The sequence below is a fragment of the Pseudoxanthomonas spadix BD-a59 genome (genome assembly GCF_000233915.3).
GTDB lineage: Bacteria > Pseudomonadota > Gammaproteobacteria > Xanthomonadales > Xanthomonadaceae > Pseudoxanthomonas_A > Pseudoxanthomonas_A spadix.
Genome location: NC_016147.2, coordinates 454816 through 510666 on the forward strand (window position 1 = coordinate 454816; position 55851 = coordinate 510666).

The 55851-nt window shown below is 70.0% G+C and carries 54 protein-coding genes (2 of these 54 cut by a window edge); 15 read left to right on the forward strand and 39 right to left on the reverse strand.

Annotation, left to right across the window (positions count from 1 at the left end; all coding sequences use genetic code 11):
* The 5 genes from flhF to DSC_RS02025 form a co-directional block, all read right to left on the reverse strand.
* Positions 1-1116: the 5' portion of a flagellar biosynthesis GTPase FlhF gene (gene flhF, locus DSC_RS02005; protein WP_014159445.1), read on the reverse strand. 546 nt of this gene lie to the left of the window's left edge; the window shows 1116 of its 1662 coding nt (coding positions 1-1116); its start codon is at positions 1114-1116; the stop codon falls past the left edge of the window.
* Positions 1117-1339: 223 nt separating this feature from the next.
* Positions 1340-3424: a flagellar biosynthesis protein FlhA gene (gene flhA, locus DSC_RS02010; protein ID WP_014159446.1), complete on the reverse strand. Its 2085-nt coding sequence runs from the start codon at positions 3422-3424 to the stop codon at positions 1340-1342.
* Positions 3421-4584 (reverse strand): flagellar biosynthesis protein FlhB, encoded by a 1164-nt coding sequence (gene flhB / locus DSC_RS02015; RefSeq protein ID WP_014159447.1) that lies wholly within the window; start codon positions 4582-4584, stop codon positions 3421-3423. The genes flhA and flhB overlap by 4 nt, the downstream gene beginning before the upstream one ends.
* A gap of 26 nt (positions 4585-4610) precedes the next feature.
* The gene (gene fliR / locus DSC_RS02020) at positions 4611-5399 is read right to left on the reverse strand and encodes a flagellar biosynthetic protein FliR (protein WP_014159448.1); all 789 of its coding nucleotides are present in this window, start codon (positions 5397-5399) and stop codon (positions 4611-4613) included.
* 19 nt (positions 5400-5418) lie between these two features.
* Entirely contained in the window at positions 5419-5688 is a 270-nt protein-coding gene (locus DSC_RS02025) for a flagellar biosynthetic protein FliQ (protein WP_014159449.1), read from the reverse strand.
* Positions 5689-6072: 384 nt separating this feature from the next.
* On the opposite strand from DSC_RS02025, the gene DSC_RS02030 reads away from it, so the two are divergent.
* Positions 6073-6414, forward strand: a complete 342-nt coding sequence (locus DSC_RS02030; protein WP_014159450.1) for an endonuclease domain-containing protein — start codon at positions 6073-6075, stop codon at positions 6412-6414.
* A gap of 181 nt (positions 6415-6595) precedes the next feature.
* Here DSC_RS02030 and fliP read toward each other — a convergent pair whose 3' ends face one another.
* The 5 genes from fliP to DSC_RS02055 form a co-directional block, all read right to left on the reverse strand.
* Positions 6596-7402, reverse strand: a complete 807-nt coding sequence (fliP, locus tag DSC_RS02035) for a flagellar type III secretion system pore protein FliP (RefSeq protein ID WP_083833588.1) — start codon at positions 7400-7402, stop codon at positions 6596-6598.
* A 62-nt stretch (positions 7403-7464) separates the two neighbouring features.
* Complete coding sequence (gene fliO / locus DSC_RS17475; protein ID WP_014159452.1) at positions 7465-8142, reverse strand: flagellar biosynthetic protein FliO; 678 nt, start codon at positions 8140-8142, stop codon at positions 7465-7467.
* A complete protein-coding gene (gene fliN, locus DSC_RS02045; RefSeq protein WP_014159453.1) occupies positions 8139-8471 on the reverse strand; it encodes a flagellar motor switch protein FliN in 333 nt (110 codons plus the stop codon). Before fliN ends, fliO begins: the two co-directional genes overlap by 4 nt.
* On the reverse strand, positions 8468-9472 hold the full coding sequence (gene fliM, locus DSC_RS02050; RefSeq protein ID WP_014159454.1) for a flagellar motor switch protein FliM: 1005 nt from the start codon (positions 9470-9472) through the stop codon (positions 8468-8470). Before fliM ends, fliN begins: the two co-directional genes overlap by 4 nt.
* Positions 9472-9966 carry a flagellar basal body-associated FliL family protein gene (locus DSC_RS02055; protein ID WP_014159455.1) on the reverse strand — a complete coding sequence of 165 codons (495 nt, stop codon included), beginning with the start codon at positions 9964-9966 and terminating at the stop codon, positions 9472-9474. The genes fliM and DSC_RS02055 overlap by 1 nt, the downstream gene beginning before the upstream one ends.
* A 579-nt stretch (positions 9967-10545) precedes the next feature.
* Between DSC_RS02055 and DSC_RS02060 the strand changes: the two genes are divergently transcribed.
* Positions 10546-10728, forward strand: a complete 183-nt coding sequence (locus DSC_RS02060; RefSeq protein WP_014159456.1) for a hypothetical protein — start codon at positions 10546-10548, stop codon at positions 10726-10728.
* Positions 10729-10776: 48 nt separating this feature from the next.
* On the opposite strand, the gene DSC_RS15620 is transcribed toward DSC_RS02060, so the two are convergent.
* The 26 genes from DSC_RS15620 to flgB form a co-directional block, all read right to left on the reverse strand.
* Positions 10777-12168, reverse strand: a complete 1392-nt coding sequence (locus DSC_RS15620) for a flagellar hook-length control protein FliK (RefSeq protein ID WP_014159457.1) — start codon at positions 12166-12168, stop codon at positions 10777-10779.
* Positions 12165-12620: a flagellar export protein FliJ gene (gene fliJ / locus DSC_RS02070; RefSeq protein ID WP_014159458.1), complete on the reverse strand. Its 456-nt coding sequence runs from the start codon at positions 12618-12620 to the stop codon at positions 12165-12167. Before fliJ ends, DSC_RS15620 begins: the two co-directional genes overlap by 4 nt.
* A 43-nt stretch (positions 12621-12663) precedes the next feature.
* Complete coding sequence (fliI, locus tag DSC_RS02075) at positions 12664-14070, reverse strand: flagellar protein export ATPase FliI (protein ID WP_014159459.1); 1407 nt, start codon at positions 14068-14070, stop codon at positions 12664-12666.
* Positions 14067-14681: a FliH/SctL family protein gene (locus DSC_RS02080; protein ID WP_014159460.1), complete on the reverse strand. Its 615-nt coding sequence runs from the start codon at positions 14679-14681 to the stop codon at positions 14067-14069. The genes fliI and DSC_RS02080 overlap by 4 nt, the downstream gene beginning before the upstream one ends.
* Complete coding sequence (gene fliG, locus DSC_RS02085; RefSeq protein WP_014159461.1) at positions 14681-15685, reverse strand: flagellar motor switch protein FliG; 1005 nt, start codon at positions 15683-15685, stop codon at positions 14681-14683. Before fliG ends, DSC_RS02080 begins: the two co-directional genes overlap by 1 nt.
* Positions 15678-17393, reverse strand: a complete 1716-nt coding sequence (fliF, locus tag DSC_RS02090; protein WP_014159462.1) for a flagellar basal-body MS-ring/collar protein FliF — start codon at positions 17391-17393, stop codon at positions 15678-15680. The genes fliG and fliF overlap by 8 nt, the downstream gene beginning before the upstream one ends.
* Before the next feature lie 443 nt (positions 17394-17836).
* Positions 17837-18205 (reverse strand): flagellar hook-basal body complex protein FliE, encoded by a 369-nt coding sequence (fliE, locus tag DSC_RS02095; RefSeq protein WP_014159463.1) that lies wholly within the window; start codon positions 18203-18205, stop codon positions 17837-17839.
* 61 nt (positions 18206-18266) lie between these two features.
* Positions 18267-19790 carry a sigma-54 dependent transcriptional regulator gene (locus DSC_RS02100; RefSeq protein WP_014159464.1) on the reverse strand — a complete coding sequence of 508 codons (1524 nt, stop codon included), beginning with the start codon at positions 19788-19790 and terminating at the stop codon, positions 18267-18269.
* Entirely contained in the window at positions 19790-21187 is a 1398-nt protein-coding gene (gene rpoN, locus DSC_RS02105) for an RNA polymerase factor sigma-54 (RefSeq protein WP_014159465.1), read from the reverse strand. Before rpoN ends, DSC_RS02100 begins: the two co-directional genes overlap by 1 nt.
* 226 nt (positions 21188-21413) lie before the next feature.
* The gene (locus tag DSC_RS02110) at positions 21414-22043 is read right to left on the reverse strand and encodes a response regulator (RefSeq protein WP_014159466.1); all 630 of its coding nucleotides are present in this window, start codon (positions 22041-22043) and stop codon (positions 21414-21416) included.
* 88 nt (positions 22044-22131) lie between these two features.
* On the reverse strand, positions 22132-22713 hold the full coding sequence (locus DSC_RS02115) for a PilZ domain-containing protein (protein WP_052299759.1): 582 nt from the start codon (positions 22711-22713) through the stop codon (positions 22132-22134).
* A 201-nt stretch (positions 22714-22914) separates the two neighbouring features.
* The gene (locus DSC_RS02120; RefSeq protein ID WP_014159468.1) at positions 22915-23226 is read right to left on the reverse strand and encodes a hypothetical protein; all 312 of its coding nucleotides are present in this window, start codon (positions 23224-23226) and stop codon (positions 22915-22917) included.
* Positions 23226-23615: a flagellar export chaperone FliS gene (gene fliS / locus DSC_RS02125; protein ID WP_014159469.1), complete on the reverse strand. Its 390-nt coding sequence runs from the start codon at positions 23613-23615 to the stop codon at positions 23226-23228. Before fliS ends, DSC_RS02120 begins: the two co-directional genes overlap by 1 nt.
* A 12-nt stretch (positions 23616-23627) precedes the next feature.
* Positions 23628-24977 (reverse strand): flagellar filament capping protein FliD, encoded by a 1350-nt coding sequence (gene fliD / locus DSC_RS02130; RefSeq protein ID WP_014159470.1) that lies wholly within the window; start codon positions 24975-24977, stop codon positions 23628-23630.
* Positions 24978-25200: 223 nt separating this feature from the next.
* Positions 25201-26364, reverse strand: coding sequence for a flagellin (locus DSC_RS02135; protein WP_014159471.1), 1164 nt, complete (start codon positions 26362-26364; stop codon positions 25201-25203).
* Positions 26365-26865: 501 nt separating this feature from the next.
* Entirely contained in the window at positions 26866-28068 is a 1203-nt protein-coding gene (gene flgL / locus DSC_RS02140) for a flagellar hook-associated protein FlgL (protein WP_043290333.1), read from the reverse strand.
* A gap of 12 nt (positions 28069-28080) precedes the next feature.
* Complete coding sequence (flgK, locus tag DSC_RS02145) at positions 28081-29976, reverse strand: flagellar hook-associated protein FlgK (RefSeq protein WP_014159473.1); 1896 nt, start codon at positions 29974-29976, stop codon at positions 28081-28083.
* 12 nt (positions 29977-29988) lie between these two features.
* On the reverse strand, positions 29989-31182 hold the full coding sequence (flgJ, locus tag DSC_RS16470) for a flagellar assembly peptidoglycan hydrolase FlgJ (RefSeq protein ID WP_014159474.1): 1194 nt from the start codon (positions 31180-31182) through the stop codon (positions 29989-29991).
* A gap of 562 nt (positions 31183-31744) precedes the next feature.
* Positions 31745-32857, reverse strand: a complete 1113-nt coding sequence (locus DSC_RS02155; RefSeq protein WP_014159476.1) for a flagellar basal body P-ring protein FlgI — start codon at positions 32855-32857, stop codon at positions 31745-31747.
* A gap of 11 nt (positions 32858-32868) precedes the next feature.
* Positions 32869-33654 carry a flagellar basal body L-ring protein FlgH gene (locus DSC_RS02160; RefSeq protein WP_043290878.1) on the reverse strand — a complete coding sequence of 262 codons (786 nt, stop codon included), beginning with the start codon at positions 33652-33654 and terminating at the stop codon, positions 32869-32871.
* Positions 33655-33659: 5 nt separating this feature from the next.
* Positions 33660-34445 carry a flagellar basal-body rod protein FlgG gene (gene flgG / locus DSC_RS02165; RefSeq protein ID WP_014159478.1) on the reverse strand — a complete coding sequence of 262 codons (786 nt, stop codon included), beginning with the start codon at positions 34443-34445 and terminating at the stop codon, positions 33660-33662.
* Positions 34446-34476: 31 nt separating this feature from the next.
* Entirely contained in the window at positions 34477-35223 is a 747-nt protein-coding gene (locus DSC_RS02170; RefSeq protein ID WP_014159479.1) for a flagellar basal body rod protein FlgF, read from the reverse strand.
* Between the two features lie 439 nt (positions 35224-35662).
* Complete coding sequence (gene flgE, locus DSC_RS02175) at positions 35663-36883, reverse strand: flagellar hook protein FlgE (RefSeq protein ID WP_014159480.1); 1221 nt, start codon at positions 36881-36883, stop codon at positions 35663-35665.
* Positions 36884-36932: 49 nt separating this feature from the next.
* Positions 36933-37622 (reverse strand): flagellar hook assembly protein FlgD, encoded by a 690-nt coding sequence (locus DSC_RS02180; protein WP_014159481.1) that lies wholly within the window; start codon positions 37620-37622, stop codon positions 36933-36935.
* A 54-nt stretch (positions 37623-37676) separates the two neighbouring features.
* Positions 37677-38084, reverse strand: coding sequence for a flagellar basal body rod protein FlgC (gene flgC, locus DSC_RS02185; RefSeq protein ID WP_014159482.1), 408 nt, complete (start codon positions 38082-38084; stop codon positions 37677-37679).
* Between the two features lie 13 nt (positions 38085-38097).
* The gene (gene flgB, locus DSC_RS02190) at positions 38098-38475 is read right to left on the reverse strand and encodes a flagellar basal body rod protein FlgB (RefSeq protein WP_014159483.1); all 378 of its coding nucleotides are present in this window, start codon (positions 38473-38475) and stop codon (positions 38098-38100) included.
* 377 nt (positions 38476-38852) lie between these two features.
* On the opposite strand from flgB, the gene flgA reads away from it, so the two are divergent.
* From flgA to DSC_RS02215, 5 genes are all read left to right on the forward strand, one after another.
* Positions 38853-39515, forward strand: coding sequence for a flagellar basal body P-ring formation chaperone FlgA (gene flgA, locus DSC_RS02195; RefSeq protein ID WP_014159484.1), 663 nt, complete (start codon positions 38853-38855; stop codon positions 39513-39515).
* 97 nt (positions 39516-39612) lie between these two features.
* Complete coding sequence (flgM, locus tag DSC_RS02200) at positions 39613-39924, forward strand: flagellar biosynthesis anti-sigma factor FlgM (RefSeq protein WP_014159485.1); 312 nt, start codon at positions 39613-39615, stop codon at positions 39922-39924.
* Between the two features lies 1 nt (position 39925).
* Positions 39926-40273, forward strand: coding sequence for a hypothetical protein (locus DSC_RS02205; protein WP_014159486.1), 348 nt, complete (start codon positions 39926-39928; stop codon positions 40271-40273).
* 54 nt (positions 40274-40327) lie between these two features.
* Positions 40328-41059: a hypothetical protein gene (locus tag DSC_RS02210; protein ID WP_014159487.1), complete on the forward strand. Its 732-nt coding sequence runs from the start codon at positions 40328-40330 to the stop codon at positions 41057-41059.
* A gap of 318 nt (positions 41060-41377) precedes the next feature.
* Positions 41378-42496 (forward strand): OprO/OprP family phosphate-selective porin, encoded by a 1119-nt coding sequence (locus DSC_RS02215; protein WP_043290334.1) that lies wholly within the window; start codon positions 41378-41380, stop codon positions 42494-42496.
* A gap of 28 nt (positions 42497-42524) precedes the next feature.
* Here the strand turns inward: DSC_RS02215 and DSC_RS02220 are convergent, their stop codons facing one another.
* The 3 genes from DSC_RS02220 to DSC_RS02230 form a co-directional block, all read right to left on the reverse strand.
* Positions 42525-43514, reverse strand: coding sequence for a glycosyltransferase family 2 protein (locus tag DSC_RS02220; protein ID WP_014159489.1), 990 nt, complete (start codon positions 43512-43514; stop codon positions 42525-42527).
* Between the two features lie 3 nt (positions 43515-43517).
* Positions 43518-45020, reverse strand: a complete 1503-nt coding sequence (locus DSC_RS02225) for a lipopolysaccharide biosynthesis protein (RefSeq protein ID WP_014159490.1) — start codon at positions 45018-45020, stop codon at positions 43518-43520.
* A gap of 264 nt (positions 45021-45284) precedes the next feature.
* The gene (locus DSC_RS02230; protein ID WP_014159491.1) at positions 45285-46217 is read right to left on the reverse strand and encodes a carbohydrate kinase family protein; all 933 of its coding nucleotides are present in this window, start codon (positions 46215-46217) and stop codon (positions 45285-45287) included.
* A 292-nt stretch (positions 46218-46509) separates the two neighbouring features.
* Here DSC_RS02230 and DSC_RS02235 point away from each other — a divergent pair, with 292 nt between their 5' ends.
* From DSC_RS02235 to DSC_RS02270, 8 genes are all read left to right on the forward strand, one after another.
* On the forward strand, positions 46510-47556 hold the full coding sequence (locus tag DSC_RS02235) for a rod shape-determining protein (RefSeq protein ID WP_014159492.1): 1047 nt from the start codon (positions 46510-46512) through the stop codon (positions 47554-47556).
* Positions 47557-47753: 197 nt separating this feature from the next.
* On the forward strand, positions 47754-48962 hold the full coding sequence (mreC, locus tag DSC_RS02240) for a rod shape-determining protein MreC (protein WP_014159493.1): 1209 nt from the start codon (positions 47754-47756) through the stop codon (positions 48960-48962).
* Positions 48959-49438: a rod shape-determining protein MreD gene (mreD, locus tag DSC_RS02245; RefSeq protein WP_014159494.1), complete on the forward strand. Its 480-nt coding sequence runs from the start codon at positions 48959-48961 to the stop codon at positions 49436-49438. The genes mreC and mreD overlap by 4 nt, the downstream gene beginning before the upstream one ends.
* A gap of 4 nt (positions 49439-49442) precedes the next feature.
* Positions 49443-51524: a penicillin-binding protein 2 gene (gene mrdA / locus DSC_RS02250; protein ID WP_014159495.1), complete on the forward strand. Its 2082-nt coding sequence runs from the start codon at positions 49443-49445 to the stop codon at positions 51522-51524.
* Positions 51521-52624, forward strand: a complete 1104-nt coding sequence (gene rodA, locus DSC_RS02255) for a rod shape-determining protein RodA (RefSeq protein ID WP_014159496.1) — start codon at positions 51521-51523, stop codon at positions 52622-52624. The genes mrdA and rodA overlap by 4 nt, the downstream gene beginning before the upstream one ends.
* A 113-nt stretch (positions 52625-52737) precedes the next feature.
* Positions 52738-53895: a lytic murein transglycosylase B gene (gene mltB / locus DSC_RS02260; RefSeq protein WP_043290879.1), complete on the forward strand. Its 1158-nt coding sequence runs from the start codon at positions 52738-52740 to the stop codon at positions 53893-53895.
* Entirely contained in the window at positions 53892-55274 is a 1383-nt protein-coding gene (locus tag DSC_RS02265; protein ID WP_014159498.1) for a septal ring lytic transglycosylase RlpA family protein, read from the forward strand. Before mltB ends, DSC_RS02265 begins: the two co-directional genes overlap by 4 nt.
* A gap of 94 nt (positions 55275-55368) precedes the next feature.
* A protein-coding gene (locus tag DSC_RS02270; protein WP_014159499.1) for a D-alanyl-D-alanine carboxypeptidase family protein crosses the window boundary here: on the forward strand, positions 55369-55851 show its 5' portion. The gene runs 711 nt beyond the window's last position; only the first 483 of its 1194 coding nucleotides appear in the window; the start codon lies at positions 55369-55371; its stop codon lies off the right edge, out of view.

Here is a 55851-nt window from a genome sequence, read left to right on the forward strand (position 1 = left end):
GCGGTGGCGGGCGGCGAAGCGCGCGGCCAGCTTGGCCGCGGTGGTGGTCTTGCCGGCGCCGGTCGGGCCGACCAGGGCGATCACCCCGCCTTCGTCGATCGATTCGGAAGCGGCGATGGACAGGCTGCGGGCCAGCTCGGCTATCAGCGCGGCATTGATCTGCGACACCGGCAGCGCCGGGTCGATGCGCAGGGCCACGGCTTGGGCCAGCGACTGCTCGCAGCCGTGGCCGATCAGCGCATCGAAGGCCGCCGCCCGCGCCGGCGACCCGCGCAGGCGCTCCAGCGAGAGCTGCTCGATCTGCGTTTCCATCAGCGCGCGCATGCGGGCCATCTCCTCGCGCATGGCGGCAATCGCCGGGTCGACCTCGGCGGTGGGTACCAGCGACAGCGCTGGACGATCGGCCTCGACTGGCGCTGCGGCCGGCGTGAGCGCAGCCGGCGCGGCGGCTTCGACCTCCGCGCCGACCGTGACCTGGGCCAGCGGCGCGGCGAGCTGGGCCTGGTCGGTGCCGGTCATGTCCTGGGTGACGCGCGCCTGGGCTTGGCTGGCTGCCAGGCGCGCACGCAGGCTGGCGGCGAAGTCGGGGACCGGCGTTTGCGCCACCTCGGCCTGGGCGGCATGCAGCTGCGCCGGTGCGGCGGTGCGGGTCGGCGCGGCCGGAGCCGGAGCTGGAGCCTGTTCGGCCAGGGTCTGTTCGCCATGCTGGCCGCGCAGGCGGGCACGGGCGCGGGCCAGCAGCGACTCCGGGGCGGCGGTTTCGGCGCGGGGGCTGGTCAGAGCCGCGGCGAACGCGGCGGCCGGGTCGGCCTGGCCGCCGGCCGCGGCGGGTGTTGCGGGCGGTGCGGGCGGCGCCGGGATGCCGGCGGCTGCCGAGATTCCGGCGTGGCCCTGGGCCAGGGCCGACAGTGCGGCCGGGCTGGAGTCGGTCGGGTCGGCACCGGCGGCGCGCATGGCCCGGGCCAGAGCGGCCTGGTCGTAGCCGGTGGCCGAGACCACTTCGATGCCACCGGCCACCGGCTGGCTGGACAGGATCACCGCATCGGGGCCCTGCGCATCACGGATCATCCGCAGGGCGGTGCGCATGTCGCTGGCAACGAAACGCTTGATGTTCATTTTCAGTGGACCTCCTGCGCTGCCGGCCACCCGGCATCACGCTGTCCAGGGCCATGCAGGACCCGTGCCGCGATCGCCGGGCGCAGGCAGCGACGGTGTGTCGGCGCGGAAGCCCCGGCATGGCCGATCGCCGGCGTGCCCATGGCCCCGGCAGCGCCTGGCGCGGACCCGGGACCACCGAGGCGGGGTCGACGCAGGAATCCGCGCGAACCCACCTTCCGGCTCAGCCCACCGCCCCCACCAGCCGCAGGCGCTTGTCCTCGGGCACTTCCGAATAGGCCAGCACCGACAGCGCCGGCACGCTGTGGCGGACCAGGCGGGCGATGGAGGCGCGCACCCCGCCGGGGACCAGCAGCACGGCCGGTTCGCCCTTGCTTTCCTGCTGGGTCACGCACTGGCTCAGGTTCTGGTGGATGCGTTCGGCCAGGCCCGGCTCCAGCGCGGCGCCGGCGCCGTTGACCGAATCCTGCAGCACCCGTTCCAGCTGCGGGGCCAGGGTGTAGACCGGCAACTCTTCGGCCATGCCGTTGATCTCCTGGACGATGAAGCGGCCCAACGCCACGCGCACCGCGGCGGTGAGCTGGGCCGGGTCCTGGGTATGCGGGGCGTGCTCGAGCAGGGTCTCCACGATCTGACGGATCTGGCGCAGCGGGACCCTGTCGGCCAGCAGCGACTGCAGCACCTTGGCCACCACCGACAGCGGCAGCAGCTTGGGCGTGAGGTCCTCGACCAGCTTGGCGTTGCCGCCGCGGCCCAGGGTGGCCAGCAGCTGCTGTACTTCTTCCAGGCCCAGCAGTTCGGCGGCGCGCTCGCGGATCAGGTGCGACAGATGGGTGGCGACCACCGTGGCCGCATCGACCACGGTGTAGCCCAGCGATTCGGCATGCGCGCGCTGGCTGGGCAGGATCCAGGTCGAATCCAGGCCGAAGGCCGGGTCCTTGCCGGGGATGCCGTCCAGCGCCCCGAACACCCGGCCCGGGTCCAGGGCCAGTTCGCGATCCGGGTGGATCTCGCCACCGGCCAGCGGCACCCCGTGGACCAGCACCCGGTACTGGCCCGGAGCCAGCTCCAGGTTGTCGCGCACGTGCACGGCCGGGATCAGGAAGCCCAGGTCCTGGGTCAGCTTGCGGCGCACGCCCTTGAGCCGCGCCAGCAGCTCGCCGCCCTGTTGCTTGTCCACCAGCGCGATCAGCTTGTAGCCCACTTCCAGGGCCAGCGGCTCGACCGGGCGGATCTCGTCCCAGCTCAGCTCGGCATTGGGCGCGGCGGCGGCGCCGGCACTGGCCGCCGCGGCGGCTTCGGCCTGGGGCGCGGCCAGGGTGCGCTGGTGCAGCCTGAAGGCGGCAAAGCCCAGGATGCCGGCCAGCAGCAGGAACGGGATGTTGGGCATGCCCGGGATGATCCCGATCAGGCCCAGCAGCAGCGCGGCCACGGTCAGCGCGCGCTGGTGGCCGAACACCTGCCTGGACACCGTGGCGCCCATGTCCTGCTCGCCGGTGGAGCGGGTCACCAGCATCGCCACCGCAGTGGCGATCAGCAGCGCCGGCAGCTGCGCGACCAGGCCGTCGCCGATGGCCAGCAGGGTGTAGGTCCTGAACGCATCGCCGAAGCCCATGTCGTGCTGGAGCACGCCGATCAGCAGGCCACCGATGATGTTGATCGCCAGGATCAGCATGCCGGCGATGGCATCGCCGCGGACGAACTTGGAGGCACCATCCATCGAGCCGTAGAAGTCGGCTTCCTCGCGCACTTCCTGGCGGCGGGCCTTGGCTTCCTCGCGGGTCAGCAGGCCGGCGTTGAGGTCGGCATCGATCGCCATCTGCTTGCCGGGCAGGGCGTCCAGGATGAAGCGCGCCGAGACCTCGGAGATGCGCCCGGCGCCCTTGGTGACCACCACGAAGTTGACGATGGTCAGGATCGCGAAGACCACGATGCCCACGGCAAAGCTGCCGCCGATCACGAACTGGCCGAAGGACTCGATCACATGACCGGCCGCGCCCGGACCCTTGTGGCCGTGCAGCAGGACCACCCGGGTGGAGGCCACGTTCAGCGCCAGCCGCAGCAGGGTGACCATCAGCAGGACGCTGGGGAAGATCGAGAACTCCAGCGGCCGCTTCACGTACACCACCGCCAGCATCACCACCAGCGACAGGGCGATGTTGATGGTGAACAGCCCGTCCAGGACGATCGGCGCCAGCGGCACGATCACCATGGCCAGCATCGCCACCACCACCAGCGGGGCGGCCGCACCGCTCCGGATCGCGCCGATCACGCCGTTGACGGAGATCCGTCCGGGTTGCGCGCTCACGGCGAGGACTCCCCGGCGCCGTGCGGATCGAAGTCGACCGCGCCCTCGGGTCCGGCATCGACCGGCGCCAGCGAGGGCATCGGCCCGCGACCAGGGGCCCAGGCGCGCAGCTGGTAAACGTAGGAGAGGACTTGTGCGACGGCTGCGTAGAGCTTCACCGGGATTTCCTGATCGAGCTGGGCCTGCCTGTACAAGGACCGTGCCAGCGGCGGGGCCTCGACCACCGCGATGCGGTGCTGCCCGGCCAGCTCGCGGATTGCCATGGCCATCTCGTCCACGCCCTTGGCCACCACCACCGGTGCGCGCATGCCGCCGTCGGCCTTGTACTTGAGGGCCACCGCGTAGTGGGTGGGGTTGACCAGGATCACATCGGCGGTCGGCACCGCCTCCATCATCCGGCGCCGCGACATCTGCATGGCCACCTGGCGCACCCGGGCCTTCATCTCCGGATTGCCCTCGGCCTCCTTGTGCTCGTCGCGGATCTCCTGCTTGGTCATCTTCAGCCTGGCCCGGTACTGGAAGTGCTGCCACGGCACGTCGATCAGGGCCAGCGCGCCCAGCGCGCCGACCATGGCCAGCAACGTGGTCATGGCCATCTGCACCCCGCCGGCCACCGACTGCTCCAGCGAGGCCTGCGGCATGCCCAGCAAGGCCTTGAACGCGCGGTACACCATCCAGCCGCCGATCCCGCCGATCAAGGCCACCCGCAGCAGCGAGCGCAGCACCTCGGCCAGGCTTTCCCTGCCCCACATCCGGGCCAGGCCGGACATCGGGTTCAGGCGCGAGAAATCCGGCTGCAGCGACTGCCCGGCAAAGCGCAGGCTGCCCATGATGGCCGGGGAAATCGCACAGGCGATCAGCGCAGCGAAGAGCATCGGCAGCATCGGCGCCACCAGCGATCCCAGCAGGCCCGCGGCGTGCGGCAGCAGCAGGTCGGGCGCGTCGAGCAGGGCGCGGTCGTAGTGCAGCGCGGCCCGCATCCAGTCGCGACTGGCCGCGCCGATGTGGCCGGCGCTGGCCTTCAGTGCCAGCACCGCGCAGCCCAGCACGGCCACGTTGGCCAGTTCGCGCGAGCGCGGGACGTTGCCTTTCTCCCGGGCCTGGCGCAGGCGTTTTTCGGTCGGGGCCTCGGTGCGGTCTTCCTGGTCCTGGCTGCTCATCGTGCGGTCCTGTCAGGCGGCCGTGTTCAGCCAGTGACCGCGCGCGCGGCGGCAAAGGCCTGGTCGAACAGCCCCTGCACCGGGGCCTGCAGCTGGCGTGCCAGCAGCATCAGCAGGACCAGGCCGACCAGCAGCGAGACCGGCAGGCCGATCTGCATGGGATTGAGTTGCTGGGCCGCGCGGGCAAGGACGCCGAACGCAATGTTCACCGCCAGCAGCGCCATGATCACCGGCAGCGCCAGCAGCACCCCGGCGCGCAGGCAGGCGCCGAAGAATTCCGGCACCGCCGACAGCACCGCCTGGCGATCGGGCAGGGCTGCGCCGATGGGCAGGTTGACGTAGCTGTCGGCCAGCAGGCTGATCAGCGCCAGGTGCCCGTCCAGGGTGAAGAACAGCAGCGAGAACACCAGAAAGAACCACTGCGCCAGCACCGGCGAGGACGCCCCGCTCAGCGGATCGGCCATGGTCGCAAACGACAGGCCCATGCCCTGGGACACCAGTTCGCCGGCCAGCTGCCCAGCCTCGAACGCCAGCCGCAGCATCAGGCCGATGGCGATGCCGACGGTGAACTCGCGCAGCACGCCCAGCACCGTGGCCGCATCGATCGCCATCGGCGGGGCCGGCGGCAATACCGTGGAAAGTGTGGCCGACAGGGCCAACACCAGGATCAGGCGCACCCGCGCCGGCAGGGTCCGGCCGCCGATCACCGGCAGCACCTGCACCGCCGCACCGATCCGCAGCGCATGCCACAGCACCGTGGCCAGCAGGCCGAACAGGTCCACGCCGGTGGACGTGGTCAGGGTCACGGTGTCCATGGCGCGCGGTGCCTGCCGCTTAGCCAATCAGCTGCGGGATGCGGTGGAACAGATCGACGGTGAAGCTGGTCAACCGGCCGAGCAGGAAGTTGCCGGCCACCGCCAGGGTCGCCACCAGGGTCAGCGCCTTGACCACGAAGGCGATGGTCGGCTCGTTGATCTGGGTGGCGGCCTGGGCGATCCCCACCACCACCCCGATCACCAGCACCGCCAGCAGCGGCGGCGCGCCCAGGACCAGGGCGGTCTCCAGCCCGCGGGAAATTTCGGTCATGGCGGTTTCGGGGGTCATGGCGTGCTGCGCGATGTTGAGAGGACGCGCCGGAAGCCCGGCGCCTGCGCAGGGCAGTTGCAAGGCGCGTGCCGGGGTTGGTGGGTGCGGCCCCCGGGGTGGTCGCTGCCTTTCGCGGCAGAAGCGACCCCTCCCCAGCCCTCCCCTGCGCTGCGCGCAAGGGAGGGGGCAGAGCGCACGGCAACAGCGACGCCGGCAGGCTTTTCGCGCCCCTCGTCTGCGCTGCCGGAGGGCCGGGCCAATCCAGTCCGCTGACGACCAGGGCTTTTGGCCCCCTCCCTTGCGCGCAGCGCAGGGGAGGGTTGGGGAGGGGTTGCTTTGGGCTTCCAGCAGCCCCGCCAGCCTTGCTACGCTGGGTTGTCTTTCCAGACCCAGGACCCAGGCATGGATGCCTTGCGTCACCGCGCACGCACGCTGCGCAACGCCCCCACCGACGCCGAGCACCGGCTCTGGCAGCGCCTGCGCGGCCGGCAGCTGGCGGGCGTGAAGTTCCGCCGGCAGATGCCGATCGCAGGCTTCATCGCCGATTTCGCCGCGCCGGCGGCCCGATTGATCGTGGAACTGGACGGCGGGCAGCACGGCGCTCGGGCCCAGGCCGATGCGCGCCGGACCGCCGCCCTGAACGCGGCCGGCTACCGCGTCGTGCGCTACTGGAACCACCAGGTGCTTCAGCAGACCGATGCGGTGCTGGAGGACCTGTTGCGGCGGCTGGCGCTGCCGGACTGAGGCGCAAAGCGGAGGCGGAAGCAAAAGCAAAAGCGACCCCTCCCCAGCCCTCCCCTGCGCGCTGCGCGCGCAAGGGAGGGGGCGAAAAGCGGGTCAGCCTGGTTGTCGCCGTGTGCTCTGGCCCCCTCCCTTGCGCGCAGCGCAGGGGAGGGCTGGGGAGGGGTCGCTCCTGCCCTTGGCGTCAGAACGGATTGAAGCTTGAGGCCAGCGAGCCGACCACCAGGACCCAGCCGTCGACCAGCACGAACAGCAGGATCTTGAACGGCGCCGAGATCAGCATCGGCGAGAGCATCATCATGCCCATCGACATCAGCACGCTGGCCACCACCAGGTCGATGATCACGAACGGAATGTAGATCAGGAACGCGATCTCGAAGGCGGTCTTCAGCTCGCTGGTCAGGAACGAGGCGGCCAGCACGCCGAACGGCACGTCCTGCGCATTGGCATAGGGCCCGGTGTGGGACAGGCCGGCAAAGGTCATCAGGTCGTTCTGCCGGACCTGGGCCAGCATGAAGCCGCGGAACGGGTCGATCGCCGCGCTCCATGCGGTCTTGAAGTCCATGGTCTTGTCCAGGTACGGCGCGATGCCGTGGGCCCAGGACGCATCGAACACCGGCGTCATCACCATGAAGGTCAAAAACAGCGCCAGCGCCAGCAGCACCTGGTTGGACGGCGTCTGGCCGGTGCCCAATGCCTGGCGCAGCAGGCCCAGCACGATGATGATCCGGGTGAAGGCAGTCATCCCCAGCAGCGCCGCCGGCAACAGCGTGATGGAGGTCATCAGCAGCAGCACCTGCAGCGGCATGCTGACCTTCTCGCCGCCGACCTGGCCGACGTTCAACTGCGGCAGCTGCTGGCCGGCCAGGTCGGGCACGCTGGGCAGGCTGTTCTGCGCCGGCGTGGCGGCCGGGGCCTGGGCCTGGGCCTGCGGCGCGGCTGGTGCGGCGGCCTGCTGGGCCAACGCGCTGCCGGCCAGCGGCAAGGCCATGCCCAGCAACAGGACCACCAGCAGGCGGATCAGGCGGGCACGTGACCGGACACGCGGGCGGCTCACGGCTTTCTGCCCAAGCGTTGCGCCAGCACCTGGGCGAAGGCGGGTGGCGCCTTGGCCGGGGTGACGGGCAGCGGTGTGTCGAGCTGGTGCAGGACCCGGGTGCCGCCGGCGCCGGTGCCCAGCACCAGCTGGGTGTCACCGACGGCCACCACCACCACCCGTTCGCGCGGGCTCAGGGACAGCGATCCGATCACCTTCAACGCCGGATTGCTGGCGCCGCCGATCCCCGGCATGCGCTTGGCCAGCCATCCCAATACCAGGATCAGGCCGACCACCAGGACCAGGGCGAGCACGGCGCCACCGATGCTGCCGGCGCCGCCGGGCGAAGCCGCAGGCGCACCGATCGGCGTGCCCAAGTGGCTGGCGGTGGCGGTACTGGCCGGGTGACCGGGCACGGTGAACTGCCTTTCGACCTGCGCCGGTGCGCTGGCTGGGGTCCCGGCGGCGGGCGCGGCGTCGCTGCCAGTGGCCCGAGCCTGTGTCGGCGCGTTGCCGGCGGGCGTGTTCGCGGCCGGCGTGGCTTCGCGCTGGGCCGGTATCTGGCTGGCTTGATCCGGTGCAGCGGTGTTGCCGGCATCGGTGGAGGCGATGGCCATCGCCGGGACCGCGACCAACGGCGATGCGGCGCCGGGCACCGGGTGGGCCGGCGCCGGTGCGGGCGCCGCAGGATTCACTTGAGCCTCTTGATGCGCTCGGCCGGGCTGACCACGTCGGTCAGGCGCACGCCGAAACGCTCGTTGACCACCACCACTTCGCCTTGGGCGATCAGGGTGCCGTTGACGAACACGTCCAGCGGTTCGCCGGCGGCCCGTTCCAGCTCCACCACCGAACCGGCGCTGAGCTGCAGCAGGTCGCGGATCGGGATGCGGGTGCGGCCCACTTCCAGCGACAGCTGCACCGGCACATCCAGGATGACGTCCAGGTTCAGGTCGCCGGCCACCGGCGCGCCGGGCTCGGCGGTCAGCGGATCGAAGGCAGCGGGGGCGGCGTTCTCGGTGCTCATGAGGCGACAGGCTCTTGGGAATCATTGGAGGAGGGCACGTGCGGGAACTGCACCTGGGTGACCTTGAAGGCGTTGAAGCCGTTGTGGGTGCCGAACTCGCCGGCGGACATCGGCGTGCGTTCGACTTCCAGATGCACGGGGCGTGCCAGCTCGATCGGGATGATGTCGCCGACCTTCAGGCGCGACAGCTCGCGCAGGCTGATCTGACGATGGGCGATGGACAGGCTCACTTCCAGGCTGGCCTGTTCGATGGCCGTGCGCATCGCACGGGCCCAGGTGGTGTCCGGTTCGGCGTGCGGGCGGCGGGGGGCTTCCAGGTCCTCGCGCAGCGGTTCAAGCATCCTGTAGGGAATGGCGATGGCGAAATCGCCGCCGCCGGTTTCCAGCGCCACCGAGAACCGGCTGACCACCATGTGGTCGCGGCCGTCCATCAGCTCGCCGATCGGGGTGTAGGGATCGGGCGGCAGCGCCTGGAAATGCACTGCCAGCAGCGGTGTCCAGGCCTCGGCCAGGTCGGTGAAGGTCTGCTTGAGCATCAGCTGGATCACCCGCTGCTCGGACGGGGTGAACGCGCGGTTTTCAAGGCGCGCCGGCATCCGCCCGGTGCCGCCGAAGAAGTTCTCCACCACGGTGAACACCAGCCGCGGCTCGTACACCACCAGGGCGGTGCCCTTGAGCGGGGCCATGTGCACGCGGGTGACGCTGGCCGGCACCGGCAGCGCGTTGGCGTATTCGTCGAAGCGCAGCACATCGGTGCCGCGGTAGGTCAGCTCCGGCGCACGCCGCAGCAGGTTGAACAGGCCAGTCTTGAAGTTGCGCACGAAGCGCTCGTTGACCGTGTCCAGTCCGGGCAGGCGGCTGCGCACGACACGGCCGGCGTTGTTGAAGTCGTAGCTGCGCACTTCGCCCGGCGCGGCGGCCGGACCCATGCCCACCGCGCCACTGTCCACGCCGTGGAGCAGGGCGTCGATTTCCTCCTGGGACAGCAGCTCCTCGCTCATCACTGCACGACCAGGCTGGTGAAGATCACCGCTTCGGGCTTGTTGGCGCCACCTTCGGCGGCCAGCACCTTCTTGACCTCCTCCAGCGCCGCAGCCTGCAGGCGCTCCTTGCCGCTGCGCTGGGCCAGCTGCACCGAGGTCTGCTGGCCGAACAGCAGCAGCAGCCGGTTGCGGATGGCCGGGGCCTGGGCCTCGATGGCCTTGAGCGTGTCCGGATCGCGGGTCATGAGCTGCACGTCGCACTGCAGGTAGCGGTTGGCGTCGGTATCGGCCAGGTTGACCACGAAGGCCGGTTCCAGCGCGTAGTAGGTGGCCGCGGCCCTGGCGGGCGCAGCGCGGGGCCCAGCTTCGGCGGTCGCGGCATGCTTGGCGCCGCGCTGCTGCAGGAACCAGCCACCGGCCATGCCGCCGCCCAGCAGCACCACCGCGCCGATGATCAGCGGCAGCTTGCTCTTCTTCTTCGGCGCATCGGCCGCTGCGGGTTTGGTCGCCACGGGAACAACTCCGGTATTGATGGAAAAGGACTCCTCCGATGCCACTGCAAGCCGCGTGCCGCAGCCGCGGGGTTGCTGGCGGGTGGCGCGACGAAGCGCCGACGGTGGCGGCGGCGGGATTCCGTCGGCGGCCGGGCAGCAGGCGGCGATCAGGCGATCAGCGCAGCCGACTGGGGGCTTGCGGTGCCGATGTCGTACGGACCTCGCCTCGCCGGGCCGACCGGAAGCGCAGGTCGCGCGCGGGTTTCAGGCCCGGTCCGCGAGCTTGACGCCCGCCGCACCGGACCGAACAATCCCCGTGCCGGCCTGCTCCGTGCGCAGGGCCGGGAAAAAAAGCCGCCGCTGGGGGCAACCCCTTCATCGAACAGAGAAGGTAAAGATGACCGAGGCATGCACAGGCCCGCGCGCCCATGTCGCCACCACACCGCGCGCGTGCGCCACGCTGGACGATGAGCCGGTCACCGCTTGGGCCGGCCCGGCGCACGCGCGGGCTGGGTTTCAGGGCTGAAAACCGGGAACTTTCGAGCTGGCCTGGCCGACGCGCGCCAGGGCGACCTTTCACATCACCGGAGAACGAATATGGACATTCTCGAGTACGCACTGCTGGCCGTGGGCGTCATCTGCCTGGTCATCGGCTATCGCAGGAACAGCCGCAACATCTTGCTGGCCGCGGCCCTGGTGTTGTTCGCGGCAGCGGGCCTGGGCAGTTTCGTTGATGGTTTCGTTGACGGCTACAGCGGTCCCCTGGCGTCGCAGCGCTAGGGGCACCGCCCGCGCCGGCGCTTGCGCCGGGTGCCACGGCGCGGGCGATCAGGCGTACTCGTCCAGCAGGCCGCGGCTGCGCACGAGGATCGGGGCGGGTGCGGCGGCAACGCCGGCCAGGGTGCCGGTGTCGCTGCTCCCGGTAACGCCGCGCGGTGCGGGCTGGTTCTGCCCGGATTGTTGCTGCGCCTGGCCCTGGCCGATGTCGGTGTTGCCCAGCTGCATGCCCTGCTGACCGAGCATTTCGCGCAGGCGCGGCAGGCTGGCTTCCAGTGCCTGACGCACCTCGGCATTGGCGCTGTGGAAGCTGGCGTTGACCTGGCTGCCGTCCAGCTGGATGCGCACATCGATCGGGCCGGCGTTTTCCGGGTTGAGGCGGATCTGCGCATGGCCAAGCTTCTGTTCGGCCATCCACCCGATGCGTGCGCCCAGGCCATCGTCGAAGCCATCGTCCGGGCGCGTCGGCATCGCCAGCGGCGTGGCGGTGACCGCGTTGCTGGTCAGCGGACGATCCAACGTGGGCGCGGTGGCGCCGGTGCCGGACAGGCCAAACAATGAAGTCCTGTCGTCCTTGTCGGTCTGCACCGCGAACGTGCTGCCAGCATCTGCGTCGGCCGCCACGTTCAGCGCCAGCTTGAGCGCATCGGCCGGCGTGTCGGTGGAGGCAGCGGCCCTGGGATCGAGCAGCGCCGAGAGTGCGCCGGCCTGGGCCAGGCCCGGCGATTGCTGCAGCTGGCTGGCGGCATTGCTGGCCAGCAGTGCCGAAGCCGTGCCGGTGCCTGCGCCGGTGGCGCTGGTGTCGGCGACCGGCAGGGTCACCGCGTTCTGCGCGGGCGGGGCCGGTGCAGTGATCGCCAGGCTGCCGGCCAGCAGCGCCAGCATCTGCTGGGACAGCGTGGTCTGGGCCGGCGGGGTGCCTTCAGCCGCGGGGTCGGCATCGGTGGCCTCGGCGAGCCTGGTCGCCAGCGGAGGCGTCGCGGCGGCATCGCCCGGTTCCTGCGCCCCTAGCGCGGCGCGCATCGACAACGCATCGGCCGGTGCCTCGGCGGCGGCCATCCTGGCGCTGTCCTTGGCCTGCGCAGTGGCCGAAGCGGCCGTCGTGCCCACTAGCTTGGCGGCATTGGCGGCCAGGGAGGCGGCCTGGTTGGTGGCGGCCGCCGCAGCGGCTGCGCCCTGCTGCTGCAAGGAGGACACGTTGTGCATGGCAAGCGCCGTCGTGGTGGAGGGCGGCGCCAGCCCAGCGGGGCTGGCCGCCGCGGGCACAGCTGCGTCCTGGGGGGAAGCCGAGTTGGCGCTGGCATCGGCACTGGCGGCGAAGTCGGCGTAGCTGAGCCGGTCCTGCGCCGCCTCGCTGGGCGCGCGGGCATTGGCCAAGCCGCCGCCACCGGCGCCGGCCAGCAACACGTTGCCCTGCGTTGCGGCGGCGTTGCCCACGCTCATGCGTCCTCTCCTTCGCTGACCGCCAGGGCGGTGCCCTTGCTGCGACGGCTGCCGATCTCGTCCAGCTCGCGCTGGGCCTTGGCCTGTTCGACCTGTGCTTCCTGGGCGCGATAACTGTCGGCCAGCTTCTCCAGCACCAGCGTCTGGCGGCTGGCCAGCATCAGGCGGGCGCGTTCGACATCGCTGAGCTGGCGGCTCCTGTCGACGATGCCGGCCTGCTGTACCACAGCCGCATTGAGCCGCTCGCGGAAGGCGATGCGGTTGACCAGCAATGCCGGCGAAATGGTCGCGTTGGCCGGCGAGGCGGCGTATTCCTCGGCGTAGCGGCGCAGCGCCTCCAGGCGCTCCTGCTGCTCGCGCACGGCCTGTTCGCGTTCGGCCACCGTGCGGGCGGCCTCATCCTGGCGCTGTTGGGTCACCTTGATCAGCGGGTCGAGCCGTTGGGAGCGCATGGTCGTGGGTCTCTTGCGTGGGGGCTTTCGTGGGTTGAAACGGTTACTGCGTGAGCGGGAACGGCTGGCCGTTGCCCTCGTCGAGCAGGCGCGAGAGCGCATCGCGGCTGGCGGCCACATCCGAGCACTCGCGCACGTCCTGGCCGAGGAAATTCTGGATCGCCGGCCAGCGCGCAAGCGCCTGGTCCACATTCGGATCGCTGCCGCGCTGGTAGGCGCCGATCGCGATCAGGTCGCGCTGGGCGTTGTAGGCGGCGATCAGGCGCTTGAGCTTGCGGATGTGTTCGCGCCAGGGCGCGTCGGTGATGTCCTGCATCACCCGGCTGACGGATTGCTCGATGTCGATGGCCGGGTACTGGCCGGCATCGGCGATGCGTCGGGTCAGCACGATGTGGCCGTCAAGGATGGCGCGCGAGGCGTCGGCGATCGGCTCCTGCTGGTCATCGCCTTCGGTCAGCACGGTATAGAAGGCGGTGATCGAACCGCGCCCGTCGGCGCCCATGCCGGCACGCTCCACCAGGGCCGGGAGCTTGGCGAACACGCTGGGCGGATAGCCGCGGGTGGTCGGCGGCTCGCCGACCGACAGCCCGATCTCGCGCTGGGCCTGGGCGAAGCGGGTCAGCGAATCCATCAGCAGCAGCACCTGCAGGCCCTGGTCGCGGTACCACTCGGCGATCGCGGTGGCGCGCAGCGCGCCATGCAGGCGCGCCAGCGGCGGACGGTCGGCCGGCGCGGCGACCACGACCGCGCGGCGCAGGCCTTCCTCGCCCAGCGTGGCTTCGACGAAATCGCGCACTTCGCGGCCGCGTTCGCCGATCAGCCCGACCACGATGACGTCGGCCCCGGTGAAGCGGGTCATCATTCCCAGCAGCGTGGATTTGCCCACGCCCGAGCCGGCGAACAGGCCCACGCGCTGGCCGCGGCCGATCGGCAGCACGGCGTTGATCGCGCGCACGCCGACATCGAGCGATTCGCTGATCGGCATGCGCGAGAGCGGGTTGATCGGGGTGCCGGCCAGCGCCACGTAGCGTTCGGCGCGAATCGGGCCCTTGCCGTCCAGCGGTGTGCCTTCGTTGTCGATGACCCGGCCGAGCAGGCCTTCGCCGACGGCCACTTCGCCCTTGCGATGGATCGAGACCACGCGCGCGTTGGGCAGCAGGCCCTGCAGGTCGCCGGTCGGCATCAGGTAGGTGCGGTCGCCGGAGAAGCCGACCACCTCGGCATCGACCCAGCGTCCGCCGGAGGTGGCCACGCGGCAGCGCGAGCCCATCGGCGCGCTGCAGCCGGAGGCTTCCAGGGTCAGGCCGACCGCGCGGCGCAGCACGCCTTCGCGGACCAGGCCCATGTGCGGCGGCTCCGGCGCGGCCGCGCGCAGCCGCTCGGCCAGGCGCAGGTTGCGTGCGCCCTGCAGGCCCTCGATCGTGGCGGCGCGGTGCGCAGTGGTGTTCATTGCGGGGTCGTGGCCTCGTCGCTGGCGGCCAGGGTGGCTTCCAGCACCGACTGCAGCCGTGCATGAAGCGTGCCGTCGATGCGCACGCCCTCGCTGTGCAGGCGCAGTTCGCCGCGGCCCAGGGCCGGGTCGGCGGTCAGGCGCACGCCGTCCAGGCCGGCCAGGTGCGGGGCGAGCACGCCAAAATCATCGCCGTGCAGGCGCAGTTCGATCTCGCGGCTGCCGCTGCCCACCGCATCCAGGGCTTCGCGCACCAGGTCGGCCAGCAGGGTCGGGTCGGCGGCATAGGCGCGTCCGACCAGCACCCCGGCGATGCGCACCGACAGGTCCGCCAGCGCATCGGCCACTTCGCCATCCAGGCGCGCCAGCGGATGGATGAAGCCATCCAGCACGCCCTGGATCTGGGCGATGCGGCGCTGCACCTCGGCCTGGCCGGCGGCGACACCGGCGGCATAGCCGGCCGCGTGGCCCTCTTCCTGGGCGGCGCTGCGGATCTGGTCGATCTCGGCGGCGGTCGGCGGCTTGGGCAAGGCCGGCTCGGCCGCGGCCGGCCCCAGGCCGGGGGCGTTCCAGCGCACCGCATCGGCGGCGGGTGCGAAGGGGCTGCTCATCAGATCAGGGCCTCGGCGCGGGTGCTGATGGAGATCTCGCCGGCCTCGGCCATCTTGCGGACCTGGTCCAGGATGTCCTTCTGCGCCGATTCCACTTCGGCCAGGCGCACCGGGCCGCGCGCTTCCATGTCGTCGAGCAGGATCTCGGCCGCGCGCTGGGACATGTTGCGGGTGATCTTCTCGCGCACCCGCATGTCGGCGCCGCGCATGGCCAGGGCCAGCTTGTCGGTGGAGACCTCGCGCAGGATCGCCTGCATGGTGCGGTCGTCCAGCCCGGCCAGGTTGTCGAACACGAACATCAGGTCGCGGATTTGCGTGCCCAGGCTGTCGTCCACCTCGGCGATGGCCTTGAGCAGCGCTTCGTCCTGGCCGGCCTCGACGAAATTGAGGATGTTGGCCGCGACCTTGGCCCCGCCGATGGCCGAGGGCTTGGTCTGGCTGCCGGTGAACTGGCGCGCCATCACGTCATTGAGTTCGGCCAGCGCCTGCGGCGGGATGCCGTCCAGGGTGGCGATGCGCACCAGCAGGTCGCCGTGCAGCTCGGCCGGCAGGCACTTGAGCACTTCGGCGGCCTGGTCGCCTTCCAGGTGGGCCATGACGATGGCGATGATCTGCGGGTGTTCGTTGCGCACCAGCTGGGCAATGGCCTTGGGCTCCATCCACTTGAGCGCTTCCAGGCCGGGGGTGTTGCGGCCGGTCAGGATGCGGTCGATCAGGCCGCTGGCACGTTCCTCGCCCAGCGCCTGCATCAGCACGGCGCGCACGTACTCGTCGGCACCGTCGCCGATCTTGGCCGGCTGCTGCAGGGTGTCGACGAACTGGCCGATGATCTGCTCGACCACCTTGTGCGGGATGTCGCCGACGCTGGCCATGGCCAGGCCGAGCTTCTGTACTTCGCGGGCGCCCATGTGCCTGAGCACTTCGGCGGCCTGGGCTTCGCCCAGCGACAGCAGGACCACGGCCGCGCGCTGGGTGCCGCTGAGTTTTTCGTCCTGGTCAGCCATCGGACGCCACCATCTCGCGCACGACCTGGGCCACGCGCTTGGGATCGGCGCTGGCGATCTCGCGGGCGCTCTGCAGTTTCTGGTCGAAGCCCGGGGCCGGCGGCAGCACCGGCTTGGGCGAATAGGCCGGGGAGAGCTTCACCGGCACGTCCTCGTCCTCCACCATCTCGCCGGCCACCGTGGGCATCACCTGCGGCCCAGCAGCCACCGGCGCCAGGGCGCTGCCGGCTGCGCCGCGCGGGGAGAGCATCGACCTGAAGGCCGGGCGCAGCACGAAGAAGATCAGTCCCAGCACCGCCAGCCCGCCCAGGACCAGGCGCGCGATGGTCAGGGTGCGCGGGTCCTGCCACAGCGGCACCGAAGTGTCCGGCGCGTCGATGGCCGACGCGGCGAACGGCGCGTTGACCACCGAGACCACGTCGCCGCGCTGCTGGTCGTAGCCGATGGCCTGCTGGACCAGAGTCTGGATGCGCTTGAGTTCGGCATCGCTGAGCGCGCGGCTGGCGGCGGGCTTGCCCGCGGCGGCCGGGGCACCGGCCACGTTGTCCACCAGCACCGCGGCGGTGACCCGGCGGATGCGCGGAGCGGCTTGGCGGGTGTGGGTCAGGGTGCGGTCGATCTCGTAGTTGCGCACCGAACTGCGCGTGCCCTGGCCACTGCCGGGATTGGCGGCAGCGGTGGCGTCGGCGGCCGGCGCGGCGGCGTTGGCCGGTGCGGCCGGGCTGGCGGTGTTGGCCGGGGTCGGGGTGTTGCTGGCGCTGCCCGGCACGCCCTGGGCATTGGCGTTGGAAGGGGACAGGGTGCCCGATTCGCTCAGCTGTTCGCTGCGCACGATCGCCGGCTGCGGGCCGTAGGTCTCGCTGGCCTGTTCGGTCTGGGCAAAGTCCATGTCCACGCTGACCTTGGCGCTGACCCGGCCAGCGCCGGTCATCGGCGCCAGCAGTTCCTCGATGCGCTGCACGTACATCGCTTCCTGGCGACGCTGCTGCTCGAACTGCTTGTTGCTCACCGCCTCCTCGCTGGTCGGATCGTCCTGCGAGAGCAGGCGGCCGAACTGGTCGACCACGGTGACCCGCTCGGGCGACAGGTCCGACACCGAGGAGGCCACCAGGCGCTCGATCGCATCGATCTGGTTCTGTTCCAGGGTCTGGCCGGCGTTGAGCTGCAGCACCACCGAGGCACTGGCCGGCTCGTTCTGGCGGGTGAAGGCCGATGGCTTGGGCATGGCCAGGTGGACCCGGGCTTCGCGTACCGGACGCAGCTGGGTGATGGTGCGGGCCAGCTCGATCTCCATCGCGTGCTGGTAGCGCGCGTTCTCGACGAACTGGCTGGTGCCGAAGCCCTGGTCGCCCTGCAGCGACTCGTAGCCGGCCGGGTTGGCCGCGGCGATGCCGGCGCTGGCCAGGGCCATGCGCGCGGCACCGGCCTGGTCGGCCGGCACGGTCAGCGCGCCGGAGGCGGGGTCGAGCTTGAACGGGATCTGCGAGGTGCGCAGCGCATCGGAGGCCTCGGCGGTGGACTTGGCATCCAGCCCGGCCTGGACCATCACGTCGTCCGGCTTCTGGGTCCAGAAGAACAGCCACAGGCCCAGCGCGATGGCCGCTGCGGCCAGCACGAACACCCCCAGCTGGCGCACCACCGGGATGTCCTGGAAACGCCCGAGCTCGCGCAGGGCGTTGGCAGCTTTGGGAAGGGCGGTTGCGCTCATGGGTCGGGTCGGCTTGGCTGGGTGTGTCAGGGCTTGGGACGGGGACTGGTGACTCGGGACTCGGGACTCGGGACTCGGGACCCGGGACCCGGGACCCGGGACCCGGGACCCGGGACCCGGGAAAGCGTTCTGCTGTGGTCTTGTTGTCTTTTTCTGTCGGGACCCGGGACCCGGGACCCCCGAGACCCGGACCCGGGGAAAGCGTGTCCTGCCGTGGCCTTCTCGTCTTGGCGATTCAAGCTGTGGCGTGCGTCTTTCGATGTTGTCTCTGCTTTCCCGGGTCCCGGGTCCCGGGTCCCGGACCCCGGGTCCCGGACCCCGAGTCCCGGGGAAAGCGTGTCCTGCCGTGGCCTTCTCGTCTTGGCGATTCAAGCTGTGGCGTGCGTCTTTCGATGTTGTCTCTGCTTTCCCGGGTCCCGGGTCCCGGACCCCGAGTCCCGGCCTCACACCGGCATGTTCATCACGTCCTGGTAGGCCTGGACCAGGCGGTTGCGGACCTCGACCGTGGCCCGGAATGCCACCTGCGCCTGCTGCATGGCGACCATCGTGCGGGCCAGGTCGGCGCGCGGATCGCCCAGTTCGAAGGCGGTCTGCAGCGCGCCGGCGTTGGCCTGGGTCTGGCTGACGTTGTCGATCGCCCTGGACAGCAGCTGGCCGAAGCCTGCGCCGTTGGCCGGCGCCGTTTCGCCGGTGCCGCCGGGCTTGCCGACGTTGCCCAAACCGCCGACGTCGATGGCGCTGCCGGGCCCTTCCCGGGTGCGCGCTTCATGCGCGCGGATCTGGGAGAGGATCGAGGAGATGGCGTCGGTCATTGCGGCTTTCCGGCGGACGGGTTCTTGACCTGATCAGGCAAATCCCGTGCCACCGGCCCCGTCAGAAACCTGCCGCGACCGCCGGCATGACGTCGCTGGCCTCGCGGTCGATGCCGTACTTGCGCAGCTTCTCCACCAGGGTGGTGCGACGCAGGCCCAGCAGCGGCGCGGCGTGGGCGACCACGCCACCGGCCTGGGCCAGGGCGGCGCGGATCAGGTCCAGTTCGATGGTGGCGATGTGGTTGCGCAGGTCGATGCCGGCGGCCGGCAGCGTGCTGTCGCTGGCCGGCGCCGTGGCGGCCGGGGCGGCCATGGTGACCGGCACCGACGCGGTGGCGACCGGCTCGGCCAGGGCGGCCATCAGGTCGCTCTGGTGCACCTGCGGCCGGGCGATCTGGGAGAGCACCGGGGCCGCGTCCAGGCCTTCGCCGGGCGGCGTGCCGCGGTAGCGCGGCGGCAGGTCGGCGGCGCGCACGGTGGCGACCGGGTGCAGCACCGACAGGCGCTCGATCAGGTTGGACAGCTCGCGCACGTTGCCCGGCCAGGGGTGGCGCTTGAGCGCGGTGATGGCTTCCTCGGACAGGGTCACATGGCCGCGGCCCTGGTCGCGCAGCTGGCGGGTGATGGCCTCGACCAGCTCGGGCAGGTCCTCGATGCGCTCGCGCAGGGCGGGCATCTCGATGGGGAACACGTTGAGCCGGTAGAACAGGTCCTCGCGGAACTGGCCGGTGCCGATGCGCGCTTCCAGGTCGCGGTGGGTGGCGGCGATGACGCGCACGTCGCACTTGATGGTCTGGGTGCCGCCGACCCGCTCGAAGCTGCGCTCCTGCAGCACGCGCAGCAGCTTGACCTGCATGGCCAGGGACATGTCGCCGATCTCGTCCAGCAGCAGGGTGCCGCCTTCGGCCATCTCGAAACGGCCCTTGCGCTGGGTCAGGGCGCCGGTGAAGGAGCCCTTCTCGTGACCGAACAGTTCGCTTTCCAGCAGATCGGCCGGGATCGCGCCGCAGTTGACCGCGACAAAGGGCTTGGCGCGGCGGGCCGAGCGCTCGTGCAGGGCGCGGGCGGCCACTTCCTTGCCGGTGCCCGACTCGCCCAGGATCAGCACGGTGGTGTCGTGCGGGGCGACCTGGTCGATCATGCGGTTGAGTTCGACCGCGCGCGCGCTGCGCCCGGTCGGGCCGGACTGGGCGCGGCCGACCCGGGCTTCGGCTTCGGCGTGCTTGACCGCAGCCTTGGCCAGTGCGTCCTGCAGCTGGGTGCGGCGCACCGGGAAATCCAGCGGCCACACGGTCTGGCGGTGCAGGGCGGCGCGCCAGGCCGCGTCCGGGGCGTGGCCGGGCAGCTCCAGCACCGGCGGGTGCAGCGGCTGTTTGGCCAGCCAGGCGGTGAAGCCGGCCAGCGCGGCATCGTCCACCTCGCCGACGATCACCGCCATCCAGTCGGTCGGGCGCGCGCGTGCCAGGTCGATGTCGGCCACCTCGGCGACGATGCGCGGGGTGTAGTCCATGAACTCCAGCAGGGTCGCCACGCGCTCGGCGCGGTCCATGTCCTGGTCGATGACGAGAATGCGGGCGGTGTTCATCAGGCGGCGACCTGCTGGCTGTTCTGGCGGGACTGGCGGGCCTTGGCCGGACCGATGGACAGCTGATCGCGGTACTTGGCCACGGTGCGGCGGGCGATGCGCACGCCCTGGCGGGCGAGCAGGCCGGCGATGACCTCATCGGCCAGCGGCGCGGTGCGTGGTTCGTCCTCGATCAGGCGCTTGACCATGGCGCGCACCGCGCTGCCGGAGACATCGGCGCCTTCCAGGCGCACCGCGAACAGGCGCTTGAGCTCGATCGTGCCGCGCGGGGTCTGGATGTACTTGCCCGAGACGATGCGCGAGACGGTGGATTCGTGGACGCCGATGGCGTCGGCCACCTCGCGCAGGGTCAGCGGCAGGATGGCTTCCTCGCCATGCTCCAGGAAACCGCGCTGGCGCTCGACCAGCAGCTGGGCGGTGCGCATCAGGGTGTCGTTGCGCATGGCCAGGCCGCGGACCAGCCAGCGGGCCTCGTCCAGCAGGCCGCGCAGCACCGCGTTGCCGCCGCCGGTGCCGGACAGGGCGCGCTCGCAATGGGCCGAGATGCGCACCCGCGGGCTGCTGTGGCGGCCCAGCGCGACCCGCCAGGCGCCGCCGGCAAACCACACCACCACGTCGGGCACGATGTGGGCCGGCTCGGCCATGGCTGGGGCCTGGGCCGGATGGGGCCGCAGCGACATCAGCAGGGCGACGGCGGCCTGGACCTGCTCCAGTGAGGCGCCGGTGGCGGCGGCCAGGGCGGCATCGTCGTGCGCGGCCAGCAGGTCCAGATGCTCGGCCAGGATGCGCGCGGCCAGGGCGTTGGCCGGGCCTTGCGGGGCCATGCGCAGCTGGGCGCGCAGACACTCGGCCGGATCGGCGGCGGCCATGCCGGGCCATTCGCCGTGCAGCAGGCGCTGGCGCACGACCTGCAGCTGGTCCACATCAAAGCAGGCCGCGCCCTCGGCCAGCAGCGCTTGCAGCGGCTGCTCCAGGTAGCCGTTGTCGTCGCAACGGTCCAGCCACCAGGCGGCCATGGCCAGCTCGGCCTTGCGCCAGGACAGGGCCAGCAGGTCCAGCAGGCGCAGGCGCATGTCGCTGGACTCGCCTTCGGCGATGCGGGCGCTGGCATCGTCCAGATCGCCGCCGCCGGCGCTGTTGCCGGACAGGCCGGACAGGAAGGCCGCCTCGGGCAGTTCGTCCCAGGCGGCGGTTTCGCGCTGCGCCACTTCGGCGTCCTCGCCGGTGTCGAGCTCGGGCTCGGCGTCTGCGGTTTCCAGCAGCGGGTTGCGCTCCAGGGTCTGGGCCAGTTCCTGTTCGAGCTGCTGGCCGCTCAGCTGCAGCAGGCGGATGGACTGGAGCAGTTGCGGCGTCAGGTTGACGCCTTGCGCCATCCTGGCGGTCAGGGTGCCTTTCACGTTGATTTCTCCGGGTCATCCGGCTGCGGTGCCGGCTTGGGAGCTATCGTGAAGTTGACGCGACGGGTCTCTAATCAGGGTGATCCCTGTAGGGACTCGGGGTTTTCCCGGCGCAATGTAAGGCAATGCCCGACATTGCGTCGTAAAAATGACGTGAATCGAAGCGGTTGGCCATGAAGTGACACGCCCGGTCAGGTGTCGACTGCGTCACAAGACGGGGGTTTTGTCACGGCCGGTCGTAGTGGCGCATGGCCACGCGCAGCAGCTCGCCGGCATTCCGGCAGCCGAGCGCTTCCATCATGCGCGCGCGGTGGGTTTCGACCGTCTTGACGCTGATGTGCAGGTCGGCGGCGATCTGCTTGGTGGTGCGCCCGGCGCCCAAGGCGTCGAGGATCTCGCGCTGGCGGCGCGGCAGGCTTTCCACATCGCCCGGCTCGCGTGCGGCGCGGTAGCCGCGCAGCTGTGGTGCGGCGACCTGGGGACTGAGGAAATTGCGACCGGCCGCCGCCGCACGCAGCGCGATCTCCAGCTCGGCCGGCGAGGCGTCCTTGACCACATAGCCCAGCGCCCCGCGCGAAAGCGCCTCGCGCACGTGCAGCACGTCCTCGTGCATGGACAGCACCACGATGGCCGCCTCGGGACAGGTGCGGCGCAGTTCGGCCAGCGCATCAAAGCCACTGCGGCCCTTCAGCGACAGGTCCAACACGATGACCTCCGGCAGCACCTGCCGGGCCTTGATCACCACCTCGTCGGCACCCGCGGCCTCGCCGACGACCTCCACCCCGTCCATCGCGTCCAGCAGGCGCCTGACCCCGGCGCGGACAAGGGCATGGTCATCGCAGATCAGCACGCGCAAGGGTGAGACTCCCGTTTCGGCCGCCCTGGCCGCATGCCACCTTAACGAAACCACCGGCGCGGCAACAAGGCGCCGGTCGCCCCAGGGCCTAACGCTCGCGGCGCAGCTGCGCCACCTCGCGCCGATGAATGCGAAAGACATGGCGTTCCAGCGCCGATTGCAGCGCCGGCGAGAGCTGCACGAACGCCAGCCAGACCCGTGTCCCCGCACTTTCGGCCTGCACCGCCAGCACCTGCGCAGGCAACAGCAACCGGGTTGGCAGCCAGTCCGAGGCACGCATGCGCAACAGGCCTTGCTGGCCGGCCGCGGGCGGGTCACTTACCACCAGCTCCACCCCGCGCGCGGACCACACCAGCGGCTGGCGCGGATCGCCGCGTTCCTGCGCGGCCGCCAACTCGGCCACCAGCAGGGTCAGGACGTCCAGTTTGGCCTCCATGCGCAGCAGTGCCGGCTCGCCCTGCGGGTCCTGCTCGTCGCTGCGCGCGGCGCCGTCGTCGATCACCGCCAGCGCGCGCAGCAGTGCTTCGCCCTGGGCGCAGGCGTCCTGGACCGCCGCCGGCAGCAGCGCGCCGGGCAGGAAGCGGGCCGCACGGGTTTCCTCCAGGGTCAGGATCTCGCCGAACAGGGCGTGGCGAGCTTGCTCGGGCGTCATCGAAGGAACCTCGGTCATGGCGCGCTCGCTCGGATCGGGCCGCAAGGATGGCGCAAACGGCGTGCTGGGTGGGTGCACCCCCTCCCTTTCGCATCGCGAAGGGGAGGGCCGGGGAGGGGTGCTTTTGGGGACGCAACAGCACCAAGCCAACAGCAACCCCTCCCCAGCCCTCCCCTGCTGCGCAAGGGAGGGGGTCAGGAGCACGCCGCGCCCTGAGGCCTACTTCAGCGCGCGCAGCCAGGCGTTGGCGCCACGGCGGCCGGCGTCCAGGCGGGCCAGTTCCATCGCGGCGGTGTCGCGCGCGGCGCGCAGCTGGCCCATCAGGCCGCGGTGTTCGGTCAGCAGCTGCAGCCAGGGCGCTCGGTCGGCGGTGTTGAGGTCGACCCCGGCCAGGGCCACGACCAGCTGGTGCTGATGCCGGGCCAGCAGCTCGGCGGCCTGGTCGAAATCCTCCACGCCGATGGCCTGGCCGATGGCCGCTGCCGGCAGCGCGGGCACGCCCGCCGTCGCGGACTGCGGCGCGGCGTCCATCACGGCGCCTTCGGCGCGATCTGGCGCCAGGCCGACTCGATGTCGTCCAGGATGCCGTCGATCTCGTGCAGCGGGGCGGCATCGTTGTTGAGGTTAGCCGCCAGCAGGCGGCGCTGGCAGTAGTCATACAGCGCGGCCAGGCCCTGGGCGATCTCGCCGCCGGCTTCCATGTTCAGCGCGCCGTTGAGCCCGCCGATGATGGCGCAGGTGTCGGTGATCGCGTGTGCCTTGCGGGTCACATCGCCGCGCTCCAGCGAGGCGATCGCCAGGCGCACGCGCTCGCGCGCGGTGGCCAGCATGATCGCGATCAGCTGGTGCGGGCTGGCATCGAGCACGGCACTGCTGGCGCCGGTCTGCTTGTAGTGGTTGGCGAGGCTGCGCGCGTTCATGGGGCGGCTCGGTTAGTCATTGCTGCTGCTCTTGGCAAGTTGCTGGGTCAGAAAATCGCTGGTGCTCTGCAGCTGGGTCATCAGCGTGTCCAGCGCGGTGAACTGGGCCTTGTAGCGCGCCTCGGCGGCGGCCATGCGGGTGTCCAGGGCTTGCTTCTGCGCATCGAGCTTCCTGGTTTGCGCGCTCAGGCTGTCGCTGCGCGAATCCAGCAGGCCGCCGCTGGTGGTCAGGCCTTTGAGCACCGTGGACATTCCGCTCACCATCGTGTCGGTGCCGCTGCCGAAGACCTTGGTCAGCGCCGAGGCGTCCTTGGCCATGGCCGCGCTGAAGTCGGCCTGGGACAGGGTCATCGAGCCGTCCTTGGACAAGGTGATTCCCATGGCCCCCAGATCGACCACGTTGGCGCTGACCAGATCGCGCAGCTGGCGGCTGGTGCCACGCACCATCGAATCTCCGTTCAGCGCGGCGGCGACCTGGGTGCTGCTGTTGTAGCTGGTGGTCGAGGCGATGGACTGCAGCACCGCGTTGTACTTGTCGGCGAAATTCTTGACCGCGGTGAACTGGGCCGCGGTGTCGTTGGTGATCGTCATCTGCGTGGTGGTGCCCACACTGGCGGTGGCGAGATTGAACGTCACCCCATCCACCATCCCGGTGACGGTATTGCTGGCGCTTTTCTTCACGATGCCATCCACCTTGACCTGGGCATCGCTCGCAGCCACCAGCTGGGTCATGCTTCCGGGCGCACCGTCGCCGTAGCTGAGGGCCGAGAGGTCGCCGCTGTCGTTGTTGGCGCTGATGGTCATGGCGTTGTTGGTGCCACCGTCCAGCGAGGTCATCACCAGATGCGCGCCATCTTCGCCGGTCACGATGCTTGCCGCCACGCCCTTGCCGCCGGCCGCGGCGTTGATGGCATCGCGGATGCCGGCCAGGGTGTTGTTGGACGAGGAGATGCTCACGTCCAGGCGGGTGCTGCCATATTTGATGGTCAGCGAGCCTGTGCCGACCACGGTATCGCGCGTCGCAAAACCGCTGGAAGACAGCTTCTGCGCAGCCGCAAGCGAGACCACTTCGACTGAATAGTTGCCCGTCGCCGCGCCGGAGGAGGCCGTCGCGGTGAATCCGGCGCCGGTGCCCATGGAAACCGCGCGCGCGTCCGTCGTGGTCTTGCTGGTCAAGCTTGTGATCGCGGAGGTCAGCGCAGAGAACGCCGAACGCAGAGTCGCGACCGCCGACACCTGCGCGGTGATCTTGGTCTGCGTTGCTGCGTAGCGCGTATCGGTCGGCGCGCGTTCGGCGGCGACCAGCTGGGACGCCATCGACGTGGCGTCGATCGTGCCACCGGTGGTGCCAATGGTGGTCATGCACGGCCTCTGGCGCGGGGCTGGGCGTCTGGCACCGTGTTGGCGTTGCGCATGGCGCGGTCCTCGCGGAAAGGTACAGCGGGAGGATGGGAGGATGAGTCCGGCTGCACCGAGCAGCCACAGGCAAGATGCATGCCGTCCTGTTCCAAATCCACGCCTGAGCCTGGTTGCGTGCGCTTGGAACAGGACGCGGCCGATGTGGCCACGCCCTGGTGTTGCGGGATTACGAGATCAGCTTCAGGACCGACTGGGTCGACTGGTTGGCCTGGGCCAGCATCGCGGTACCGGCCTGCTGCAGGATCTGGTTGCGGGTCAGTGCAGCCGATTCCTTGGCATAGTCGGTGTCCTGGATGCGGCTGCGGGCGGCCGACAGGTTCTCCGAGGTGGTCGACAGGTTCGACACGACCGAGGTGAAGCGATTCTGCACCGCACCCAGATTGGCGCGCGCGGAGTTGATTGCTTTCAGGGCGTTGTCGATCTGGCCGATCGCGGCTTGGGCGTCTGTGAAGCTGCTCACGCTGGTGGTAGAGATGCCGATACTGCTGGTGGTGGTGCTGACGGCGCCGTCGGTGAAGCCCTTGGCGGCCGCAGCGGCGGTGCCGCCGATCGTGATGGTGGCGCCACTCAAGGTCAGCTGCCCGCTCACGGCATCGAACGACGCGCCCACGCCGGTCTGTGCCGAAACGCGATTGATCGCTTCAGCCAACTGGCTGGCGCGTTCCTGCGAGTTGGCAGCAACCGGGATGGCGCCGACGTCAACGGTGGCAGGAAGCCCGTCGGGGCCAGTGCCGGTGATCGTCAGGCCGCCAGCGGAAATTGCAGTGGCGTAACCGGTGATGGAAGAGGCTGCGATGGTGGTGGTGGCGCGGGTGTAAGTGCCGCCCAGGGCTGCGGTCTGGGCATTAACGCCGCTGACCGAGATGGTCTGGCCGACATCGGCGCCGACCTGAAAAACAAAAGGATTGGTGCTGGTGAGCAGCGACTGGCCGTTGAACTTGGTCTGCGAGGCGACGCGCTGGATCTCGTCCTTCAGCTGGGTGACTTCCAGGTTCAGGGCGTCGCGGTCGTCCTGCGAGTTGGTGGAGTTGGACGCCTGGACGGCCAGCTCACGGATGCGCTGCAGGTTGTCGCCGATGGTGCTCAGCGCGCCTTCTGCAGTCTGGGCCAGCGAGATGCCGTCGTTGGCGTTGCGCGCGGCCTGGTCCAGGCCGCGGATCTGGCTGGTCATGCGCTGGCTGATCGCAAGGCCGGCGGCGTCGTCCTTGGCGCTGTTGATGCGCAGGCCCGAGGACAGGCGCTGCAGCGAGGTGGCGAGGTCGTTGCCGGACGCGGTCAGGTTGCGCTGGGCGTTCAGCGACGACACGTTGGTGTTGATGACTGAGGACATGGGAAAGCTCTCCTGGTTGGGTGGTCCGGCGGCGACTGAGAGGGCTCGGCCGGGTTGAGGCAGGGTGTGGCCGGGATTGGCCCTCTCCGCTGCTGATAGGTTTAACGGCACAAGGTGCGTTGCCTTTAGCCCTGGATCGAACATTCTTTCGAGGTTTCTTGCCGGGCCACTTTCAAAGACATTGCCCAGTTGCTGGCGCGTCCGGCCGTGTCATGTGTGTCGTGGATCGACACGAATGCGCTCAAACCAGATAGCGGCAGCGAGGACGCGGACTTGAGGCCGGTTCAAAAGGCCTTGCGAAGACGCAGGTGTGGCGCCTGACAGGGATAAATGGAGCGTGTTGCCGTCATCCCCGCGCAGGCGGGGATCCATGCTGGAGGACGGTCAGGCTGCGATACAGCGGGTTGTGGCGATCTGCAACTGCCCCAGCCCGGGTTCCCGCCTTCGCGGGAACGACGATCAAGCAGTTGGTGCGAGTTGTTTTCTGCAAGTGCAGTGCACCTACATCAGGTCGAACAGCGACTTGCTCTGCACCGCCAGCATGGTTTTCTGTGCCGCTTCCAGTGCGATCTGCTGGAGCGAAAGATTGCTGGCGGCCTCGGCCGGATCGACGTCGCGCAGGGTGGACAGGGTGGTCTGCAGGCTGACGCCATAGGCGCTGCGCACGTCGGTGGCATCGTCCAGTGCAGCCAGGCGCGAGCCGGTCTGCGAGCGGCTGAGCAGGAAGTGGTCCTGCGCGGTACTGATGTCGCCCAGGGCGCGATTGAGCGCATTGCGGCGGGTGGCCACTTGCGCATCGGTGGTGGCCGGGGCTTCCAGGGCATCGGCCAGGGTGTCCAGGGTGCTGAAGATGTCCTGGTTAGGCGCCTTGCCCAGGGTGAAGCGGTCGCCGGCTGCCGGCGCGCCACTGAGGGTCATCTGGATGCCGGCCCCGCTGATGGTGCTGCCGGCGGTGTAGCTGCCGGTGGACATCACGGTGCCGGCGCTGTCCAGGAGCTGATAAGCGTCGGCGGCGGTGAAGCTGACCGTGACCGACTGTCCGTTCCACAGGCTGTTGTCGGTCACCGCGCTGCCGCCGATGACGCCGCTGCCGGTGTTGCTGCTGGCGGCGGTGGCCACGCTGGTGCCGTCACCGGTGCGGATGCGCAGGAACAGGGTGCTGCCGGCATCGGTGCCGGCCACTTTCAGGTTGGGCGCCACTTCGACCCGGTTCTGGCCATCGTCGCCGACGTAGCTGACGTTGCCGCTGGCGTCCTGGGTGAAGGGGATCACCGCGTCGCGCGAACCGGCAAACAGCGGGTGCCCGGTGCCGTCATCGCGATTGGCGATGGCCAGGACGGCCTCGCGGATCTGGCGCAGTTCGGCGGCGATGGAAGTGCGGTCGGCGGCGTTGAGGGTGTCGTTGCCGGCCTGGATGGTCATCTGGCGCGCGCGGTCCAGCTGGGTGCCCACGTCGGTCAGCGCCTGCTCCTGCGAACGCAAGCGGTGCTCCAGCAGCGCCGCGTCCTTGTCCTGCTGGTCCAGGGTCGCGATCGCGTGGTCCAGGCGCTGGGCCTGGGCCATCCCGGCCGGGTCGTCGGCGGCGGTGATCAGCTTCTTCTGCGTGGTCAGTTCCAGCTGCGAGCGGGCGACCCTGGACTGCTGGGCCAGCATCGCGGTCAGGCTCTGCTGGTGCATGCCCATGGTGGAAAGGCGGAGCGTCATGGCAATCCCCGGTCAGCGGCCCACGGCCGCGAGCAGTGTCTGGAACATCGTGTCGGCGGTCTTGACCACCTGCGCGGCGGCCTGGTAGGCCTGCTGGAACTTCATCATGTCGGCCGCTTCCTGGTCCAGGTTGACGCCGCTGACCGATTCGCGCTCGGCGCTGACCTGGGCGTCGATGGCCTGCTGGGCGTCCAGGCTCAGCTGGGCGTGGCTGGCCTCGGTGCCGGCCCTGGCGGTGAGCTGGCTCATGGCCATGGTCAGCGACTGGGTACCGCCGCTGAGCAGCGGCTTGCCATCCAGCGCCGAGAACAGCTGCGCATTGGCGTTGCTGGACGAGCGCGCCGGCGTGGCGGCCAGGTTGAAGCGGTCGCCTGCGCTCGGGGTGCCGCTGAGGGTGATCGACCAGCCGGTGGCCGGATCGGTGATGGCCGCGCCAACGGTGTAACTCTGCGGCGGGCCACCGTTGATGGTGTACGAGGCTGCGTCGATGAAGTCGATCTGGGCGCCACTGAAACCGGCAAACGCGGTGGCATTGGTCACCGTGGTGGCGGCCACCGCCGCGTTGCCCAGGTTGGCGGGACTGGCGCTGGCCGACATCGCGCCGGCGGCGGCGACCTGGGTCGGGTCGGTGATCGCCACCGCCAGGCTGCCGGCCGCGCCGGCGGTCGGATGCACGGTGAAGGTGTCGCCGACTGCGGCGCTGCCGGACATCGTCAGGCGCACGCCTTCGACCAGCAACGGGTTGGCCGCCGAGCCGTCACCGGCCATCGGCACGATCACGCCGGTGTCGGCGCGCTGCGCGGTCCAGCCGCCGGCGCTGTAGCGCAGCACCAGGTCCTTGCCGGTAAGACTGCCGATATCGCTCACCGCGGTGGTGAAGGCCGCGGTCCCGGTGTTGGCCGCGTTGCGGTTCACGCTCGGAGCGCCGATGGAGAACAGCGCGCTGCCCACGTTGCCGTTGTAGTCCACGCCCGCGGCCTGGGCGTCGTTGAAGCTCATTGCGGTGGCGGTAGCCAGGCGCCCAAGCTCGGCGCGGGCCGGGTCGAGCACGCTGGTGCGGAACTCCAGCAGGCCGCCCAACGCGCCTGAAATCGACGCGTCCGGCAGGCGCACCGCCCTCCCGTTGCCGGTGTCCAGGCCGACCTGCGAGCGCTCGGGCCGGTCCGGGTCCTGGAGCGCGGTCAGGGTGTTGGCCTTGGCGCCCAGCACCAGCGGCTGGCCGCCGATGGTGAACACGTTGAGCGCGCCATCGTCCTGGGCCACGGTGGTGGCGCCCACCAGCGCGGCCAGCTTGGTGACGCGCAGTTCGCGCGCATCCAGCAGGTCGGGCGAGGCGTTGGCGCCGGAAGCGGCGATGGTCTTGTTGAGGTCGGCGATCTCCCTGGCCAGCTGGTTGGCGTCAGCGACCTTGCTCTTGAGGTTCTCGTTGGTTTCATCGTCGATGGTGGACAGCTGGCCGTCCACCGAATTGAAACGCGCCGACAGCGACTGCGCGGCGGCCAGCAGGGCCTCGCGCGCGCTGGTCGAGGTCGGGTCGCTGCTCACGCCCCTGGCCGCGTTGAAGAAGGCCGACATCGGCACGGACAGGCCGGTGGCCGAATCGGACAGCAGGCTGTCCACGCGCCCGGCCATCGAGGACAGGCTGGTCAGACGGCCGACTTCGCTGCTGCTGTTGACCTGGCGGCCGAACACCAGGCCATCGGCCAGGCGCTGCAGTGCGCTCACGTCCACGCCCTGGCCGGTGTAACCCAGGCCGTTGCCGACCGAGGTGCCCACGCGCGCGGACAGCTCCACCCGTTGACGGCTGTAGCCTTCGGTGGTGGCGTTGGCCACGTTGTTGCTGATGGTGCCCAGCGCCCGCTGGAAGGCCATCAGCGCCGAGCTTCCAGTGGAGAGCATGCTGGTCATGGCCTCATCCTTTTAGTAACCGGCGACCGCGCGATAGCGCGCGCCGAGTGCGGCGAAGACCGAGGTGTCCACGCCACTGCCCTGGGCCGATGCAAGTTGCATGCTAGGCGCCGGCGCGGCGGCGGCCAGGCGCGCGTCGGAGCCATAGAGGGACGAAGGCACGCCGCCATCGGGCAGGTTGGCCAGGGCGCGACTGATGGTGCTGCCATTGGCGATCGCGGTCAGCTTGGCCGCGTAGTGCGGATCGGTGGCATAGCCGGCGCGTTGCAGCGCCCGGGCGAAGCGGTGGGTGTCCTGGCCGGTGCCGCGCGCAGCGGCATAACGGTCGTTGCCCAGCAGCCGGGTGTAGTCGGCAAAGCTGTCGGCGGCCGAATCATAGGCGCGGAAGTTGGCGCGCTCGGCATGGCGCACGCCATTGACGTATTCGGTGGTGGCGACGTTGACCGAATCGCCGTCCCAGCGGCTGCCGGCCTTGATCCCGAACAGGTTGTTGGAGCTCACGCCCTGCTTGCCCGCCAGGCGCCGGCCCCAGCCGGTTTCCAGCGCGGCCTGGGCGACCAGCGCCTTGGCCGGCACACCGAGGGCCTGCGCGGCCTTCTGCGCATGCGGCCAGATCGACTGGACGAAGGCTTCCGGGCTGCTGCAGTCCAGCTGGCAGTCGCCCGGGTCGAGCGGCTGCGGCGGTTGCGGCATCTGGGTCTGCATCGGCATGGCCTGCAGCGAAACGCCCGCACTGGACGCGGCCAGCGGCAGGGTGCCAGCGCTGGCCACCGGCACCGTGCTGGCGCTGGTCGGCGCGCGCAGTGGCAGCTGGCTGGCGGTGAACGGGAAGGCGCTGGCAGGGACCTGCGCACGCAACGGCATCGGCGCGCCGGTCGTGGCTCTGGCCGAAGGCAGGGTGGTGTCCACCGGCGTGGAGGCTTCACTGCCGCCGTTGTCGCCGCGCAGCTGCTTCTGGATGATCGCCTGCAGGCCCAGGCCGCGGCCCCTGGTCAGTTCCCGGGCCAGCTGCTGGTCGTACATGTCGCGGTAGCTGGTATCGCCCCCGCCCAGCGGATCGCCGCCAGTGGTGCTGCGCATCGACTTGACCAGCATCGAGGCGAACTGGGTCTCCAGTTCCTTGGAGGCTTGCTTGATCTGTTCTGGCGAAGCCGTATTCGACTTGGTCAGCGACAGTGCCGTGGTGCCGGGCAGCTGCAGGGTCATGGCGGGAGGACCGGGTAAGGGCGCGGAAGGTATGTGCTGTTCTCAAGCAAGTCCCGTGCCGCGGCCTGTCGGGTTTCCGTCGCAGGCGCGCGGCGCAGGCGTCTCCAAGGCCTGGACAACGACCCGGGAAGTCGACCCCACATCAGGAGCCCTCCTGCTTTTTGGCCCCCTCCCTTGCGCAGCAGGGGAGGGCTGGGGAGGGGTTGCTTGTGCTTTGGCTCTGCGCTGGAGGCACAAAAGCGACCCCTTCCCGGCCCTCCCCTTTGCTGCGCAAAAGGGAGGGGGCGAAAAGCGGTCGCTTCGATGCTGTAAGCAGAGGGCCTGCCGATCCCGAAGCCTGCGCCAGGCCCAGCCTTAGATGATCTCCAGCTCCGCACGCAGGGCGCCAGCGCGCTTGAGCGCTTCCAGGATCGCCACCGGCTCACCAGGCGCCGGCTCCACGGCCACTGCTTGGCCCCCTCCCTTGCGCAGCAGGGGAGGGCTGGGGAGGGGTTGCTTGTGCTTTGGCTCTGCGCTGGAGGCAGAGGCCTTGCCGATCCGGGCAGCTTTCGCCAGCCCAGCCTCAGATGATCTCCAGTTCCGCGCGCAGGGCGCCGGCGCGCTTGAGTGCTTCCAGGATCGCCACCAGGTCGCCGGGCGCCGCCCCCACGGCGTTGACCGCGCGGACGATCGCTTCCAACGACGTGCCGCCCTGGAACATGAACATCTTGCCGCCGTCGGCGGTGGCGCTGACCGTGGATTGCGGCACCACCGCGGTCTGGCCGCCGCGGGAGAAGGGTTCCGGCTGGCTGACCAGGTTGTTCTCGGTGATCGAGACGGTCAGCGAGCCGTGCGAGACCGCCGCCGGCAGCACCGAGATGTTGCCGCCCATCACCACCGTGCCGGTGCGGGCGTTGATCACCACCCTGGCCGCGGCCGCGCCGGGGCTGACGTCCAATGATTCGAGCTGGGCCATGAAGCCGATCCGGTTGCCGGGCGGGGCGGCGATCTGGATCGTCACCGGGTCCACGGCCTGGGCCCGGCCGGCGCCAAAGGTGCGGTTGACCGCATCGACGATCCGCGAGGCGGTGGTGAAATCGGCCTCGTGCAGGTTCAGGGTGACCACGCCGGTGTCGGCGCCGCCGCCGGGGGCCGAACGCTCCACCGTGGCGCCGTTGGGGATGCTGCCGCCGTTGGGCGCATTGACCGAGATCTTGGAGCCGTCCCTGCCCGAGGCGCCGAAGCCGCTGACCACCAGCGTGCCCTGGGCCACCGCGTAGATCTGGCCGTCGGCACCGCGCAGCGGGGCCATCAGCAGCGCACCGCCGCGCAGCGAGCCGGCGTTGCCGACCGAGGACACGGTGACATCGATGGTCTGGCCGGGCTTGGCGTAGGGCGGCAACTCGGCCTGGATGGCCACCGCGGCCACGTTCTTCAGCTGCGGGTTGGTGCCGGGCGGAATGGTCACGCCCAGCTGGTCGAGCATGGTCTTCAGGCTCTGCACCGTGAACGGCGTCTGGCTGGTGCGGTCGCCGCTGCCGTCCAGGCCGACCACCAGGCCGTAGCCGACCAGCTGGTTGCCGCGCACGCCGGCCACCTGGGCCAGGTCCTTGATGCGTTCGGCGTGGGCCGGCGCCGGGATCAGCGCCAGCGCGGCCGCAAGGGACATGAAGGAACGGAACAGGGTCACGCGCATGATGGCGATGCTCAGTACGGTGCAGCGGCGGAGTTGAAGAAGCGGCCCAGCCAGCCCATGGCGTTGGAGCGCGCCACGGCGCCGCGGCCGCCATAGACGATCTGGGCGTTGCCGACCCGATCGGAAGTGACGCGGTTGTCCGGGCCGATGTCGGCGATGCGGACGATGCCCTGCACCTGGACCAGCTCATCACCCTGGTTCAGGCGCAGCTGCTTCTGCCCGGACACGCGCAGGTTGCCGTTGCCCAGCCGCTCGATCACGGTCACGGTGACATCGCCATCGAGCGAATTGCTCTGCTGGGTGTCGCCGGCACCGTTGAAGCCGCGCTTGGCGTCCACTTCGGCCTGCAGCAGGTTCTTGCCGTTGTAGGTGACGCCCTGGCCCAGGATGGTCGGCGCGGCCATGGCGATCGAGGCGTCCTTGCTGATCCCGGTCTTGGCGTTGGACCTGGCACTGGTGCTTTCGACCAGGACGATGGTCAGCAGGTCGCCGACCTCGCGCGCCTTGTTGTCCTGGAACAGGCGGATGCCGCGGTTGCCACTGCCGTCGGCCGCGCTGGCGAAGATCGAGCCGCCGCCATCGCCCACGCCTGTCCGCGCGTAGCCCTGTGCAACCATGCCGGGCTGGCCCTGGCCGGGGGCCGGCTGCGCATAGCCCGGCGGCACCGCCGGCGGCGGCACCAGGCCATTGGGCGCCGGCGGCTGTTCGGCGAACGGGCGCACATCGCCCATGACGGTGGCGCAGCCGGACAGCGTGCCCAGACAGGCGATGACGGCGGTGGCAAGCAGCAGGCGCATGGCGATCACAGGTTCTGGTTGAGGAAGCCCAGCATCGAATCGACGGTGCTGATGGCCTTGGCATTGGTTTCGTAGGCGCGCTGGGTTTCGATCATCGACACCAGCTCCTCGACGCTGTTGACGTTGGAGTTTTCCAGCGCGCCCTGGACCAGCAGGCCGGCGCCGTTTTCGCCCGGGGCGCCGGCCTGGGCCGGGCCGGAGGCGCCGGTCTCGGTGTACAGGTTGCCGCCCTGCGAATGCAGGCCGGCCGGATTGACGAAATCGGTGATGGTCAGCTGGCCGACCTGGGTCGCGGCGGCCTGGCCCTGCAGCTGCACGCTGACCGTGCCGTCGCTGCCGATGGTGATGCTCTGGGCGCCTTCGGGGATCTGCAGGCCCGGCTGCACCGGATAGCCTTCGTTGGTGACCAGCTCGTTGTCGGCATTGACCTGGAAGGCGCCGTCGCGGGTGTAGGCGCTGCTGCCGTCGGGCATCAGCACCTCGAAGAAGCCGCGGCCGTTGATGGCCACATCCAGCGCGTTGCCGGTCTGGCTCAGGTTGCCCTGGACGAAGGACTTGGCGGTGGTGGCCACGCGCACGCCGGTCCCGGTGGACATGCCCGAGGGCAGCATCGTCTGCTCGGAGGTCGCACCGCCGGGCTGGCGCTGGGTCTGGTAGAGCAGGTCCTCGAAATTGGCGCGGTCGCGCTTGAAGCCGGTCGTGTTGATGTTGGCGAGGTTGTTGGAAATGACCGCCATGCGCGTCTGCTGCGCGTCGAGGCCGGTCTTGGCGATCCACAGTGCCTGGGTCATGGCGGTTCTCCGTCAGGAAAAAGTCGGGAAATCAGCGCGAGGACAGCAGCGAGTTGGCGCTCTGCGCGGTTTCATCACCGCTGTGCAAGACCCGTACCTGCATCTCGAACTGGCGCGCCAGCGCGATCATCGACACCAGCGCGCCGGTGGCATCCACATTGCTGCTTTCCAGCACGCCGGTGGACAGCACCGCGCCGGTGGAAGGCGTGGGTGCCGGCGCGCCGGGTGCCTGGCGCATCAGGCTGTCCTGCCCGCGTACCAGGTCGGTGGTGCGGGTCTGGACCACCTGCAGGCGACCGACCTGGGTCGTCGACGAGGCCGGCGAGCCCTGCGGGATCACCGAGATCGTGCCGTCGGCGCCGATGTCCATGCCGTCGTTGGGCGGGATCACCATCGGCGCGCCACCGGCGTCCAGCAGCTGCAGGCCGCTGGAGGTGGTGAGCAGGCCGTTCTGGGTGAGCCTGAGGTCGCCGGCGCGGGTGTAGGCGGTGCCGCCGTTGTTGTCCTGCACCGCGAACCAGTGGCCGGGCGCGAGCGCCACGTCCAGCGGATTGCCGGTGGTGCTGAGCGCGCCGCTGGCATCGGAGACGCCAACCAGCTTCTCGGCCGTGGCCACGCGCGAGGCCAGCCCGGCGCCGGTGACCGGCATGGCCTGGGTCGCGCTCAGGGTGGCCTGGAAACCGACCGTGCTGGCGTTGGCCAGGTTGTGCGAATGGGTGGCCTGCGCCTTGAGCGTTGCGCTGGCGCCGGTCATGGCGATGTAGAGGGCTCTGTCCATGCACAGGGCCTTGCAAGGGCCGTGCCGCGAGGGACCTTCGGTGCACGGGAGTCGGCACGCGCGGCGCTGCCCCTGCCTTTCGCATCGCGAAGGGGAGGGCCGGGGTGGGGCGCTCAGCGCTGCCTCTCCCTTTCGCATCGCGAAGGGGAGGGCCGGGGAGGGGTGCTCGGCACTGCCCCCTGCCTTTCGCATCGCGAAGGTGGGGCCGGGGAGGGGTGCTCGGCACTGCCCCCTCCCTTTCGCATCGCGAAGGGGAGGGCCGGGGTGGGGTGCTTTTGGGGACGCGACGGCAACACCACCAAGCAACAGCAACCCCTCCCCAGCCCTCCCCTGCTGCGCAAGGGAGGGGGCAGAAGCCAAGCCCACGAAAAAAGGGAGCCAATCCCTGGCTCCCTTCAATCCCGCACGCGGCCGGCCGGCAGGCCTGCCGCCACCGCGCTTACCGCAGGTTGATGATGGTCTGGGTGACCTGGTCCTGAGTCTGGATCATCTGCGCATTGGCCTGGAAGTTGCGCTGGGCGGTGATCATGTTCACCAGCTGTGCGGTCTGGTCGACGTTGGAGGCCTCGAGCGCGCCGCCCTGGACCAGGCCGAACTGCGAGGTGCCGGCCGCGCCATGCAGCGGCTGGCCGGAGGCGTAGGTCTCGGAGAAGGCGTTGTCACCACTCTGCTGCAGGCCCTGCGGGTTGGCGAACATGGTCAGGGCGACCTGGCCGAGCGACCTGGTCACCCCGTTGGAGTAGTTCGCCTGGATCACGCCCTCGGCCGAAACGGAGATGCTGGACAGGCTGCCGGTGCCGGAGCCGTCCTGGTTCAGTGCCGAGACGGCGAACTTCTGGCCGTACTGGACCGAGTTGCCCAGGTCCACGGTCAGGTTCAGCGGCCCGGCGCCGCCGGGCGGAGTGTAGGGCGGCAGGGTGATGTCGCCGCCGGCCGGGCTGACCAGCGCACCGGTGGCGTCGTAGGCCAGGGTCTGCGGGGTGCCCACGTCGACCCCGTCGATCTGGGCCTGCATGGTCCACTCGTTGGGGTTTGCGGTCTTGGTGAAATACAGCGACTGGCTGTGCGAAGCACCCAGCGAGTCATACACGGTCAGCGAGGTGCTGTGGTTGTAGGTGGTCGGGTCGGCCGCATCGAAGGGGACTTTGACCGGCACGGTGGCGTTGCCCGGCAGGGTGAGGTCGGCCTGGACCTTGGTGGAGACCTGCGGCGGGGCGTCGCCGGTAGTCAGCTGGATGTCGGTCAGCTTGCTGGTGTTGAAGGTGGTGCCGTCGGGGTTGGCCGCAAACACCTGCAGGCGCTGGCCGGACGGGTTGACCACGTAGCCGGAGGCATCGGTGCTGAAGTTGCCGGCGCGCGAATACGCCATCGCCCCGTTGTTGGACAGGGTGAAGAAGCCCTGGCCGGAGACCCCCATGTCCAGCGCATTGCCGGTGAAGTCGATGTTGCCCTGGTTGAACTGCTGGGCCACCCGCTGCAGGCGGGCGCCGGCGCCGGTGGCGTTGGTGGCCACCCCGTAGGGCGAGACGGCGAACACGTCGCCGAACTCGGCGCGGCTTTCCTTGAACCCGGTGGTGTTGGAGTTGGCGATGTTGTTGGAGATGACGTTCAGGTCGGAAGAGGCGGCGTTCATGCCGCTCAGGGCGATGCGGAAGCTCATGGAAGTGTCCCCGTGAAGGAAGGAAGCTGCGTATGGGTCGGGAGCTGGATCAGCTGACCCGGCGGATGGACGACAGCGGGAAGCCGCCGACGCCGGCCAGGTTCAGGGTGAGCCCGGAGGACTCGATGGAAACGCTGTCCACATGGGCGATCAGCCCCACGTCCAGCGCCGTTGCCGAAGCGGCCCTGGAGGCGGCGGTCGCGCCGGCCACGGCCTTGATGGTGTAGGTGCCACCGGTGGCGGCGGCGCCGGCATCGGTCAGCCCGTCCCAGTGGAAAGCGAGCGCGCCGGAAGTCGCCGCCGTGGCCGAGAGGGTGCGCACCGTGTTGCCGTTGGCATCGGTGATCTCCAGGGTGACCGGGCCGGCCGAGGTGGCGGTGATCTCCCCGTCCAGCGGCGCGCCGGGTGCCAGGGTGACCGAGGAGGCGGCCACCATCGCGTCGTGGCCGACCAGTGCCGCCGCGCGCAGGGTCTGGTCCGATTCCATGACGCTGGCCATCGAGCCCATCGCCGCCTGCATCTGCTCGATCCCCTGGACGGTGGAAAACTGCGCCAGCTGACCCAGGAACTGCTGGCTGTCCAGCGGCTTGAGCGGGTCCTGGTTCTTCAGCTGCACGGTCATCAGGGTCAGGAAATCGGCCTGGCCGATCGCGCCGGCGGAGCTGCCGGTGGTGCTGGCGGCCTTGGTGGCGCTGGTCAGGCCCAGCGAGGCGAGGGTGGAGGTGTCGACGGTGGCCATGGGCAGGCGCTCTTCGGAGGGTTCAGGCGTGGATCGGGCGAAGGGGGCGGGCCGTCAGCGGCCCATGTTGAGGGTGGCGGTCGCCGTTTCCTTGGCGCTGTTGAAGACCTCCACGTTGGCCTGGTAGCTGCGGGTGGCCGAGATCAGGTCGACCATCTGCGCCACCGGATCGATGTCCGGCGCGTATACGTAGCCATTGCCGTCGGCCAGCGGATTGCCCGGCTCGTAGCGCTTGATCGGCGCGGCGGTGGAGTCCTGCACCGCCGCGGTGCGCACGCCCACCAGCGCCGGGTTGTTGCCGACCTGCTCGGTGGCGAACACCGGCTGCTTGGCGCGGAACACGGTGTTGGGATCGCCGGAGACCGAGTCGGCATTGGCCAGGTTGGAGGCCACCGTGCTCAGCCGCACCGACTGGGCATTCATCGCCGAACCGGCGACGTCGAAGATGGGCAGGTTGCTCATGGCGCGGTTCCCTTTACTGGCCGGTGATGGCGGTCAGCATCGACCGCACCCTGGATTCGATGAACGACAGCGAGGCCCGGTACTCCAGGGTCGCCTGGGCGAAGGCCGCGTTCTCGCGGTCGCCGTCCACGGTGTTGCCGTCCAGGCTGGGCTGGCTGGACGGGCGGTAGAAGTGCGCCGCCGCGCCGGCCTGGCCGAGCGCAGCGCCGCCTTCCAGCGCGTTGCCGCCGGCGCCAGGCGCCTGCAGGGCCACCCCCAGGGCCGAATTGAAGTCCAGGTCCTGGGCCTGGTAGCCCGGGGTGTCGGCATTGGCGATGTTGGCCGACAGCAGCTGCAGCCGCTGCTCGCGCAGGGCCAGGGCGGTGCCGTGGAGACCAAGGAAATCGGACATGGGACGCTCCGGGGAGACAAGGATCACCGGGAATCAAGGCAAGCGCCGTGCCACGGGTCGGTGGGCGCGGCCGGCGTCGGGTTCCCGGCGGCCGCCGGCCGCCCCGGCAAATCGCCCGCCCCGCGCGCGCTGCTTGTTGATGTACCGGCTTCAGGCCCTGATCCGGCGCAGGCCATAGCACCGCGACAAGCGTGATCCAGCAGGGCCCTTCGCCAAGAATCCGACGCTGGGACTTCCCGAAGCGCACCCGGTGGGACGCGACATCGTCCAGCGCCTACGTTGCCGAGACAAACTCAGGTCGCGGCGCAGGCGTGAAAGCTGCTTGCCGCTTCTCGACAGGATGAAACCAAGGCACGGCTCTTGCACCCATCCGGCCCATGAACCGGACAACCCGCATCCTGCTCTCCCTCGTCACCCTGGCGGCCTGCAAGGCCCAGGCCGCCGACCTGCAGCCGCTGGACAGCATCCGCAGCGCCGCCCTGCAGGCCGTCGGCGGCGCTGGTGCCCAGGGCCAGGCGCGCCTGGATTCCAGCCTGCGCCTGGCCGCCTGCCGCCAGCCGTTGCAGGCAGTGGCCTCCGGCACCCGCCTGGCCCAGGTGCGCTGCGATGACAGTCCGGGCTGGAAGATCTTCGTCCCGGTGGCCGTGCGCCGCGAAGCCCAGGTGGTGGTGGTCAACGGCCCGGTGCGGATGGGTCAGGCGATCGCGCCGGGCCAGCTGATCGTGCAGAAGCGCGACGTGGGCGGCACCGACGGGGCCACGTTCGCCAGCCCGGACCAGCTGGCCGGTGCCATCGCCGCGCGCGCGCTGAGCGCCGGCGACATCGCCACCGCCAGTGACCTGCAGCAGGGCCAGCCCCTGCGTCGCGGCGATCCGGTGGTGCTGGTCTCGCGGGTGGCCGGGGCGGAAATCCGCATGCCGGGCGTGGCCCTGGGCAGCGCCCAGGTCGGCCAGCGCGTGGCGGTGCAGAACACCGCTTCCAACAAGGTGATTCGTGGCCGGCTTTCGTCCGAGCCGGGGGTGGTCGAGGTCCTTCAGTGAAGCGCAACGCGCGACTGACAAAAAATGTCACTTTGCCCTCAAGTTCTCCGTCGACCCGCCGTTACCGGGCTCGACAGCAGAACTTTGGGAGTGCCCTGTGAGCTACAAGATCGACCCAATGCCGCCCGCCGCGCGGGTGGCCGATGTCGCGGCTGCCGTGGCTGCCACCCGCGCCGGTGGCGCCCGCAATGAACCCATCTCGGCCACCGCCGAGACAGATCGCCTCAGCCTGACCGGTGATGCCGAAGGACTCAAAGCCATGGGACGCGAACTGGGCGCCGCTCCGGCGGGGATCGACATGGGCCGGGTGAACGCGCTCAAGGCCGCCATCGCCGAGGGCAGCTACAAGATCGACGCGCAGGCCATCGCCGCGCGCATGCTGGACCTGGACCGCGAACTGGGACGCTGACATGAGCACCGAACTCCTCGATTCCAGCCCGCTGGGCGCCCTGGAGCTGGCCCTGCAGGAAGAGCGCCGCGCGCTGCTGGACAACGATGTGCTGGCCCTGTTGGCCTCCACCGAAGCCAAGGTCCGCGCCCTGCGCCAGGCCGAAGCCAGCCCGCCGGACCGCTCGGCCGCCGAGCGCGTGGACGCCCTGCGCCAGCTCAACCAGGCCAACGGCGTCCTGCTGGCCCGCCGCCGTCGCGAAGTGGACTGGGCGCTGCGCCACCTGGGTCGCGTCGAATCCACCGGCACGTACAATGCCGCGGGCCTGGCCGGCTCGCGCGCGCAGGGACGCAGCCTGGCTGTGGTCTGACTGCGCTCCACGCGCTGGCCGGCCGCCCCTGCCACGCCTCTGGAGCTGCCTGCAATGAAACGCATCCTGTCCGGCGCCCTGTGCGCCCTGGCCCTGCTGGGCTGCACCGATCGTCAGGCCCAGCTGCAGGAACAGGCCGCCCGCCAGGCCGCCGCCAAGGCCCAGGCCGCCGACACCCTGGCCGGCCAGTTCGAAGCCGCCTATGCCGCCGGCAACTGGGACCTGGCCCGCGTCCATGGCAGCGCCCTGCTGCAGCAGTACCCGGACACCGCGGCCGCGCAGAAGATCCAGGTGCACTATCAAGAGGCCAAGGCCAAGGCCGAGCAAGCGCGCGAAGCCCGTCGCCTGGCGGGCCTGTGGACCTACAACCAGGTCATGATCGGCCAGGGCGCGCAGGTCTCGGCCGCGATCATGAGCCGCGCGCCGCTGGACACCGACGGCAGCGGCAAGCAGCAGCGCGTGCAGCTGGTCTTCCGCGACCATCCCGAGTGGAAGCGCAGCGCCTATCTGGTGCTCAAGGCCGGCGATTTCCCGTGCCTGCAGGGCTGCAAGGTCAAGGTCAGCGTCGATGACGGCAAGCCCAGGGCGATGGACGCCTGGCGTCCGGACACCGACGAGGCCATCGCCCTGTTCATCACCGACCACAAGGCGCTGTGGAAGCTGGCCGCCCACGCCAGGACCTTGAAGATCGAGTTCCCGGTCAAGGCCGGCGGCAGCCGCACGGCCGCGTTCGACACCGGCGGCCTGGATCCGGCGCAGATGCCGGGCTGGGATGCGGGCGCGTAGGCCTGCAGCGCACCGACCCCTCGCACCGACCCCACGGGCCCGGCCCCGCGCGCACCCGCCCGGCGCGTTGCGGAACCCGCCGATGACGATTGCTCCTGCCGACATGCCAAAACGCGATCATCGCGCGCCGGCGGACATGCTCAACTTGCGGCGTGTACGCTGCGCCCACGGTGTCCGCGGGCGGCTACGTCCGGCCAACGCCGGCGACCGCAAGCGATCTGGTCTTCAGGTTGCCAGATACCTCACGCGGGCGGCCGCGCGCCCAAAGGTGCGTGCCGGCTTGTTGACACGCGGGTTCACCAACGCAGGGAGACGGACATGCGGGCATTGCTGATCGTGGGGCTGATGGGCGTTGCCGGGAGCGCCGCGGCGGCCGACTGGCCGACCAGCTACAAATTCGACAACGGCGACCAGATCGGCCTGACCGGCGCCTACGCCTACGACCAGAACCATTTCAGTGGAGACGACGCACTTTTCGACAATGACCACCGCATGCGCCGCAAGGAATTCGGCGCCTTCTACAGGCGCGATGGCGTATTCGACATGGGCGTCCAGTACGACTTCCAGTCGCATCTGTGGCTGGACATCTATGCCCGGGTGCAGACCAAGGCGCTGTTCGGCAAGGATTACGGCGCGATCCGGGTGGGCTATTTCAAGACTCCGATCGGCCTGGACTCGGCGGGGGCCACGCGCGCCGTCTCGTTCCTGGAAGCGCCGTTGGCTACCCAGGCCATCTACGAGGGGCGCCGCACCGGCGTGGAGTGGGCGTTGACCCGAAAGACCTGGAACCTGCAGCTGCAGGGTTTTGCCGGCCAGGACGTGGAAGGCGACAACGAGGGCACCACCGTGGCCGGGCACTTCACCTGGACCCCGCACAAGGCCGCCGGCGACGTGCTCCACCTGGGCGTGGGGTATTCGGTCGAGAACCCGGACGCCAGCTCCAGCCGGGTGCGCAGCAAGATCGAGGCGGGCCTGACCGACACCCGGCTGATCGACAGCGGCGCCCTGCCCGGCACCACCCACATCGCACGCGCCGGCCTGGAGTTCATCCGCATCGCCGGCCCGTTCACCGTGCTGGCCGAGCACCTGGAGCAGACCGTGGCGCGCGAGGGCTTTGCCGACTTCAACGCCCAGGGCAACACCGTCTACGGCAGCTGGGTGGTGACCGGCGAATCGCGCCCCTACACCGGCACGCTGGGCAACGTCACGCCCAAGGGTCCGGCCGGCGCGCTGGAACTGCTGCTGCGCTACAGCGACCTGGACCTCAACGATGCCGGCCTGGAAGGCGGCTACCAGCACGACTGGACCGTGGGTGCGAACTACTACTTCACCAGCCACTTCAAGGTGCAGGTCAACTACATCAAGGCCAACAGCCGCCGCGCCGGGGTGGAAGTGGACCCGAACGCATTCGGGATCCGCGCGCAGGTGATGTTCTGACCGGCGCCGGCGTGCCGCGCGCGATGCGCTAGGCGAAACGGCGCGTGGACAGGTTGCGCAGCTTGATGGTCGTGGAGCGGGCCACGTACTGCCACAGCATCGGCGTGGTGAGCAGGCTGAGCACCGCGCGCGCGCGCCGGCCGTAGAGCTCGGCCTTGAACTGTTCGAACTGCTCAAGGCCCTGGCAGCCGTCCCTGCAGCGGATCAGCGCCTGCCTCATCTGCGGGGTCAGCGCGTGGGCGTAGGTGCGCAACAGGTGGTCCACGTTCTGTATGACCGGCTGCATGTTGAAGCGCGTGCGCGAATGCGGCGAGCGGGTGTTGGAGACGTCGCTGTGTGACAGCGTGTAGACGTAGTAAGCCTGCGGCACGATGCTGGCCCTGGCGCCTTCCAGCAGGCAACGGATGATGATGTCGAAATCCTCGCCAAAGCGGCAGGCGGGATCGTAGCGGAGCTGGTGCTCGGTCAGGAACGCGCGACGGATGATCGGCTTGATCAGCGGGAAATAGGCGGCGCGGCTGCCGGACAGGATCTCGCGCAGGCTCGGGACGTTGCTGGATCCCTTGAGGAAGGACAGCGCGGTCAATGGCTGGGGGTGCTGGCTTTCATTGAAGGCCAGCAGGCCGACCTGCCGGTCCAGATATGAATCATGCAGCACCTGGTTGTCGGCCACGATATCCAGCTGCTGTTCCTCGGCGTGCCGGATCAGGTGTTGGAGCCGTTGCGGCAGCATGATGTCGTCGGCATCGAGGAAGGCGATGTAACGCCCGCGGGCCTGGGCGATGCCGGTGTTGCGCGCCACGGCCGCGCCACCGTTGCAGTCCTGCTCGAACAGCCGGATGTCCTGGTCGTGGACCTGCAAGGCCTTGACGGTGGCCACCGTATCGTCGGTGGAGGCGTCGTCGACGACCAGGATTTCCAGGTCTTTCAAGGTCTGCTGCCGGATCGAGGCAATGCTGCGGCCGATGAATCCGGCCGCGTTGTAGGCAGGCACCACGATTGAGGCGATGGGATCCATGGGTTATTGATGTCCTGTGGGGGCCAGATGGGTCATGCGGGCCAGGTAGGAGCGCAGCAGCGAACTGCCCGCCGCCGCGCCGGCCACCACGCACACGCCCATGACACTCAGGGCCAGGAAGATCTCGAGCCGGTTGAAGCGGGCGATGAGGTCACCCGAGAGCAGGGACAGCACCGCCAGCACCAGCACCGCACCTGTCGCCACGGGCAGCAGGTCCTGTCGCATCCACGGCCGGTACAGGCCCGGCGCCAGCTTGCGCTGGACCAGCGGCGGAGACACCACGAAGGTCGCCGCCTGCAGCAGGCACCAGACGATCGCCGTGCCGGTGGCGCCGAAACGGTAGGCGGCCAGGGTGATCAGCGGGGCGCCGATGATCGCCTGCAGCGTGTTGATCTTGACGTTCAGCGCCAGGTCCCCGTACGCGTACTGCAGGTAGTACTGGTAGGAGGTGAAGGTCAGGAAGGTATTGCCCAGCATGTACCAGAAGATGATGTTCGAGGCCCAGGTGGACGCGGCGAGGTTGCCGGTCCAGGCGTACATCAGTTCCTTGCCGAACAGCGCCACCATGCCGGTGAGCGGGATCATCAGTACGGCGGTGAGTTGGGTGGCATTGCGGTAGAGCCGGATCAGCTGGTCAATCTCGCCCTTGGAATGAAGGTAGGTCAGGCGTGGGATGAGCGCGCTGCTGAGCGGCGAGGCGGCCAGGGTCACAGCCGAGGTCAACGCCATCACCAGCGAGAAATAGCCATATTCGTCCAGGGGCAGCAGGCCGGAGAGCAGCAGCCGATCCAGCTGGGACAGCAGCAGCCACAGGATCGAGGTGTAGGCGATGCTCAGGCCGAAGGGCATGGCGGTGATCAGCTGGGCCTTGGCGAAGGCCAGGCCGATGCGTTCGGTGGTTGGCGGCAAGACGCGGTAGCTGCGCTGGGCCAGCACGATGGGCTCCAGCAGTCCCAGCAGTAGCTGGACAAGGAAGAACGCCAGCGGCGTATTGCTCACATAGCGCAGCACCGCCAGCGAACCGACCGCCTTGGCCACGGCGAAGCCGACGTTGATCGCGTTGAGCGAGACCTGGGCCTCCATCCCGTTCAGTGCGGTCCGGTAGATCGAGGCGAAGAACCGCAGGCCGATCATCCAGCCCATCAGCATCAGGCACTGGCTGACCTGGGCCGGGTCCAGCGACTGCACCTTGAACCAGTGCGCGGCCAGCAGCGGGCTGGCCAGGGTCATGGCCAGGCCGGTGGCCAGGGCGATGCCGGCGAAGATCAGTTCCACGCTGCGCAGGATCCGGCGAAAGTCGGTGAAGCCGTTGGCATCGGCGCGCGCGCGGGCCACTTCCCGGTTGAGCATCGGCGAGAGGCCGACGTCAAGCAGCCCCAGCCAGAGCTGCAGGACCACGAAGAAGCCGACCAGGCCGTAGGCTTCAGCACCCAGGTACCGCAGGTAGAACGGAACGAAGACGATGCCGACCAGGGTGGTCACCGCCTGGCCAACGTAATTGGCCAAGGCGTTCGTGCGAACGGAGGGAGAGCGGGTCATGTTCGCCTGGGGAAGGTTGGGTGGTGCGTCCCCAAGCGTAACGCCAAGGAGGGGCTTTTCAGGACGCGCCTTGCCAGCTGCCGGATGAACCGTGCTTCAGCCAGGTCGCGGCGGCGGCCTGCACCTGGGGACCGGCAATCGGGGGGCCCGGACGGTGCCGGCAAGCGGTCTCCACGGCCACGCGCGCGCCCGAAACAGGCCGCCTTCGGCCTGCTCGCAGCGGCCCGCGCGTTAGAGCGCGTAGCCGAACTGCTGCCGGAACTGGTCGTTGAACTGGTCGAAGTCGAAGCGCTGGTTCTGGGTGCCCGGGTGCTCGACCTTGAGCGCGCCCATCAGGTTGCCCATGCGACCGATGGTCAGCCAGTCGCAGCCGCGCTCGATGCCGAAGATCAGGCCGGCGCGGAAGGCGTCGCCGCAGCCGGTCGGGTCGACCACCCGGCGCTCGTGCGCCGGCGGCACATCGAAGGTCCGGTCCGGGGTGTGCAGCAGCGCGCCCTTGGGCCCCTGGGTGGTGATGTAGGCCTTGACCCGGCTGACGATGGCGTTCTCGTCCCAGCCGGTGCGCTCCTGCAACAGGTTGGACTCGTAGTCGTTGACCACCACGTAGTCGGCCTGTTCGATGAAGGTGCGCAGCTCTGGACCATTGAACAGCGGCATGGCCTGGCCCGGGTCGAAGATGAACGGTACGCCGCCCTCGGCGAATTCCTGCGCGTTCTGGATCATGCCCTCGCGCCCGTCCGGCCCGACCAGGCCCAGGGTCACGCCCGGGACGTCGCGGACGTGGTTCTCGTGGCTGCGCATCATCGCCCCGGGGTGGAAGGCGGTGATCTGGTTGTTGTCGTGGTCGGTGGTGATGAACGCCTGCGGGGTGAACAGCTCCTCGATCACTCGCACCCGTGACAGGTCGATGCCCAGGGCGTCGAAATGCTCGCGGTAGGGACCAAAGTCCTGGCCGACGGTGCCCATCGGGATCGGCTTGCCGCCCAGCAGGTGCAGGTTGTAGGCGATGTTGCCGGCGCAGCCCCCAAACTCGCGGCGCATGCGCGGGACCAGGAAGGACACGTTCAGGATGTGGACCTTGTCCGGCAGGATGTGGTTCTTGAACTGGTCCGGGAACACCATGATGGTGTCGTAGGCGAGGGAACCACAGATCAGTGCGGACATGGCGGCCTTGACAGGATGGCGCAGCCCCGACGCGCGCTGCTTGCACCGAGGATGTTGATGGCACGCCGGCGCGGGACCGGCAGGAGCGGCCAAGGTTACCGGCTGATGCCGGACAGGGCCAGCCGAGCGGCCGGCCCGGCGCCAGTCACGGTGTTGCCGGCGGGCTTGTTCATGCTGCGATTTTCCTTGTATGCCGCAGGGGCGGTTGCTAGGCTAGCCGATCCCCTTTTTGCCCATTTTTTCGCCATCGGCGCTGGGCATTTGCATTTCTTCCGAAGGATTCCGGCCCCCGATGTTCAAGAAGCTGCGCGGCATGTTTTCCAATGACCTGTCCATTGACCTGGGCACGGCCAACACTCTGATCTACGTCCGCGGCCAGGGCATCGTGCTCAATGAACCCTCGGTGGTGGCCGTGCGCCAGGACCGCGCCATCGGCGGCACCCGTTCGGTCGCCGCGGTGGGCGCGGAGGCCAAGCAGATGCTCGGCCGCACCCCGGGCCACATCACCACCATCCGGCCGATGAAGGACGGGGTGATCGCCGACTTCACCTACACCGAGGCCATGCTCAAGCACTTCATCAAGAAGGTGCACAAGTCGCGCTTCCTGCGCCCCAGCCCGCGGGTGCTGGTGTGCGTGCCGGCCGGCAGCACCCAGGTCGAGCGCCGCGCAATCAAGGAATCGGCCGAAGAAGCCGGTGCCCGCGATGTCTACCTGATCGAGGAGCCGATGGCCGCCGCGATCGGCGCCGGCCTGCCGGTGACCGAGGCGCGCGGTTCAATGGTCATCGACATCGGCGGCGGCACCACCGAGGTGGCGGTGATCTCGCTCAACGGCATCGTCTACTCGCAGTCGGTGCGGGTGGGCGGCGACCGTTTCGATGAAGCCATCACCAACTACGTGCGCCGCAACCACGGCATGCTGATCGGCGAGGCCACCGCCGAGCGCATCAAGCTGCAAATCGGCTGCGCCTACCCGCAGCCGGAAATGGAGGAGATGGAGATCTCCGGCCGCAACCTGGCCGAGGGCGTGCCCAAGATGATCAAGATCAACTCCAATGAGGTGCTCGAAGCCCTGCACGAGCCACTGTCGGGGATTGTCAGCGCGGTCAAGCTGGCGCTGGAACAGACTCCGCCGGAACTGTGTGCCGACGTGGCCGAGCGGGGCATCGTGCTCACCGGCGGCGGCGCCCTGCTGCGCGACCTGGACAAGCTGATCTCCGAGGAAACCGGCCTGCACGTGCAGGTCGCCGACGATCCGCTGACCTGCGTGGCCCGCGGTGGCGGCCGTGCGCTGGAGCTGGTGGACATGCACGGCAACGAGTTCTTCGCCGCTGAATGAAGCCGAGGCGGGGAGAGCAAGCAGCCGGGACCCGGGACCCGGGACCGGGGACCCGGGAAAGGCAAGGGGCCGGCGCCGGAGCGGTGATCGCACTGCTGAAGCCGGCCGCGCCACCGCCGTTGCAGTTGCTTGCCCGGGTCCCCGGTCCCGGGCCCCGAGTCCCGGCTTTCCCTCCCTTCCCCATTCCCTAGCAGCCCGTGCCTTCCTACGCCGGTCCCCCTGTTGCTCCCCGTCCCGGTGAGATCGCCAGCTCGCTGCGGCTGCTGGCCTATCTGGCGCTGGGCCTGGCGCTGGTGATCCTGGACCATCGCGGCGGCTGGCAGGCCCGGGCCAGGCAGCAGGCGGGCCTGGCCGCGCAGCCGCTGTGGTGGGTCGCCGGCCTGCCCGGGCGGCTGGGCATGCGGGTCAAGGATGACGCGGCCACGCTGGGCCAGCTCACCGCCGAGAACCGTCGCCTGCGCGATGAGCTGCTGGTCTCCAACGCACGCCTGATCCGGCTCAGCGCGGCGGTGGCCGACAACGCCCAGCTGCGCGCACTGCTGGGCGCGGCCGGCAATCGCGGCCTGGACGTGCAGCTGGCCGCGGTGCTCAACATCGACCTGGACCCGACCCGCCAGCGCCTGGTGCTCGATGCTGGCAGCCGCGACGGGGTCTACGTGGGCCAGCCGGTGATCGATGCCGGCGGCCTGCTGGGCCAGATCGTGCAGGTGATGCCGCGCTATTCCACGGTGCTGCTGCTGACCGATCCGGACCACGCCGTGCCGGTGATGGTCCAGCGCAATGGCGTGCGCCTGCTGGCCTATGGCAACGGTCGCAGCGATCAGCTGCAGCTGGTCGACGTGCCGCTGAACGCGGACATCAGGAATGGCGACGTGGTGGTGACTTCCGGCCTGGGCGGACGCTTTCCGCCCGGCTTCCCGGTGGGCACGGTGACCGACCTGCACGCCGACGACAGCCGCACCTTCCTGGTCGGCGAACTGCGCCCGGCCGCGCACCTGGACCGCGGCCGCAACGTGCTGTTGCTCAAGGCCGCGGCGGTGGCGCCGGGGGTGGGGCAGCTCGGGGCCGGGGAAGCCTCGGAAGCCGGGACCGGGGACAGTGAGGCCGGGACCCGGGACCCGGGACCCGGGACCCGGGAGGGCAACAGCAACCGCGGTGCTGCTGCGGCCGAAACGGTCTCGCCAGCGCCCGCCCAGACGCCGCAATCCCCGCTTTCCCGGGTCCCGGGTCCCGGGCCCCGGGTCCCGGCTCCATCAGCCCCGAGTCCCGAGTCCCGAGTCCCGGCTGCTCCAACCGAAACGCCACCGCCAGCGTCCGCCCAGACGCCGCAATCCCCGCCTTCCCGGGTCCCGGGTCCCGGGCCCCGGGTCCCGGCTCCACCCGCTCCCCCGGCTCCCGCCCCATGAGCCGTACCCGCCACGCCTGGGTGCTGCCGGTCAGCGTGCTGCTGGCCCTGCTGCTGGCCCTGCTGCCGCTGCCGCCGGGGGTGCAGCCGCTGCGTCCGTACTGGCTGGCGCTGGTGCTGGCCTATTGGGTGATCGAGGAGCCCGAGCGGGTTGGCCTGGGCTTCGTCTTCCTGGTCGGGCTGGTGGCCGACATCAGTTTCGGCGGGCTGCTGGGCGAACAGGCGCTGCGGCTGGTGGTGATGGCCTTCATCCTGCAGCGCTTCCGTGCGCGGCTGCGGTTCTTCCCGTTGTCCCAGCAGGCACTGGCCATCGGTGGGCTGCTGCTCAACGACCGCGTCGTCGCCAGTGCGATCCATTTCTTCATCGGCCAGCCGTTGCTGCCCTGGGCCTACTGGTGGGCGCCGCTGCTGGGCATGGCCCTGTGGCCGCCGCTGTTCCTGCTGCTGGACGCGCTGCGCCTGGGGCGTCGCGCCTGAACCCATGACCTCGCGCCGCCGCCCGCTCAGGAACGCCCATGCCGAGGCCGACCAGTTCCGCCGCCGCGCGGTGCTGGGGTTCATCGGCGTGTTGGTGTGCCTGGCCGGCCTGGCCGGGTGGTACTTCAAGCTGCAGGTGCTGGACCACGCCCAGTACGCCACCCGCTCGGAAGCCAACCGGATCAAGCTGCGCCCGGTGGTGCCGGCGCGCGGCAGCATCTACGACCGCAACGGGGTGCTGCTGGCCGAGAACATCCCGGCCTACCGCCTGGAGGTGGTGCCCGACCAGGCCGGCGACCCGGCGACCTGGCTGGAGCCGCTGGGCAAGCTCATCGCATTGGACCCGGAGGAAGTGCAGCACTTCCTGGCCACGCGCAAGGTCAGCCGCGGCTTCCGCGGGATCACCCTCAAGCCCAGGCTGAGCGAGGAGGAGATCGCCGCGCTGGCGGTCAACCGCTGGCGTTTCCCCGGCGTGGAGGTGGTGCCATACCTGACCCGGCACTATCCATACGGGCCGCTGACCGCGCACATCATCGGCTACGTCGGCCGGATCGACGAGGCCGACCTGGAGGCCTCCAGCGACCTGAACTCGGCCCTGACCCATATCGGCAAGAGTGGCCTGGAGCGTTATTACGAGCCGCAGCTGCGCGGCAAGGTCGGCTACGAAAAGGTCGAGACCAACGTCGAAGGCCGTGCGCTGGGCGTGGTCGGGCGGGTCCCGGCCCAGGCCGGCACCGACCTGAAGCTGTCCATCGACATCCGGCTGCAGCAGGCCATGACCGAGGCCTTCGGCCAGTACGAGGGCGCGGCGGTGGCGATGGATCCGCGCAGCGGCCAGATCCTGGCCATGGTCAGCCTGCCGAGCTTCGACACCAACCTGTTCGTCAACGGCATCTCCTCCAGGGACTTCAAGGCACTCAACGACAATCCCTCGCGGCCGCAGTTCAACCGGCTGGTCCTGGGTGGGGTGGCGCCGGGTTCGACGATCAAGCCGCTGATGGGCCTGGCCGGCCTGGACAGCGGCACCCGCAAGCCGCAGGACAGGACCCTGTCCACCGGCATGTTCTACCTGCCCGGGGTGAGCCGCGGCTGGGGCGACTCGCACCGTGGCGGCCATGGCTGGACCGACCTGCGCAAGTCCATCGCCCAGTCGGTCAACACCTACTACTACAGGCTGGCCATCGACATGGGCATCGCCAAGGTCGATGAGTACATGACCAGGTACGGCTTCGGCGCGCCCACCGGCATCGACCTGACCGGCGAGATCGGCGGCATCGTGCCTTCGCCGGCCTTCAAGATGAAAAGCCGCAGGGAACCCTGGTATCCGGGCGACACGGTCAACATCGCCATCGGCCAGGGCGACTGGAAGGTCACCCCGCTGCAGCTGGTGCGCGCGGTGGCGGGTATCGCCGACGGCCAGCTGCGCACCCCGCGTCTGGTGATGGCCCAGCGCACCGGCTTCGACCAGCCCTGGCAGCCCACCGCGCCGGGGCCGAGCAAGCCGATCAGCGACAACCCGGCCAACCTGCAGTGGGTGCGCGAAGGCATGATGGACGCCATGCGTCCGGGCGGCACCGGCTATGCCATCACCGGCGGGGCGCCGTACCAGATGGCCGGCAAGACCGGCACCGCCCAGGTCGCCAGCCGCAAGGGCAGCGCCGCGGTCGACCCGCGCAGCCTGCCGATGCACCTGCGCCATCGCGGCCTGTTCGAAGGCTACGCACCGGCTGAGGCGCCGACCATCGCCGTGGCCGTGGCGGTGGAGGCCGGCGGCTTCGGCACCAGCTCGGCCGCACCGATCGCGCGCAAGATCTTCGATGCCTGGCTGCTGGGCAAGATGCCCGGCACCGACGAGAACGCCGGCGAGGTGCTGGCCACCGAACTGCAGGGCGAGCAGGCCGATGCCGAGGCGCCGGGCGCGGACGACATCGACCCGGAGCAGGCCCAGGCGCCGCAGGCAGTGGACGCGGCGAGCCAGCCGCCCGCGCCCGGCATGCCGGCACCCTCAGCGCCCGCGACCTCGGCGCCCGTCCAGCCCCGGGCCGCGCAGCCGCGCGCGCCTGCCTCCGGCCAGGCGCGGCGATGAGCGTGTTGGTGCGCTATCTGGGCGATCTGGCCTGGCGCTTGCTGCGCAGCCTGGACTGGATCCTGTGCCTGGCCCTGCTGGGGGTGATGTGCTTTGGCCTGGCGGTGATGAAGAGCGCCGGCGGCACCCAGCTGGTGATCGCCCAGGGCGTGCGCTTTGCGATCGGTGTCGGCGCGATGTGGGCGCTGTCGCGGGTGCAGGTGCCGCGCCTGCGTGGCTGGACGCCGACCATCTACGCGTTGTCGATGCTGCCGCTGCTGGCGGTGTTCGTGCTGGGGACCGGCAAGTACGGGCGCCAGTGGCTGGACCTGAAGGTCTTCTACCTGCAGCCGGCCGAGCTGCTCAAGATCACCCTGCCGATGATGATGGCCTGGTACCTGCACCGCATTGCGCTGCCGCCGCGGTTTGCCCCGGTGCTGGTGGCGGCGGCGATCATCGGCGTTCCCACCGCGCTGATCATGCTGCAGCCGGACTTCGGCACCGGCGTGCTGATCGCCGCGTCCGGCGCGTTCGCGCTGCTGCTGGCCGGGCTGCCGTGGTGGTGGGTGGGCGTCGGCGTGGCCGGCGTGGCCAGCGCCGCACCGCTGGCCTGGTTTTTCCTGCTGCGGCCCTACCAGAAGGACCGCATCCTGATGTTCCTCAACCCGGAGGACGACGCCCTGGGCGCGGGCTGGAACATCATCCAGTCCAAGATCGCGATCGGTTCGGGCGGCCTGACCGGCAAGGGCTGGGGCCTGGGCAGCCAGTCGCACCTGAACTTCATTCCCGAGCAGACCACCGACTTCGCCTTCTCGGTGCTGAGCGAGGAGTTCGGCTGGATCGGGGTGGCCACGGTGCTGGCGCTGTACCTGGTGATCGTCGGGCGCTGCCTGTGGATCGCGATGGATGCGCGCGACACCTATTCGCGCGTGCTGGCCGGCTCGCTGGGGTTGGCGTTCTTTGTCTACGTGCTGGTCAACGGCGGCATGATCTCCGGGCTGCTGCCGGTGGTGGGCGTGCCGATGCCGCTGATGAGCTATGGCGGCACTTCGGCGGTGTCGCTGCTGGCCGGGCTGGGGCTGGTGATGGCGGTGCGCTCGCACCGCCCGGTGAACCGCTGAGGCGGCCCGCCGCCGGTGGCCTGCGAAAGGGGTGGTTGCACATGAACAAGCGCGGCCAAGTGACTGACAAGTCAGGGTTCATTTCGGCGCGCTGCGTGCTAACCTCGCCGCCGATGATCCGACGCGCGCTTGCCTGCCTGTTCACGCTTGGCCTGGTCGCCTGTGCGAGCCAGCCCAAGCCTTCGACCCCGCCGAAACAGACCGGGCAGCAGCCCGCGCGGCCGCCGCTGCCGGTGCCCGCGGCGAAGCCGGCCGAGACCGCGGTCGAGCAGCGCACCGATGCCGCCGTGCTGGACCTGACCCCGGTGCCATTCGAGATCGCGCGGGCCAACTTCATCACCGACACCGCCGCGCGCTTCAACCTGGAGCCGGCCTGGATCGAGGCCATCCTGGCTCGTGCCCAGTGGCGCGAGGACACCATCAAGCTGATGTCCAGGCCGGCCGAGCGCACCATCGGCTGGAGCGAGTACCGCCCGCGCTTCATCACCGCATCGCGCATCGCCGCCGGGCAGAAATTCCTCGCCGCCCACCGCGCCGAACTCACCCGCGTGCAGGACCGCACCGGGGTGCCGGCCGAGATCATCGTGGCCATCCTGGGCGTGGAAACCAGCTATGGCGGCTACACCGGCAAGACCCCGGTGGTCGATGCGCTGTACACGCTGGCGTTTCGCTACCCGCGCACCGGCGACCCGGCGCGGGCGCAGTACGAGGCCCGGCGCGAGCGGTTCTTCCGCGACGAACTGGCCCAGCTGCTGGTCCTGTCCAGGGAGCAGGATCTGGACCTGGCCGCGCTCACCGGCAGCTACGCCGGGGCGATGGGCCTGGGCCAGTTCATGCCCTCCAGCTACCGCCAGTTCGGCGTGGACGGCGATGGCGATGGGCGCATCGACCTTTTGACCGACCTGGACGATGTCTTCTCCTCGGTGGCCCACTACTTCGTCAACAAGGGCGGCGCCTACGGCTGGAAGCGCGGCGGCCCGGTCGCAGTGCAGGCCACCCTGGCGCCGGGGCGCGAGCCGTTCGAGCCGCTGGACTGGACGCCCACCTGGACCCTGTCCGAGCTGGCCACCCGTGGCTATACGCCGATGGCGCCGGTGCCGCAGGGCGAAACCGCCACGCCGGTGACCCTGGCGGCGGCCAACGGCCCGCAGTACTGGCTGGGCTTTCGCAACTACTACGCCATCACCCGCTACAACAACTCCAAGATGTATGCGATGGCCGTGTGGCAGCTTTCCGAAGCGATCGCCGGCCGGGCGCTGCCGCCGGCATGAGGACCTGGCTGCTCCTGCTGGTGGTGGTGAGCCTGGCTGCGTGCAGCAGCGCGCCACGCAGGGGGTCAGGTCCGGGCGATGCCCTGATATCGGCAGCGAACGGCGCGCGGGGGCCGGCCGCGGCCGGTTGCCACGGCCGCTATGCACCGGCCCGGGAAGACCTGTCCACCCGCGGCGACTACACCGCCGGCGGCCTGTACAAGCCCGGCGTGTCCGACAGCACGCCCACGCAGGTGCCTGACGTGGACTGCATCGCCGAGCCGAGGATCGCGGCCGAACCGCCGTCGGCCTACGGCAATCGCTCGCCGTACTCGGTGCTGGGCAAGGACTACAGGGTCCTGGACACGGCGGCCGATTACGACGAGACCGGCCTGGCGTCGTACTACGGGCAGAAGTTCCATGGCCGCAAGACCTCCAACCACGAGGTCTATGACATGTACCAGTTCACCGCCGCGCACAAGACCCTGCCGCTGCCCAGCTTCGCCCTGGTGACCAACCTGGACAACGGCAGGGACGTGATCGTGCGCATCAACGACCGCGGCCCGTTCCACGAGGGCCGGGTGATCGACCTGAGTTACGCCGCAGCGGTCAAGCTGGGCATCACCGGCCGCGGGACCGGTCGGGTCCAGGTCAGGGCGCTGCATCCGGACGATCCCAAGCTGCCGGCGCTGCTGGCCGCCCGCGGGCGGGGCGCCGGCGCGGTTGCCACCACCGTGGCCACCGGCGTGCCGGCCGCCATCGCCACCGGCAAGCCGGCCGCGGTCGGGCTTTCGGGCATGGACCAGCTGGTCGGCGGCCTGCCGGCGCGCGCGCAGGGCGCCAGCGCCGCGGCCGCGGCGCCCACGCCCGCCACGCCTGTGGCAAGGCCAGCGGTGGCTGCGGCCAAGGCCGCGCCCAGCGACCCTTCGCTGCGTTACCACGTCATTCCCAACGCCGGGGAGCCGGCCAGCGCCGATCGCTTCCAGGCCTGGATGCAGGCCCAGGGCGTGCATGTGGCCACCGGCAGGCCCGGTATCCCGGTGGCCGCGCCGGTGCGGGCCAGCGCCACGCCCGCCGTGCCGGCCCCGCGCCAGGTCGCCGTGGCCGCGGCCAGCCCGGTTGCTGCCAGCGCGGGCCAAGACCACCGCCCCAGCTACAGCGAAACGGCCATGGCCGTGCTGCTGCAGGTGGCCAGCTTCGCCAGCCGCGACAATGCGGAAAAGACCGTGGCCAAGCTGGTCGCGGCCGGGATTCCCACCGCTTCGCTCAGCGATGTGATCGCCGGCGGCCGCACCCTGTGGCGCGTGCGGGTCGGTGCGGCGGACAATGCCGGGGCTGACGCGCTGGCTGCGCGCATCGCCGGCCTGGGCTTCTCGCGCCCGCAGGTCGTGCGCGAGTGAACCCACGCACGCAGGCCACGGTTGGTGGCCTGCCGCGGCGCCTTCTTCAATTCAACAAGTTCAATCCAACAAGATTTCCTGGGAGTTTTTCTCGATGAAGTTCCGTTTTGCCTTCGCCGCCCTGGCGGCCGTCGCCCTTGGCGCGGCCATTGCCCAGACGCCGCCTGACCCCACCACCGCGCCGCCGCCGCAAGTGCAGATCCCCGACGCGCCGGCCCCGGCGGTGGCCAAGGCCTGGATCGTCATGGACGCGGCCAGCGGCCAGGTCCTGGCCGGCCAGAACATCCACGAGCACCTGGCCCCGGCCAGCATGACCAAGGTGATGACCTCCTACGTGCTGGCCGCCGAGCTGAAGAACGGCAAGATCAGCCGCGACGACCAGGTGATGATGAGCGAGCGCGCCTGGCGCGAGGGCGGCGCCGGCACTGACGGCAGCTACAGCGGCTTCCCGGTCAACCAGACCGCGCGCCTGGAAGACATGGAAAAAGGCATGGTGGTGCAGTCGGGCAACGATGCGGCCATCGCCCTGGCCGAGCACGCCGCCGGCAGTCAGGAAGCCTTCGTCCAGTTGATGAAC

What these genes read in the sequence shown, in the direction of transcription:
- flhB (WP_014159447.1), bottom strand. Translation starts at nt 4,584, where the DNA reads ATGAGCAGCCAGGACCAGGAAGACCGCACCGAGGCCCCGACCGAAAAA.
- fliR (WP_014159448.1), bottom strand. Translation starts at nt 5,399, where the DNA reads ATGGACACCGTGACCCTGACCACGTCCACCGGCGTGGACCTGTTCGGC.
- DSC_RS02025 (WP_014159449.1), bottom strand. Translation starts at nt 5,688, where the DNA reads ATGACCCCCGAAACCGCCATGACCGAAATTTCCCGCGGGCTGGAGACC.
- DSC_RS02030 (WP_014159450.1), top strand. Translation starts at nt 6,073, where the DNA reads ATGGATGCCTTGCGTCACCGCGCACGCACGCTGCGCAACGCCCCCACC.
- fliP (WP_083833588.1), bottom strand. Translation starts at nt 7,402, where the DNA reads ATGGCCTTGCCGCTGGCCGGCAGCGCGTTGGCCCAGCAGGCCGCCGCA.
- fliN (WP_014159453.1), bottom strand. Translation starts at nt 8,471, where the DNA reads ATGAGCACCGAGAACGCCGCCCCCGCTGCCTTCGATCCGCTGACCGCC.
- fliM (WP_014159454.1), bottom strand. Translation starts at nt 9,472, where the DNA reads ATGAGCGAGGAGCTGCTGTCCCAGGAGGAAATCGACGCCCTGCTCCAC.
- DSC_RS02060 (WP_014159456.1), top strand. Translation starts at nt 10,546, where the DNA reads ATGGACATTCTCGAGTACGCACTGCTGGCCGTGGGCGTCATCTGCCTG.
- DSC_RS15620 (WP_014159457.1), bottom strand. Translation starts at nt 12,168, where the DNA reads ATGAGCGTGGGCAACGCCGCCGCAACGCAGGGCAACGTGTTGCTGGCC.
- fliJ (WP_014159458.1), bottom strand. Translation starts at nt 12,620, where the DNA reads ATGCGCTCCCAACGGCTCGACCCGCTGATCAAGGTGACCCAACAGCGC.
- fliI (WP_014159459.1), bottom strand. Translation starts at nt 14,070, where the DNA reads ATGAACACCACTGCGCACCGCGCCGCCACGATCGAGGGCCTGCAGGGC.
- DSC_RS02080 (WP_014159460.1), bottom strand. Translation starts at nt 14,681, where the DNA reads ATGAGCAGCCCCTTCGCACCCGCCGCCGATGCGGTGCGCTGGAACGCC.
- fliG (WP_014159461.1), bottom strand. Translation starts at nt 15,685, where the DNA reads ATGGCTGACCAGGACGAAAAACTCAGCGGCACCCAGCGCGCGGCCGTG.
- fliF (WP_014159462.1), bottom strand. Translation starts at nt 17,393, where the DNA reads ATGAGCGCAACCGCCCTTCCCAAAGCTGCCAACGCCCTGCGCGAGCTC.
- fliE (WP_014159463.1), bottom strand. Translation starts at nt 18,205, where the DNA reads ATGACCGACGCCATCTCCTCGATCCTCTCCCAGATCCGCGCGCATGAA.
- DSC_RS02100 (WP_014159464.1), bottom strand. Translation starts at nt 19,790, where the DNA reads ATGAACACCGCCCGCATTCTCGTCATCGACCAGGACATGGACCGCGCC.
- DSC_RS02115 (WP_052299759.1), bottom strand. Translation starts at nt 22,713, where the DNA reads ATGACCGAGGTTCCTTCGATGACGCCCGAGCAAGCTCGCCACGCCCTG.
- DSC_RS02120 (WP_014159468.1), bottom strand. Translation starts at nt 23,226, where the DNA reads ATGGACGCCGCGCCGCAGTCCGCGACGGCGGGCGTGCCCGCGCTGCCG.
- fliS (WP_014159469.1), bottom strand. Translation starts at nt 23,615, where the DNA reads ATGAACGCGCGCAGCCTCGCCAACCACTACAAGCAGACCGGCGCCAGC.
- fliD (WP_014159470.1), bottom strand. Translation starts at nt 24,977, where the DNA reads ATGACCACCATTGGCACCACCGGTGGCACGATCGACGCCACGTCGATG.
- DSC_RS02135 (WP_014159471.1), bottom strand. Translation starts at nt 26,364, where the DNA reads ATGTCCTCAGTCATCAACACCAACGTGTCGTCGCTGAACGCCCAGCGC.
- flgL (WP_043290333.1), bottom strand. Translation starts at nt 28,068, where the DNA reads ATGACGCTCCGCCTTTCCACCATGGGCATGCACCAGCAGAGCCTGACC.
- flgK (WP_014159473.1), bottom strand. Translation starts at nt 29,976, where the DNA reads ATGACCAGCATGCTCTCCACTGGAAGCTCGGCGCTGATGGCCTTCCAG.
- flgJ (WP_014159474.1), bottom strand. Translation starts at nt 31,182, where the DNA reads ATGACCCTGCAGCTGCCCGGCACCACGGCACTGTCGCTGACCAAGTCG.
- DSC_RS02155 (WP_014159476.1), bottom strand. Translation starts at nt 32,857, where the DNA reads ATGCGCGTGACCCTGTTCCGTTCCTTCATGTCCCTTGCGGCCGCGCTG.
- DSC_RS02160 (WP_043290878.1), bottom strand. Translation starts at nt 33,654, where the DNA reads ATGCGCCTGCTGCTTGCCACCGCCGTCATCGCCTGTCTGGGCACGCTG.
- flgG (WP_014159478.1), bottom strand. Translation starts at nt 34,445, where the DNA reads ATGACCCAGGCACTGTGGATCGCCAAGACCGGCCTCGACGCGCAGCAG.
- DSC_RS02170 (WP_014159479.1), bottom strand. Translation starts at nt 35,223, where the DNA reads ATGGACAGAGCCCTCTACATCGCCATGACCGGCGCCAGCGCAACGCTC.
- flgE (WP_014159480.1), bottom strand. Translation starts at nt 36,883, where the DNA reads ATGAGCTTCCGCATCGCCCTGAGCGGCATGAACGCCGCCTCTTCCGAC.
- DSC_RS02180 (WP_014159481.1), bottom strand. Translation starts at nt 37,622, where the DNA reads ATGGCCACCGTCGACACCTCCACCCTCGCCTCGCTGGGCCTGACCAGC.
- flgC (WP_014159482.1), bottom strand. Translation starts at nt 38,084, where the DNA reads ATGAGCAACCTGCCCATCTTCGACGTCGCCGGTTCGGCGATGAATGCC.
- flgB (WP_014159483.1), bottom strand. Translation starts at nt 38,475, where the DNA reads ATGTCCGATTTCCTTGGTCTCCACGGCACCGCCCTGGCCCTGCGCGAG.
- flgA (WP_014159484.1), top strand. Translation starts at nt 38,853, where the DNA reads ATGAACCGGACAACCCGCATCCTGCTCTCCCTCGTCACCCTGGCGGCC.
- DSC_RS02205 (WP_014159486.1), top strand. Translation starts at nt 39,926, where the DNA reads ATGAGCACCGAACTCCTCGATTCCAGCCCGCTGGGCGCCCTGGAGCTG.
- DSC_RS02210 (WP_014159487.1), top strand. Translation starts at nt 40,328, where the DNA reads ATGAAACGCATCCTGTCCGGCGCCCTGTGCGCCCTGGCCCTGCTGGGC.
- DSC_RS02215 (WP_043290334.1), top strand. Translation starts at nt 41,378, where the DNA reads ATGCGGGCATTGCTGATCGTGGGGCTGATGGGCGTTGCCGGGAGCGCC.
- DSC_RS02220 (WP_014159489.1), bottom strand. Translation starts at nt 43,514, where the DNA reads ATGGATCCCATCGCCTCAATCGTGGTGCCTGCCTACAACGCGGCCGGA.
- DSC_RS02230 (WP_014159491.1), bottom strand. Translation starts at nt 46,217, where the DNA reads ATGTCCGCACTGATCTGTGGTTCCCTCGCCTACGACACCATCATGGTG.
- DSC_RS02235 (WP_014159492.1), top strand. Translation starts at nt 46,510, where the DNA reads ATGTTCAAGAAGCTGCGCGGCATGTTTTCCAATGACCTGTCCATTGAC.
- mreD (WP_014159494.1), top strand. Translation starts at nt 48,959, where the DNA reads ATGAGCCGTACCCGCCACGCCTGGGTGCTGCCGGTCAGCGTGCTGCTG.
- mrdA (WP_014159495.1), top strand. Translation starts at nt 49,443, where the DNA reads ATGACCTCGCGCCGCCGCCCGCTCAGGAACGCCCATGCCGAGGCCGAC.
- rodA (WP_014159496.1), top strand. Translation starts at nt 51,521, where the DNA reads ATGAGCGTGTTGGTGCGCTATCTGGGCGATCTGGCCTGGCGCTTGCTG.
- mltB (WP_043290879.1), top strand. Translation starts at nt 52,738, where the DNA reads ATGATCCGACGCGCGCTTGCCTGCCTGTTCACGCTTGGCCTGGTCGCC.
- DSC_RS02265 (WP_014159498.1), top strand. Translation starts at nt 53,892, where the DNA reads ATGAGGACCTGGCTGCTCCTGCTGGTGGTGGTGAGCCTGGCTGCGTGC.